This window comes from Neobacillus sp. K501, from assembly GCF_053749995.1.
Genome location: NZ_JBSLYA010000018.1, coordinates 1 through 51,937, shown reverse-complemented (window position 1 = coordinate 51,937; position 51,937 = coordinate 1). Strand labels below are relative to the sequence as shown.

The 51,937-nt window shown below is 39.8% G+C and carries 53 protein-coding genes, 1 tRNA gene and 1 rRNA gene; 53 read left to right on the top strand and 2 right to left on the bottom strand.

The genetic code is table 11. The features are described 5' to 3' along the window. From rrf to rsmI, 11 genes are all read left to right on the top strand, one after another. Positions 1-110: ribosomal RNA gene (gene rrf, locus ACWM35_RS24285) — 5S ribosomal RNA — on the top strand; the annotation flags it as partial. A 302-nt stretch (positions 111-412) separates the two neighbouring features. Continuing rightward, a complete protein-coding gene (locus ACWM35_RS24280; RefSeq protein ID WP_454821466.1) occupies positions 413-613 on the top strand; it encodes a sigma factor G inhibitor Gin in 201 nt (66 codons plus the stop codon). A gap of 93 nt (positions 614-706) precedes the next feature. Next, positions 707-2,146 (top strand): aminotransferase class I/II-fold pyridoxal phosphate-dependent enzyme, encoded by a 1,440-nt coding sequence (locus ACWM35_RS24275; RefSeq protein ID WP_454821465.1) that lies wholly within the window; start codon positions 707-709, stop codon positions 2,144-2,146. 21 nt (positions 2,147-2,167) lie between these two features. Further along, positions 2,168-2,785: a dTMP kinase gene (gene tmk, locus ACWM35_RS24270; RefSeq protein WP_454821464.1), complete on the top strand. Its 618-nt coding sequence runs from the start codon at positions 2,168-2,170 to the stop codon at positions 2,783-2,785. A gap of 159 nt (positions 2,786-2,944) precedes the next feature. Then, entirely contained in the window at positions 2,945-3,274 is a 330-nt protein-coding gene (locus ACWM35_RS24265) for a cyclic-di-AMP receptor (protein ID WP_454821463.1), read from the top strand. 32 nt (positions 3,275-3,306) lie between these two features. Next, positions 3,307-4,314, top strand: coding sequence for a DNA polymerase III subunit delta' (holB, locus tag ACWM35_RS24260; protein ID WP_454821462.1), 1,008 nt, complete (start codon positions 3,307-3,309; stop codon positions 4,312-4,314). Further along, a complete protein-coding gene (locus ACWM35_RS24255) occupies positions 4,307-5,134 on the top strand; it encodes a PSP1 domain-containing protein (protein WP_454821461.1) in 828 nt (275 codons plus the stop codon). Before holB ends, ACWM35_RS24255 begins: the two co-directional genes overlap by 8 nt. A 12-nt stretch (positions 5,135-5,146) precedes the next feature. Further along, a complete protein-coding gene (gene yabA / locus ACWM35_RS24250; protein ID WP_454821460.1) occupies positions 5,147-5,521 on the top strand; it encodes a DNA replication initiation control protein YabA in 375 nt (124 codons plus the stop codon). Between the two features lie 148 nt (positions 5,522-5,669). After that, positions 5,670-6,410 (top strand): tRNA1(Val) (adenine(37)-N6)-methyltransferase, encoded by a 741-nt coding sequence (locus ACWM35_RS24245; RefSeq protein ID WP_454821459.1) that lies wholly within the window; start codon positions 5,670-5,672, stop codon positions 6,408-6,410. Then, positions 6,400-6,687, top strand: a complete 288-nt coding sequence (locus tag ACWM35_RS24240) for a GIY-YIG nuclease family protein (protein WP_454821458.1) — start codon at positions 6,400-6,402, stop codon at positions 6,685-6,687. The genes ACWM35_RS24245 and ACWM35_RS24240 overlap by 11 nt, the downstream gene beginning before the upstream one ends. Then, on the top strand, positions 6,665-7,540 hold the full coding sequence (rsmI, locus tag ACWM35_RS24235; protein ID WP_454821457.1) for a 16S rRNA (cytidine(1402)-2'-O)-methyltransferase: 876 nt from the start codon (positions 6,665-6,667) through the stop codon (positions 7,538-7,540). The genes ACWM35_RS24240 and rsmI overlap by 23 nt, the downstream gene beginning before the upstream one ends. Before the next feature lie 43 nt (positions 7,541-7,583). Here the strand turns inward: rsmI and ACWM35_RS24230 are convergent, their stop codons facing one another. Next, positions 7,584-7,868 carry an AbrB/MazE/SpoVT family DNA-binding domain-containing protein gene (locus ACWM35_RS24230; RefSeq protein WP_454821456.1) on the bottom strand — a complete coding sequence of 95 codons (285 nt, stop codon included), beginning with the start codon at positions 7,866-7,868 and terminating at the stop codon, positions 7,584-7,586. A gap of 454 nt (positions 7,869-8,322) precedes the next feature. Here ACWM35_RS24230 and metG point away from each other — a divergent pair, with 454 nt between their 5' ends. From metG to ACWM35_RS24100, 26 genes are all read left to right on the top strand, one after another. Continuing rightward, entirely contained in the window at positions 8,323-10,284 is a 1,962-nt protein-coding gene (gene metG, locus ACWM35_RS24225; protein ID WP_454821455.1) for a methionine--tRNA ligase, read from the top strand. 150 nt (positions 10,285-10,434) lie between these two features. Then, positions 10,435-11,202 carry a TatD family hydrolase gene (locus ACWM35_RS24220; RefSeq protein ID WP_454821454.1) on the top strand — a complete coding sequence of 256 codons (768 nt, stop codon included), beginning with the start codon at positions 10,435-10,437 and terminating at the stop codon, positions 11,200-11,202. 237 nt (positions 11,203-11,439) lie between these two features. Beyond that, entirely contained in the window at positions 11,440-12,618 is a 1,179-nt protein-coding gene (locus ACWM35_RS24215; RefSeq protein ID WP_454821453.1) for a ubiquitin-like domain-containing protein, read from the top strand. Positions 12,619-12,803: 185 nt separating this feature from the next. Further along, positions 12,804-13,364 (top strand): ribonuclease M5, encoded by a 561-nt coding sequence (rnmV, locus tag ACWM35_RS24210; RefSeq protein WP_454821452.1) that lies wholly within the window; start codon positions 12,804-12,806, stop codon positions 13,362-13,364. Then, the gene (gene rsmA / locus ACWM35_RS24205) at positions 13,357-14,235 is read left to right on the top strand and encodes a 16S rRNA (adenine(1518)-N(6)/adenine(1519)-N(6))-dimethyltransferase RsmA (protein WP_454821451.1); all 879 of its coding nucleotides are present in this window, start codon (positions 13,357-13,359) and stop codon (positions 14,233-14,235) included. The genes rnmV and rsmA overlap by 8 nt, the downstream gene beginning before the upstream one ends. Positions 14,236-14,501: 266 nt before the next feature. Further along, positions 14,502-15,386 (top strand): sporulation peptidase YabG, encoded by an 885-nt coding sequence (gene yabG / locus ACWM35_RS24200; protein ID WP_454821450.1) that lies wholly within the window; start codon positions 14,502-14,504, stop codon positions 15,384-15,386. Between the two features lie 202 nt (positions 15,387-15,588). Next, a complete protein-coding gene (veg, locus tag ACWM35_RS24195) occupies positions 15,589-15,852 on the top strand; it encodes a biofilm formation stimulator Veg (RefSeq protein WP_335415523.1) in 264 nt (87 codons plus the stop codon). A gap of 313 nt (positions 15,853-16,165) precedes the next feature. Continuing rightward, positions 16,166-16,351 (top strand): small, acid-soluble spore protein, alpha/beta type, encoded by a 186-nt coding sequence (locus ACWM35_RS24190; RefSeq protein ID WP_454821449.1) that lies wholly within the window; start codon positions 16,166-16,168, stop codon positions 16,349-16,351. A 405-nt stretch (positions 16,352-16,756) separates the two neighbouring features. After that, complete coding sequence (ispE, locus tag ACWM35_RS24185; protein WP_454821448.1) at positions 16,757-17,626, top strand: 4-(cytidine 5'-diphospho)-2-C-methyl-D-erythritol kinase; 870 nt, start codon at positions 16,757-16,759, stop codon at positions 17,624-17,626. 55 nt (positions 17,627-17,681) lie between these two features. Beyond that, a complete protein-coding gene (purR, locus tag ACWM35_RS24180) occupies positions 17,682-18,512 on the top strand; it encodes a pur operon repressor (protein WP_454821447.1) in 831 nt (276 codons plus the stop codon). 2 nt (positions 18,513-18,514) lie between these two features. Then, complete coding sequence (locus tag ACWM35_RS24175) at positions 18,515-18,889, top strand: RidA family protein (protein ID WP_454821446.1); 375 nt, start codon at positions 18,515-18,517, stop codon at positions 18,887-18,889. A 182-nt stretch (positions 18,890-19,071) separates the two neighbouring features. Beyond that, positions 19,072-19,362 carry a septation regulator SpoVG gene (gene spoVG / locus ACWM35_RS24170; RefSeq protein WP_003347151.1) on the top strand — a complete coding sequence of 97 codons (291 nt, stop codon included), beginning with the start codon at positions 19,072-19,074 and terminating at the stop codon, positions 19,360-19,362. Between the two features lie 193 nt (positions 19,363-19,555). Beyond that, positions 19,556-20,929, top strand: coding sequence for a bifunctional UDP-N-acetylglucosamine diphosphorylase/glucosamine-1-phosphate N-acetyltransferase GlmU (gene glmU, locus ACWM35_RS24165; RefSeq protein WP_454821445.1), 1,374 nt, complete (start codon positions 19,556-19,558; stop codon positions 20,927-20,929). 21 nt (positions 20,930-20,950) lie between these two features. Beyond that, a complete protein-coding gene (locus ACWM35_RS24160) occupies positions 20,951-21,907 on the top strand; it encodes a ribose-phosphate diphosphokinase (protein ID WP_454821444.1) in 957 nt (318 codons plus the stop codon). A gap of 138 nt (positions 21,908-22,045) precedes the next feature. Continuing rightward, the gene (locus ACWM35_RS24155; protein WP_454821443.1) at positions 22,046-22,681 is read left to right on the top strand and encodes a 50S ribosomal protein L25/general stress protein Ctc; all 636 of its coding nucleotides are present in this window, start codon (positions 22,046-22,048) and stop codon (positions 22,679-22,681) included. A gap of 117 nt (positions 22,682-22,798) precedes the next feature. Further along, a complete protein-coding gene (pth, locus tag ACWM35_RS24150) occupies positions 22,799-23,359 on the top strand; it encodes an aminoacyl-tRNA hydrolase (RefSeq protein ID WP_454821470.1) in 561 nt (186 codons plus the stop codon). 104 nt (positions 23,360-23,463) lie between these two features. Beyond that, positions 23,464-23,694: an anti-sigma-F factor Fin family protein gene (locus tag ACWM35_RS24145; protein WP_454821442.1), complete on the top strand. Its 231-nt coding sequence runs from the start codon at positions 23,464-23,466 to the stop codon at positions 23,692-23,694. Between the two features lie 86 nt (positions 23,695-23,780). After that, on the top strand, positions 23,781-27,314 hold the full coding sequence (gene mfd, locus ACWM35_RS24140) for a transcription-repair coupling factor (protein ID WP_454821441.1): 3,534 nt from the start codon (positions 23,781-23,783) through the stop codon (positions 27,312-27,314). Positions 27,315-27,621: 307 nt separating this feature from the next. Next, on the top strand, positions 27,622-28,158 hold the full coding sequence (gene spoVT, locus ACWM35_RS24135) for a stage V sporulation protein T (protein WP_454821440.1): 537 nt from the start codon (positions 27,622-27,624) through the stop codon (positions 28,156-28,158). Between the two features lie 219 nt (positions 28,159-28,377). Continuing rightward, entirely contained in the window at positions 28,378-30,000 is a 1,623-nt protein-coding gene (locus tag ACWM35_RS24130) for a putative polysaccharide biosynthesis protein (protein WP_454821439.1), read from the top strand. A 4-nt stretch (positions 30,001-30,004) separates the two neighbouring features. After that, positions 30,005-31,471 carry a bifunctional methyltransferase/pyrophosphohydrolase YabN gene (gene yabN / locus ACWM35_RS24125; protein WP_454821438.1) on the top strand — a complete coding sequence of 489 codons (1,467 nt, stop codon included), beginning with the start codon at positions 30,005-30,007 and terminating at the stop codon, positions 31,469-31,471. A 16-nt stretch (positions 31,472-31,487) separates the two neighbouring features. Further along, positions 31,488-31,757, top strand: coding sequence for an RNA-binding S4 domain-containing protein (locus ACWM35_RS24120; protein WP_454821437.1), 270 nt, complete (start codon positions 31,488-31,490; stop codon positions 31,755-31,757). 93 nt (positions 31,758-31,850) lie between these two features. Further along, on the top strand, positions 31,851-32,153 hold the full coding sequence (gene yabP / locus ACWM35_RS24115; RefSeq protein WP_454821436.1) for a sporulation protein YabP: 303 nt from the start codon (positions 31,851-31,853) through the stop codon (positions 32,151-32,153). Next, on the top strand, positions 32,150-32,779 hold the full coding sequence (gene yabQ, locus ACWM35_RS24110; RefSeq protein ID WP_454821435.1) for a spore cortex biosynthesis protein YabQ: 630 nt from the start codon (positions 32,150-32,152) through the stop codon (positions 32,777-32,779). Before yabP ends, yabQ begins: the two co-directional genes overlap by 4 nt. A 16-nt stretch (positions 32,780-32,795) precedes the next feature. Continuing rightward, positions 32,796-33,191, top strand: a complete 396-nt coding sequence (locus tag ACWM35_RS24105; protein WP_454821434.1) for an FtsB family cell division protein — start codon at positions 32,796-32,798, stop codon at positions 33,189-33,191. A gap of 87 nt (positions 33,192-33,278) precedes the next feature. Then, positions 33,279-33,722 (top strand): S1 domain-containing RNA-binding protein, encoded by a 444-nt coding sequence (locus tag ACWM35_RS24100; RefSeq protein WP_454821433.1) that lies wholly within the window; start codon positions 33,279-33,281, stop codon positions 33,720-33,722. 296 nt (positions 33,723-34,018) lie between these two features. Here the strand turns inward: ACWM35_RS24100 and ACWM35_RS24095 are convergent. After that, positions 34,019-34,092: transfer RNA gene (locus tag ACWM35_RS24095), tRNA-Met, on the bottom strand. Between the two features lie 217 nt (positions 34,093-34,309). Between ACWM35_RS24095 and spoIIE the strand changes: the two genes are divergently transcribed. The 16 genes from spoIIE to lysS all read left to right on the top strand — a co-directional run bounded on the left by spoIIE (position 34,310) and on the right by lysS (position 51,572). After that, positions 34,310-36,784: a stage II sporulation protein E gene (gene spoIIE, locus ACWM35_RS24090; RefSeq protein WP_454821432.1), complete on the top strand. Its 2,475-nt coding sequence runs from the start codon at positions 34,310-34,312 to the stop codon at positions 36,782-36,784. A gap of 95 nt (positions 36,785-36,879) precedes the next feature. Further along, positions 36,880-37,617 (top strand): VWA domain-containing protein, encoded by a 738-nt coding sequence (locus ACWM35_RS24085; RefSeq protein WP_454821469.1) that lies wholly within the window; start codon positions 36,880-36,882, stop codon positions 37,615-37,617. Then, positions 37,586-38,575 (top strand): protein kinase domain-containing protein, encoded by a 990-nt coding sequence (locus ACWM35_RS24080; protein WP_454821468.1) that lies wholly within the window; start codon positions 37,586-37,588, stop codon positions 38,573-38,575. The genes ACWM35_RS24085 and ACWM35_RS24080 overlap by 32 nt, the downstream gene beginning before the upstream one ends. 203 nt (positions 38,576-38,778) lie before the next feature. Beyond that, positions 38,779-40,164 carry a tRNA lysidine(34) synthetase TilS gene (tilS, locus tag ACWM35_RS24075; RefSeq protein ID WP_454821431.1) on the top strand — a complete coding sequence of 462 codons (1,386 nt, stop codon included), beginning with the start codon at positions 38,779-38,781 and terminating at the stop codon, positions 40,162-40,164. A 26-nt stretch (positions 40,165-40,190) separates the two neighbouring features. Further along, complete coding sequence (gene hpt, locus ACWM35_RS24070) at positions 40,191-40,736, top strand: hypoxanthine phosphoribosyltransferase (RefSeq protein ID WP_454821467.1); 546 nt, start codon at positions 40,191-40,193, stop codon at positions 40,734-40,736. A gap of 126 nt (positions 40,737-40,862) precedes the next feature. Next, a complete protein-coding gene (ftsH, locus tag ACWM35_RS24065; protein ID WP_454821430.1) occupies positions 40,863-42,806 on the top strand; it encodes an ATP-dependent zinc metalloprotease FtsH in 1,944 nt (647 codons plus the stop codon). A 116-nt stretch (positions 42,807-42,922) separates the two neighbouring features. Further along, positions 42,923-43,705, top strand: coding sequence for a type III pantothenate kinase (locus ACWM35_RS24060; protein WP_454821429.1), 783 nt, complete (start codon positions 42,923-42,925; stop codon positions 43,703-43,705). A 32-nt stretch (positions 43,706-43,737) separates the two neighbouring features. Beyond that, positions 43,738-44,616 carry an Hsp33 family molecular chaperone HslO gene (gene hslO / locus ACWM35_RS24055; protein WP_454821428.1) on the top strand — a complete coding sequence of 293 codons (879 nt, stop codon included), beginning with the start codon at positions 43,738-43,740 and terminating at the stop codon, positions 44,614-44,616. 20 nt (positions 44,617-44,636) lie between these two features. Then, positions 44,637-45,527 carry a peptidyl-prolyl cis-trans isomerase gene (locus tag ACWM35_RS24050; RefSeq protein WP_454821427.1) on the top strand — a complete coding sequence of 297 codons (891 nt, stop codon included), beginning with the start codon at positions 44,637-44,639 and terminating at the stop codon, positions 45,525-45,527. A 162-nt stretch (positions 45,528-45,689) separates the two neighbouring features. Continuing rightward, positions 45,690-46,616 (top strand): cysteine synthase A, encoded by a 927-nt coding sequence (cysK, locus tag ACWM35_RS24045; protein WP_454821426.1) that lies wholly within the window; start codon positions 45,690-45,692, stop codon positions 46,614-46,616. 86 nt (positions 46,617-46,702) lie between these two features. After that, positions 46,703-47,569 carry a dihydropteroate synthase gene (gene folP, locus ACWM35_RS24040; RefSeq protein WP_454821425.1) on the top strand — a complete coding sequence of 289 codons (867 nt, stop codon included), beginning with the start codon at positions 46,703-46,705 and terminating at the stop codon, positions 47,567-47,569. Next, a complete protein-coding gene (gene folB, locus ACWM35_RS24035; RefSeq protein WP_454821424.1) occupies positions 47,562-47,921 on the top strand; it encodes a dihydroneopterin aldolase in 360 nt (119 codons plus the stop codon). The genes folP and folB overlap by 8 nt, the downstream gene beginning before the upstream one ends. A gap of 2 nt (positions 47,922-47,923) precedes the next feature. Further along, complete coding sequence (folK, locus tag ACWM35_RS24030) at positions 47,924-48,451, top strand: 2-amino-4-hydroxy-6-hydroxymethyldihydropteridine diphosphokinase (protein WP_454821423.1); 528 nt, start codon at positions 47,924-47,926, stop codon at positions 48,449-48,451. After that, entirely contained in the window at positions 48,403-48,612 is a 210-nt protein-coding gene (locus ACWM35_RS24025; protein WP_454821422.1) for a helix-turn-helix domain-containing protein, read from the top strand. The genes folK and ACWM35_RS24025 overlap by 49 nt, the downstream gene beginning before the upstream one ends. A 20-nt stretch (positions 48,613-48,632) precedes the next feature. Continuing rightward, a complete protein-coding gene (gene dusB, locus ACWM35_RS24020) occupies positions 48,633-49,631 on the top strand; it encodes a tRNA dihydrouridine synthase DusB (protein ID WP_454821421.1) in 999 nt (332 codons plus the stop codon). Positions 49,632-50,087: 456 nt separating this feature from the next. Next, positions 50,088-51,572 (top strand): lysine--tRNA ligase, encoded by a 1,485-nt coding sequence (lysS, locus tag ACWM35_RS24015; protein ID WP_454821420.1) that lies wholly within the window; start codon positions 50,088-50,090, stop codon positions 51,570-51,572. Positions 51,573-51,937 lie beyond the last annotated feature (365 nt).

Here is a 51,937-nt window from a genome sequence, read left to right as displayed (position 1 = left end):
AGCAATAGCGAGAAGGTCACACCCGTTCCCATACCGAACACGGAAGTTAAGCTTCTCAGCGCCGATGGTAGTTGGGACTTTGTCCCTGTGAGAGTAGGACGTTGCCAGGCAAACGAAGAACAACCTTTAGTAGGTTGTTCTTTTTTTGTGTTTAAAAGGTAATAGAGTGTTGTTTTAGTGGGGAATCATTCTGGTGAAAAGGAAAAGGCGGCTGAAGAGTAATACTTTTGAAGGGAAAGATAAAAGACTAATAAAAAAGTACGAAGTGTTTTAAAAGAAATCGAAACGAGACATACACCCAAATGGAATCTGTTACATATGATATAAACGAGGAAATTCTTGTAAAGGATAATTCGGAAAATTGTATACAATTGAGTAACAACGGCAAGAATAGGTGTGTGGAGGTGGTGGGGTGAGTTCATTAGCACATAATCATTACCAGGAAACTTGTGTTATTTGTGAGAATGTAAAGCCAAAAGGGATACATCTGTATACATCTTTTATTTGTACGGAATGTGAAAAGGATTTAATTCAAACAGAAACACATGACCCGAAATATAAATATTATCTAGAACAGTTGAAAAAAATTACGACACCAGAAATTTTTTCGTAAAAAGTCCATTTGGGCTTTATTTTTTTGCGAGGATTCAGGTAGAGCTTGTCGTTTTTTGTTAAAATAAATGAGACTCTACGAAGGAGTATAAGAATGGACAAACAAAAGCGACTACCATTATACGACGCATTGCTTAAACATAGTCATAATAAACCTATTTCATTTCATGTTCCTGGACATAAATATGGAGAGATATTCTCTTTAGAGGCGAAAGACCATTTCCAGCAGCTTCTGAGGCTAGATGCAACGGAACTATCGGGACTTGATGACCTGCACTCACCTGATGGGATTATTAGAGAGGCAGAGGAATTATTAGCTGACCTTTATCAAGTACAGAAGAGCTTTTTCCTTATCAATGGATCAACGGTCGGGAATTTAGCGATGATCATGGCGACTGCAACAACAAATGATGTTGTACTCGTACAAAGAAATTGTCATAAATCTGTATTGCATGCATTAAAAATAGCTAAAGTCCGCCCGGTATTCTTAGAGCCTGAATTTGACCCTACATGGAAAACAGCAACGGGAGTAAGTCATAAAACGGTGGAGGAAGCAATTGCCCGTTATCCTAAAGCAAAAGCGATTATTTTGACTTATCCCAATTACTACGGTATGGTATACGATTTGAAAAGTGTGATAGATTTGGCACACTCACATAATCTGCCTATTTTAGTTGATGAAGCTCACGGTGCGCATTTTATTATCGGCGGCCCGTTCCCAACATCAGCCATCGAATTAGGTGCTGATATTGTCGTCCAATCCGCACATAAAACATTACCCGCGATGACAATGGGTTCATTTTTGCATGTTAACAGCAACCGAATCAGTGTTGATGTCATTCAGGATTACCTGCAAATGCTCCAATCCAGCAGCCCATCCTACGTGATTATGGCTTCTTTAGATTTAGCTAGGAATTATTTAGCCACCTATGAAGATAAGGATGTTCAATACCTTATTAATGAAAAACAGAAATTTCAAGCAGAATTAGCAAGGATATCGGCTATAAAGGTATTAGAGTACCCAAATTCAGAAGGGGACCCTCTAAAGGTAACGATACAGACAAGAGGTAAAATGAGCGGATTTGAACTGCAAAAGAGATTTGAATTGGCTGGAATCTATACAGAGTTGGCCGACCCGGAAAATGTCCTATTTATTTTACCGCTCTTAAAAAGGGATCTAGCTCATCGATTGGACGAGGCAAATGAAAAAATAAGGGCTATCTTAGCAGAGGAACAACCGATTTCCGGCAAAAGAAAGGAATTTCAAAGGAACGGTTCAAAGGTTAATGAATTAGCGATTCCCTATCATCAATTTGCATCATTTGAAAAAATGAATGTACCGATTGCAGGAGCTGCAGGACAGGTCAGTGCCGAAGTGGTGATTCCCTATCCACCAGGGATTCCCCTATTGCTAGCGGGTGAGTGGATAACAGAAGATAAGTTAGAGACGTTAAGTCTTTTACTCAAAAGCGGAGCAAGGTTTCAAGGAGGTTCTTTATTAGATAAGGGCTTGCTTACAGTTTTTTCAACATAAGTTTTTGGAGGGTTAGACATAGTGAAGAACGGATTTTTTATTACATTCGAAGGCCCGGATGGTGCGGGTAAATCAACAATCATTGGAATGGTTGCTAATGAGTTAAAGGATGCACTTTTAACGAGGGAACCAGGAGGGATTGATATTGCCGAGCAAATTAGAAGGGTTATTTTAGATAAAGAAAATACAGCGATGGACCCACGAACAGAGGCGCTGCTCTACGCAGCAGCACGAAGACAGCATCTAATTGAGAAGGTCAAGCCGGCGTTAGAAGCAGGAAAGATGGTCCTTTGTGATCGCTTTGTCGATAGCTCGTTAGCATATCAAGGATATGCCCGCGGCTTAGGAATGGATGAGGTATTTACGATTAATCAGTTTGCGATTGAGCAAATGATGCCGGATTTAACGATTTATTTCGATATTGAACCAGAGCTGGGAATGAAGCGAATTAACAAGAATAAAGGACGAGAAGTGAATCGTTTGGATTTAGAAAACCTAGACTTTCATTATAAAGTGAGGGAAGGATATCATCTTTTAATCGAACGTTTTCCAGAACGGATTGTCACTATAGATGCTTCAGGTACGATAGACGAAGTGTTCACAAAAACGATGCAAGTATTAAAACAAAGAGCCTTTTAACCAAGGCTTTTTTATATGAAATCATTAAATTGGTCTTCGAGGAGCTCCGCTTTTATAATTTTGCAAAATTCAGAAGTAGTAACATTCGAATATACATGTATCAACTACTAATACCTGTTATAATATAGAAAAAGGAAGTTCTGAGGAGGGGTTGGTTGGATGAAACTGATTATTGCTGTAGTACAGGATCAGGATAGTAATCGGTTATCAAAAGCACTAGTAGATAATAATTTTCGAGCAACAAAGCTTGCAAGTACAGGTGGTTTTTTGAAATCCGGCAATACCACCTTTATGATTGGAACAGAAGATATCCGGGTAGACCGTGCCCTAAAAATAATTAAGGATAATTGTCAATCGAGGGATCAATTAGTGGCTCCAGTCTCCCCAATGGGAGGAAACGCTGACTCCTTCGTTCCCTATCCAGTAGAAGTAGAAGTTGGTGGCGCAACGGTATTCGTCCTGCCAATTGAACAATTTTTGCATTTTTAATAAAATCTTATTTTTGTGAGTGAGTGATTAGCTTGGTGAAAACATGGGATCAACTGGAAGAGCTGCAGCCAACCGTGTTAAAAATGTTTAAAAACAGCATGTTAAAAAATCGTGTCGCCCATGCCTACCTGCTCGAGGGAATCAGAGGGACAGGGAAAAGGGAAATAGGCTTATTAATGACGAAAGCCCTTTTTTGTGATTCTCTCGTGGAAGGTTTTAAACCATGCGAAAATTGCAGTAATTGTCGAAGGATTAACAGTGGTAATCATCCGGATGTTCATATTGTTGAACCTGATGGGCAGTCAATTAAGGTGAATCAAATCAGGGAACTGCAGACGGAGTTTGCCAAAAAGGGAGTAGAGTCTTCCAGAAAAGTCTATCTGCTTGAGCATGCCGACAAAATGAGCACCAGTGCTGCGAATAGTTTATTAAAGTTCTTAGAGGAGCCTAACTCTGCGACAACAGCATTTCTATTAACGGAGCAGCCGCAGCAAATTTTACCTACTATTCTTTCGCGCTGCCAAATATTATCATTTCAGCCGTTATCTCCACAAACAATGATTGGGCAATTGATAGAAAATGGCGTTGATCCGCTAAAAGCACCATTGCTGGCACATCTAACCAATAGTCTAGAAGAAGCATATCAATTAAATGTCGATGATTGGTTTGCACAAGCCCAAAAAATAGTGTTAAAATTGTATGAGGTGTTGAAAAAAAATCCGTTAGAAGCAATGGTAACACTTCAAGGAGATTGGTTTTCACACTTTAAAGAGAAAGAACAGATTAATCGTGGTTTAGATCTATTACTTCTTATTTTTAAAGATTTATTATATATACAGTTAGACAAAGAGGAGCAAATTGTCTTTAAGAGTGAAAGTGGCCGGTTAAGACAATTTGCCCTAACGACATCCGGACGGCGGTTATCGGATCAAATGTCAGCGATTCTCGAAGCAAAAAGAAAGCTTGCGGCTAATATGAATCCGCAGTTGATGATGGAAGAGCTTGTGTTAACTTTGCAGGAGGGATCTTCATTTGTATGATGTTGTAGGAGTACGCTTCAAAAAAGCGGGGAAAATCTATTATTTTGATCCTGGGGACCTCTCGATTCAAAAGGATGACTTTGTAATTGTCGAAACGGTGCGGGGAATTGAATATGGTAAAGCCGTTGTTCCTCGTAAACAGGTAGATGAGCATGACGTCGTTCTTCCGTTAAAGAAAGTAGTGCGAATAGCGGACCATAAGGATCGAATGATTGTTGATGAAAATAAACATGCTGCCCAGGAAGCCTATGAAGTTTGTAATGAAAAAGTAATTGAGCATCAACTAGATATGAAGCTAGTGGATGTCGAATATACATTTGACCGAAATAAAATCATCTTCTACTTTACTGCCGATGGCAGAGTTGATTTTCGCGAGTTGGTGAAGGATTTAGCTGCTATTTTTCGGACAAGGATTGAACTGCGTCAAATTGGCGTCAGAGACGAGGCAAAAATGCTCGGCGGGATTGGCCCATGTGGAAGAATGTTATGTTGTTCTACGTTCTTAGGAGACTTTGACCCTGTTTCGATTAAAATGGCAAAGGATCAAAATCTATCATTAAACCCTACGAAAATATCCGGTTTATGCGGTAGACTGATGTGCTGTTTAAAATATGAAAACGATGAGTATGAAGCAGCGAAGGAGCAGCTGCCTGATTTAGGTGAAATCATCGTTACTCCTGATGGACAGGGGAAAGTGGTAGGATTAAATATATTAGAGCGGGTACTTCAGGTGGAACTTAAGGAACAAGAACGGGTTCTGGAGTATACATTAGATGAAATCAATAAAGAAGGTGCCTTTTCTATACAATCCACAGATTAAGAGGTGGAAGACGTGGATAAAAAAGAGATATTCGATTCAGTAAGTAATATGGAAACACAGATTGGCCATCTTTACCAACAGCTAGGAGAATTAAAGCAGCATTTAGCCGAAATAATAGAAGAGAATCATTATTTAAAGCTGGAAAATGAACATCTAAGACGCCGTTTAGATGTAACCACGGAAAAAGAAGAAAAGAAGGATACGAAAATGAAAAAGGGGACAAACCCGCAGCAGTCAGGCAGCGATAAGTCCGTAGATATTGGCGAAGGTTACGATAACCTCGCCCGTCTCTATCAAGAAGGATTTCATATTTGTAACCTTCATTTTGGAAGTTTGCGGAAGGAAGGCGATTGCTTATTCTGCCTCTCCTTTCTAAATAAGAAATAACTCAGTGCCTTCCATTATGGAGGGCTATTTTTTGCCGATAGGAAAGTATATCTTTCCTATCAGGCATAAGTGCAACTACGCCTCTAACTGCGCCTTTAAGGGCGGAGCCAGAGGCGAGTTTTCTAATAAAAAAGAGGTACATATTCATATGGTAAATTTAAAAGATGATGAACGGCTTGATTATTTGCTTGCAGAAAATTTAAGGATTATTCAAAGTCCCTCTGTATTTGCCTTTTCCCTAGATGCTGTATTGCTGGCACGATTTACGTATGTTCCCATTCAAAAAGGAAACATCATTGATCTTTGCAGTGGAAACGGGGTCATTCCGTTATTTTTAAGTGCTAGAACGAAAGGGAAGATTACCGGGGTTGAAATTCAGGAGCGCTTATACGATATGGCGGCTAGAAGTGTCGAATACAATGGCCTTCAAGAACAGGTTCAAATGATTCATGGCGATATAAAGGAAATTCCAAAAAAGCTTGGATTTGGTAAATTTGATGTAGTCACGTGCAATCCGCCTTATTTCACAACACCATCAAAAGAAGAAATGAACCCCAATGAGCACCTTGCGATCGCTAGACATGAAATTCTCTGTACACTTGAGGATGCGGTTAAAGCCTCCAGTCAGTTAGTTCGTCAGGGAGGGAAAGTAGCCTTTGTCCATCGGCCTGGTCGCTTACTAGACATTATTACATTGATGCGGGAGTATCGCCTAGAACCGAAAAGAATTCGTTTCGTTTATCCAAAGCAGGGAAAAGAGGCGAATACGATTTTGGTGGAGGCAATAAAAGATGGCAGCCCTGATTTAAAGATTCTCCCACCATTATTCGTATACAATGAAGAGAATGAATACACTGCTGAAATTAGAGAGATTTTATATGGAGAATAATGATCATTATTTCTATGTGTTAACCTGCAAAGATGGCAGTTTTTATGGAGGGTATACGAATAATCTAAAACGGCGGATTAAACTACATAATGAAGGCAAAGGGGCAAAGTATACACGAGGGCGGGGACCAGTGCAGCTTACTTACTATCAGGAATTTGACAGTAAAGGTGATGCATTGCGTGCAGAATATCAATTTAAGCGAATGACTCGTAAGAAGAAGATAGAGTTTTTAATAAAAGAAGCAGGTGGTTATGATGTGGCAGCAGAAGAGCTTTGAGAATGAAGAGCAAAAAGGAATTCTTTACCTTGTTCCGACACCAATTGGAAATCTTGAGGATATGAGCTTCCGAGCGATTAGGATTTTAAAAGAAGCAGATTTAATTGCTGCAGAGGATACAAGGAATACGAAAAAGCTATGTAATTATTTTGAAATCCAAACCCCTGTTGTCAGCTATCATGAACATAATAAAGATACGAGCGGAGAGAAACTCATTCATAAAGTGAAAGACGGGATGAAAATCGCCTTAGTGAGTGATGCAGGTATGCCAGCCATTTCTGACCCCGGATATGAACTGGTCCAAGCAGCTGTCGATCAAAAAATTACAGTTGTCCCGTTACCAGGAGCCAATGCAGCTCTTACGGCACTAATTGCCTCTGGCCTATCCTGTCAGCCTTTCTACTTTTATGGCTTTTTAAGCCGTAGTAAAAAAGAGAAGAAGGAAGAGCTAGAAATTCTAAAGAAGCAAAAGGCAACATTGGTTTTCTATGAATCACCGCATCGAATGAAGGAAACGCTGGCGATTATGCGTGAAATTCTCGGCAATCGTAATATGGCTCTCTGTCGTGAACTAACGAAAAGGTTTGAAGAGTTTATTAGAGGAAGCTTGGAAGAAATTTTAGAATGGTCCAATCAAGATGAAATTCGTGGTGAGTTTTGTTTAATTGTTGAGGGCGCAGATGAGCAGCAACAAGAAGAGGAAATAAGCTGGTGGGAGCCTTTGACAATTGAAGCGCATATCAACCATTATATTAATAGTAAAGACATGTCTTCCAAAGAGGCGATAAAACAAACAGCAAAAGATCGGGGCTTAAATAAACGAGAAGTTTATCAGATCTATCATATTGAATAAAATAAAAAGCTTCTCCACTTTTGGAGAAGCTTAAGTTTTATATTTATTTCGCTAATTCAAATTGATTTTGAATTTCTTGTATTAATTGTTCTGCACCTTCACGGCTAAGAATTAATTTACCGCCTGCAAGTGCTAGGTTGTCATCTGAAACTTCACCAGTTACCTGGCAAGTCATGTTTGGCTTATATTTTTTCAAGATAATGCGCTCATCGTCTACGTAGATTTCAAGAGCATCCTTCTCAGCAATACCAAGTGTACGTCTTAATTCAATCGGAATAACCACACGACCTAACTCATCAACTTTACGGACAATACCAGTAGATTTCATTTAATTAATCTCCTCTCGAAAATAGCTATATATTTTATCTATTCGTCAATATTCGACATATTTTTCATATTTTTATAATACCAGCGTTTCCCAAATCCGTCAATTATTTTATTTTAAAAAGTAATGGAAATTTTTATATTTTTGTGAAGATGTTGCTACATCGGGATTTATCGAAAATACGCATTAATAAACAGTTAAAAAATATTATTATATAAAATATTAGGAAAAAACAAATTCGACAAAATTCTACAGTGGGCCAATCATAATATTCGTTTGCGCGGATTGTTTTTTGGGGGTATAAGGAAAAATATTTAAAAAAATGGAATTGCATTGAAAATCGGTAATATTGCACAAATGTTAATTTTTATGTATATTTTGATGATAGAAGAGGCTAAAAAAGGGCAATAATGAAGAAATAGATTAATTGAAATGGCCTACTTTAGGAGGGTTACAAATGGCGGAAAAATTAAAGACATTTTATCTGACTACCCCGATCTATTATCCGAGTGGAAATTTACATATTGGTCATGCCTACACAACGGTTGCTGGGGATGCAATGGCACGATATAAGCGGATGCGCGGTTATGATGTTAGATATTTAACAGGAACTGACGAGCACGGGCAGAAGATTCAGCGTAAGGCAGAAGAAAAGGGGATTACTCCGCAACAATATGTGGATGAAATTGTTGACGGAATTAAGGACTTATGGAAAAAACTTGATATTTCCTATGATGATTTTATCAGGACGACAGAAGATCGACATAAGCAAATTGTTGAGAAAATATTTGCTAGACTTCTTGAACAAGGGGACATATATCTCGACAAATATGAAGGGTGGTACTGTACACCTTGTGAATCGTTCTATACAGACCGCCAGTTAGTCGATGGTAATTGCCCTGACTGCGGAAGACCGGTTGAAATTGTGAAAGAGGAATCTTACTTTTTCAGAATGAGTAAGTATGTAGACCGCCTGTTGCAATATTATGAAGAGAATCCTGAATTCATCCAGCCAGAATCGCGAAAAAATGAAATGATCAATAACTTCATTAAGCCCGGTTTAGAGGACTTGGCTGTTTCCAGAACTACCTTTGATTGGGGAGTAAAAGTTCCTGGCGATCCTAAGCATGTGATTTATGTTTGGATCGATGCGCTATCAAACTATATTACCGCTCTTGGTTACGGTACAGAGAATGATAGTAACTACTTAAAGTACTGGCCTGCAGATGTTCATCTTGTAGGAAAAGAGATTGTCCGTTTTCACACCATTTATTGGCCAATCATGTTAATGGCATTGGATGTTCCACTTCCAAAGAAGGTATTTGCTCATGGATGGCTGTTAATGAAGGATGGAAAAATGTCCAAATCCAAGGGCAATGTCGTTGATCCTGTCACATTGATTGATCGCTATGGGCTGGATGCCCTTCGCTATTATTTATTACGGGAAGTACCATTTGGAGCAGACGGCGTATTCACACCAGAGGGTTTTGTCGAAAGAATAAACTTTGATTTAGCGAACGATTTAGGAAACCTTTTAAATCGTACAGTGGCGATGATTGATAAATATTTTGAAGGTGTAATACCAGAGTATTCCGGCTCGATCACGGAATTTGATGAATCATTGCTGCAAATGAACCGTGAAACGGTTTCTAAATACGAGGATGCAATGGAAAAAATGGAGTTTTCCGTTGCTCTAACAGCGATTTGGCAGTTAGTAAGCCGGACGAATAAATATATAGATGAAACGCAGCCATGGACGTTAGCGAAATCGGAAGAACGTAAGGGTGAATTGGCAAGTGTCATGGCTCATTTGGCAGAGTCCTTAAGAAGAATGGCCGTGCTGCTGCAGCCTTTCTTAACTCGGACACCAAATGGTGTTTTTGAGCAGTTAGGTGTGAGGGAAGCTGCGTTGAAAACATGGGATAGTTTAGCAAGCTTCGGCGCCATTGAAAGTGGTACCAAGGTGGAGAAGGGGAATCCGCTTTTCCCACGTCTAGAAATTGCTGATGAAGTAGATTTTATCCGCTCAAAAATGGGAGGAACAGCTCCAGAACAGGTGCAAGAGAAGAAAGTTGAAGAAAAGCCAGAAGAAATCGCAGAAATTGCTATTGATGACTTTATGAAGATTGACCTGCGCGTTGCAGAGGTTATTCAGGCTGAACCAATTAAAAAGGCAGATAAGCTTTTAAAGCTTCAGCTTGATCTTGGTTATGAAAAGCGGCAGGTTGTTTCAGGAATTGCCCAATACTACAAGCCTGAAGATTTAGTTGGAAAAAAAGTGATTTGTATTACAAATCTTAAACCAGTTAAACTTCGCGGTGAACTCTCACAAGGCATGATTTTAGCAGGTTCAAAGGACGGTCAACTATCACTTGCGACTGTGGACCAAACCTTGCCAAATGGTTCGAAGGTGAAGTAGAGAGTTATAATAAAAGAGCCTGTTCAAGGCTCTTTTTCTTTGCAACATTCTACAAAATGTTTCACGTGAAACATTTTTCGTTATTTTCCCAGTTTATTTTTATAAAAATGACAGTAAAACTTGAGCTAATAAGACAAAGGAGCGGCTTATATGTTATTTGATACTCATGTCCATTTAAATGCAGAACAGTATAAGGAAGATTTGCAGGAGGTAATTGCTAGAGCTCAAAATGAGGGTGTATCTCATATGGTTTGTGTTGGGTTTGATCGGCCGACGATTGAAAAAGCGATGGATTTAGCAGAAACCTATGATTTTATCTATGCTTGTGTAGGTTGGCATCCTGTTGATGCCATTGATATGAAAGATGAGGATTTACTTTGGATTGAGGAATTAGCTGCACATCCAAAGGTAGTAGCAATCGGAGAAATGGGATTGGATTATCATTGGGATAAATCTCCTAAGGAAATTCAAAAGGAAGTTTTCCGCAAACAAATCCGCTTAGCCAAAAAAGTAAAGCTTCCAATTGTCATTCATAATCGGGAAGCAACAGCTGATATTGTTGAAATCCTGCAGGAAGAGGGTGCGGCAGAAGTTGGTGGAATCATGCATTGCTTCAGCGGCAGTCCCGAGGTTGCCAAAGAATGTCTAAAAATGAACTTTTACATTTCACTTGGCGGGCCTGTCACCTTTAAAAACGCCAAAAAGCCCAAAGAAGTGGCAGCTGAGGTTCCAATAGAAAAACTATTAATCGAAACAGACTGTCCGTATTTAGCACCGCATCCATACCGTGGAAAACGCAATGAACCGGGCTATGTTAAGTTAGTTGCTGAGCAAATTGCAGAAATTAAAGGGCTAACTTACGAGGAAGTGGCCGAAGCTACGACACGCAATGCCAAAAAAATATTCGACATAAATTGATAGAAAACGATGTCGAACATCCATGAAGCTTGTCCGAAAATTTTCAGATAACTTAAAGTTCTACATGTCTCCTTTTCTACATAGGATAACCGTGTCGAGAAGTTTTCCTTTGCAAATTTCCCAACATTATGCATAATAGGTAATACGTTCGCAGGAAATGCAAGGGTTGACAGCCGACAGCGTGTTTCTCAATAATCTCTCCCGGAAAAGGAGGCGTTTTTCATCGTATTCAAAAACATGAAAAGCCTGTTTTCCAAGTCTTTGAGTAGAAAAAGGTTGGTCATTACTTTTGCTAGTTTTGTAGTTTTAGCAGCCACTCTAGGTTTTTCATACTTTGAAGGATCAAAGAAATCTGTTGCATTGACTCTTAACGGACAGCAAAAAGTTGTAAAAACACATGCCAATACAGTGAAAGAACTATTCACAGAAATGGATGTAACCCTTAACTCAAGAGACTACTTGTTTCCCTCGGCAAACGCCAAGTTAAAAGACAACCAAAAGGTTGTTTGGAAGCAAGCAAAACAGGTTCAAATTGTCAAAGACAACGAGAAAAAAACGATCTGGACAACAGCCGGTACGGTTGATGAGCTCTTAAAAGAGCAAAAAATTGTATTGAACGAACAGGATAAGATTTCACCAAAAACGCAGGATTCCATTAAGAATAAGATGAAAATCAATATTAAAGTTGCTCATCCTCTCACTTTTATCGACGGTGGAAAAACGCAACAGGTTTGGTCTACTTCGGCTACGGTCGCTGACTTTTTAACACAACAGGGTATCAAACTAAATGAATTTGACCGAGTTGAACCGTCATTAGCAGAGACACTAAAAGATAATGACAGCATTAATGTCATTCGCGTAGAAAAAGTCACCGATGTAGTGGAAGAACCAGTTCATTTTGCCGTCATAACAAAGAAGGATGAGAGTTTAGAAGAAGGAAAAGAAGTACTTGTCAATCAAGGACAACAGGGACTTGTTTCAAGAGAATATGAGGTAACCCTTGAGAATGGCAAGGAAGTATCAAGGAAAATAATTAGCGAACAGCATCTTAAAGAGAAACAGGATAAGGTTGTAGCTGTCGGAACGAAGGAATTGGATATTCAGGTTTCCCGTGGAGCCGAGACCGGTACAGAGTTTTATGTTAGTACCACCGCCTACACAGCTTATTGCAATGGCTGTTCAGGCACAACGGCAACTGGGCTTGATTTACGTGCCAACCCGAACGCGAAAGTGATAGCAGTTGACCCGAGAATTATCCCACTTGGAACAAAGGTCTATGTGGAAGGCTATGGTTATGCGATAGCGGCTGATACTGGCGGTGCCATTAAAGGTTACAAAATCGATGTATTCTTTCCATCAAAAGCGGAAGCTTTCCGCTGGGGAGTAAGGAAGGTCAAGATCAAAATATTAAAATAGGCTTACAAGTGCAGAGGTCTCGTACCTCTGCATTTTGCTTTTTCCGTTATTTTCTTTATACTTACATCGAATGCCTATAACTTTTTACTAAATCATATGAAAGTATTTGTTAATATAGACGATGGACATTACAAAAATGTTTCAAGTTTTTTTCAATTCAATAAATTTTTATGGGGAAATGAAAAATGAAGATAAAAGAAGTCATTGTAGTAGAAGGGAAAGATGATACGACGGCGATCAAACGGGCAGTGGATGCTGACACAATCGAAACCAATGGTTCTGCCGTTAATCAAGAAACAATTGAAAAAATTAAACGGGTACAAGAGACGAGAGGAATCATTATCTTTACAGATCCAGACTTTCCAGGTGAGAAAATTAGAAAGACGATTTCAGAGCAGGTTTCGGGGTGTAAGCATGCTTTTTTACCGAAAGAGGCAGCACTAGCTAAAAATGGAAAAGGTCTAGGAGTCGAGCATGCCAAGGTAGAGGCAATCCGCGAAGCATTAAAAGATGCTCAAGTCATGCGGGAAACGATCGCAGAAGAAATTACCCAAGAGGATTTAATCACAGCAGGCCTCATTGGTGGTGAAGGCTCAAAAGAGCGCAGGATAAAATTAGGAAAGCTTTTAAAAATTGGTTATACCAATGGGAAGCAGCTCCATAAGCGCTTAATGATGTTCCAAATTAGTAAACAAGAATTTGCCCAAGCATTGGCAGTTGTCATACAGGAGGAAAATAATGAATAAAGATATTGCAACCCCGGTAAGAACACGGGCTATACTTGAAAAATACGGTTTTTCTTTTAAGAAAAGCCTTGGACAAAACTTTTTAATTGATACGAACATTTTACGAAGAATTGTAGATTTTGCAGAGCTTGGTGAAAATTCTGGGGCGATTGAAATTGGGCCTGGTATCGGTGCACTGACCGAGCAACTTGCCCGCAGCAGCAAAAAAGTCGTGGCTTTTGAAATCGATCAAAGATTATTGCCCATTTTGGCTGAGACATTATCACCTTATGAAAATGTTAAAGTGATACATAAAGATGTGCTTGAGGCGGATGTTCAGACTGTGATGGCCGATGAATTTACGGATATAGACGATATCATGGTCGTTGCGAATTTACCTTATTACGTGACAACTCCGATTATTATGAAACTTCTAGAGGGGCATCTGCCGATTCGGGGAATTGTTTGTATGCTGCAAAAAGAGGTCGCTGACCGAATCTCCGCGAGTCCCGGGACAAAGGAGTATGGATCACTTTCGATCGCGGTCCAGTATTATACAAAGGCGGAGACAGTCATGATTGTTCCTAAAACTGTGTTTGTCCCGCAGCCAAATGTTGATTCGGCAGTAATCCGCCTAACAAGACGAGAAAAGCCAGCTGTTACAGTAAAGGACGAAAATTTCTTTTTCCAAGTAACAAGGTCGAGCTTTGCCCAAAGAAGAAAAACATTGCTCAATAATCTAACCAGTCAGCTTCCAGATGGAAAACAAAAGAAGGAAGATATTTTAAAAGCTTTGTCTGCTGCTGAAATCGACCCAACTAGAAGAGGAGAGACATTATCCCTCGAAGAATTTGGGCGCCTAAGCGATGAATTGTATCCATTTTTTAAATAGACCTAATATAGGTCTATTTTTTTTGCTAGAAGTAAAAATTCGACTTTGAGAATTGTCCAGCTCCAGCGCCTAGGAGTTCGGGTCATAAGCCAATCCATCAAGAAGGTTAAAAAGCAACCTTCTCGCTGGCTCGTCTTATGCCTGTCGCCCCTGATCAAGGCGCTTCCGCTTTTCTTATAAATTCACATATTCCTGGGTCGTTGCATAGCCTATGAGAGAAACGTGATTTAGAAGGCCTATACGCTGATCTAATTGGAGTGACGGCAGTGGATATTAAACGAATGGATATAGTCGGAAGGCAGTCCTATAACTGTGATATTTTATTCCGGGTGATCGATATACAAGAAATAAACGGTGCTAGGTTTGCTATCCTATATGGGGAAGATTTTCGTTTAGTGGCAGATGCACCATACGAAGATTTAGAAAAAGCAGATCAAAACATGAGATCGAAAATTTCAAAAGAATATAAAGCATTAGAAGAGCAATCCTACCGCTTGTTTGCGCAGGATGTCCATTTAATCAAGCAAAGACGGGAATATACAGCCACAGATGGCTATGCGAAACCATCAAATTATTTTCAGATTCCTGGGAAGGTTCTTCATTTAGATGGTGATCCCGACTATTTAAAAAAGTGTATGACATTATATGAGAAGATTGGGATTCCTGTTTATGGTGTTCATTGTCATGAAAAGGAAATGCCAAATAGGATAGGTGAATTAATCGATCATTATCGTCCAGATATACTGGTGATTACCGGTCATGATGCCTACTCAAAGTCTAAGGGTAAGATGACAGATCTGAATGCTTATCGTCATTCAAAGCATTTTGTACAAACGGTAAGAGAGGCACGGAGGAAAATCCCGCATTTGGATCAACTCGTTATTTTTGCTGGTGCCTGTCAATCTCATTTTGAATCTTTAATTCACGCAGGGGCGAATTTTGCCAGCTCACCATCCAGGATCAATATTCATGCACTTGATCCTGTGTATATTGTTGCAAAAATTAGTTTTACACCGTTTATGGAGAGGATTAATGTTTGGGACGTATTGCGAAATACGCTAACAGGAGAAAAAGGGCTGGGAGGTATTGAAACAAAAGGTGTTTTACGAACCGGGATGCCATATAATCCTGTTCAGGAAGAAGATTCATAAGCCTTTAATTAGCGGAAGGCTTATTTTTTTATTCTAAGCACATATTCTTCCCTTATTAAGGTAAACCTAGAGATGTTGAATTTTAGTAGAAAAAGTAGAAGAAAAAATATTGACAATCATTTTGTCGGACTGATATAATTTTATGTTTTTAATTGACAGGACTATGTCAGTGTGATATACTTTACACAGTGAGGTGGACCGAATGCCAAAAACTTTAGCCGATATTAAAAAGGCTCTAGATTCCAATTTAGGGAAAAGATTGTTGCTTAAGGCAAACGGAGGACGCAGAAAAACAATCGAACGATCCGGCGTGTTAGCCGAAACGTACCCTTCAGTTTTCGTAATTGAATTAGACCAGGAAGAAAATGCATTTGAACGAGTGTCATACAGCTATGCAGATGTTTTGACAGAAACCGTTCAAATTACCTTCTATGAAGATGCAGCAGGAAATGTAGCTTTAAGTTAAGTTAGAATATAAGCAATACGTAAGCAGTAAACTCAGGTTTACTGCTTTTTGCTTTTTTAAAAGGCTGTGTGATAGGACATTGTTGATTGGAACGGAAGGTACGAAGACTCCTGCGGGAGTACGGAACAGGGGAGAGCCCGCTGGAGCGCAGCGACGAGGAGGCTCCCCGTACCGCTTGCGGAAAGCGAAGTGCCTGGAGTGGAAATCAACGGACTTATTTAATACGCCATTTTAAAAAGGGAAAATAGCCCTCATCAATTAAAGGATTCAACCCATACTAATAATGCCGTGTGTGTTGAAAGGGGTTGTATAGATGGCGAGAAGAAGAGGAGTTATGTCTAGCCACTTTAAAGAGGAGCTGGCAAAAGAACTCGGTTTTTATGATGTTGTTCAAAAGGAAGGCTGGGGCGGTATCCGTGCAAAAGATGCAGGGAATATGGTCAAACGAGCAGTAGAACTTGCACAACAACAGTTGATGAATAGAAACTCAAATTCTTAGTAAGCTTGAAATTACCTCTAATGTTAAAAATAGATCACACATGGTAAAGCCAAGGTCAAAAGCCTTGGCTTTTTTAAGTCTTGACTTTGAGAATTGTCGAGCTCCAACGCCTAGGGGCTCGGGTCATAAGCCAATCCGTCAAGAAGGTTAAAAAACAACCTTCTCGCCGGCTCGTCTTATGCCTGGCTACAGAAACTGTACGCATTAAGGGAGACTAAGCTCTGGCTTCGCCAATCGCTAATTCTCCCTATATCGCCCCTGGTCAAGGCGCTTCCGCTTTTCGTTTATTAATGATAAAATATGTAATCTGAAATAATTGTCACATTGTCACGTCTTACTTTTATCTTTTTGTGGTAAAATAGGACAAAATGTGGAATTCGGATTTTACAGAAGTAGGTGGGCGTAGTGAAGCTTTTAGTAAAAGCACCGGCCAAAATTAACTTATCTTTAGATGTTTTACATAAACGTCCTGATGGTTTTCATGAAGTTGAAATGATAATGACGACGATTGATTTGGCTGATCGAGTTGAATTAACTTTATTAGATCAAGATAAAATACGGATACTTTCCCATAATCGGTATGTTCCGGACGATCAGCGGAATTTAGCGTATCAGGCTGCGCAATTGTTAAAGGACCGCTTTCAGGTGAAAAAAGGCGTGGAAATAGCTATGGAGAAGACGATTCCTGTTGCCGCGGGATTAGCTGGAGGAAGCAGTGATGCTGCTGCCACTCTAAGAGGCTTAAATAAACTTTGGAATCTAGGATTGACGATGGAGGAATTAGCCGAGCTTGGCTCCGAAATTGGATCGGATGTTTCGTTCTGTGTATATGGAGGGACAGCGTTAGCGACAGGAAGAGGGGAAATCATTACCGAACTTCCTGCTCCTCCAACCTGCTGGGTCATTCTTGCCAAACCTTTTATTGGTGTTTCTACCGCTGATGTTTATCGGCGTTTGGACTTAAATGGAATGAAGCACCCGAATACTCAGGATATGATTCAGGCCATTAAAGATAATGACTACCATCAGGTTTGTCATAATGTAGGCAATGTTCTTGAGGATGTTACTTTGAATCTCCATCCAGAAGTAGCACAAATTAAGGAGCAAATGAAGCGGTTTGGTGCAGATGCTGTGCTAATGAGTGGTAGTGGACCTACTGTGTTTGGAATTGTCCAGCATGATTCTAGGATGCACCGGATTTATAATGGTTTAAGAGGATTTTGTGATCAAGTTTTCGCTGTAAGGATGCTGGGAGAGCGACATTCTCTTGATTAAAAACGTACAAAAATGATATTCTGTTAATAGAATATTCGTCTTTTGGGGGTCCGCTATGAAGTTTCGCCGCAGTGAACGATTAATAGATATGACGAACTATTTACTTGACCATCCGCGCCAACTTGTACCGCTCACCTTTTTTGCCGAACGTTACTCTTCTGCTAAATCATCCATTAGTGAAGATTTAGCTATAATCAAAGAAACGTTTGAACAAAGAGGCATTGGAACGTTGCAAACGGTACCAGGTGCCGCTGGAGGAGTTAAATATCTAGTCAATGTAAGTATGGAAGACGCTAAAAAGTTTGTCGGGGAATTGTGCCATTTATTTGCTAAACCAGACCGGCTATTACCTGGTGGTTACTTGTATTTAACAGATATTTTGGGAGATCCTCAGGTGGTGCAAAAAGCAGGAAGGATCATTGCTTCCGCTTATGCAGATGCAAAAATTGATGTAGTAATGACAGTCGCTACAAAAGGAATACCCCTTGCTTATGCTGTTGCCAGTCAACTGAATGCCCCTGTTGTGATTGTAAGAAGAGACAGTAAAGTGACAGAAGGTCCAACCGTGAGCATTAATTATGTCTCTGGTTCTGCCAAAAGAATTCAAACCATGGTCTTATCGAAGAGAAGCTTAGCTCAAGGGTCAAGAGTACTGATTGTCGATGACTTTATGAAAGCTGGCGGCACGGTCATGGGGATGATTAGTTTGCTTGAGGAGTTTAATGCAGAAGTTGCTGGGATCGCTGTCTTAGTGGAAGATGAAAAAGTCCAGGAACGTCTAGTGGATGAATATGTCTCCCTTGTCCAACTGACGGAAGTAGATGAAAAGGAAAAACAGATTCAAGTAAAAGAAGGCAATTATTTTAAACGAAGAGAGGCGGAATGAGAATGAAAGTAGTTCAAACCAACCAAGCACCTGCAGCTATTGGCCCTTACTCGCAGGGGATTATTGTAAATAATTTATTTTATAGCTCAGGACAAATTCCGTTAACAGCAGAGGGTGTTTTGCTAGAAGGCGGAATAATCGAACAAACTCATCAAGTTTTCAAAAATTTGGATGCAGTTCTTACTGCAGCTGGTGCCTCGTTTGAAACGGTTGTGAAAGCAACGGTCTTTATTAAAAATATGGATGATTTTGCAGCTGTGAACGAAGTATATGGTCAATATTTTTCAACAAATAAACCAGCACGTTCTTGTGTAGAAGTTGCCCGTCTTCCAAAAGATGTCTTAATTGAAATTGAAGTCATTGCGCTCGTAAAATAATACGAGCGTTTTTTTTTGCGATTTATGTCAATGTACGAAATAGGAAAAAATGTATTGTTTTTACAAATGTTCACAATAATGACTAAAATTTTCAAAAATATTTTAAATTTAAAGAAGGATTATGTGATTATCTGTTGAATTTAATAAACTAGCTTTTTAACTTTAGAAAAGGGTGTGAGCACATGGAAGTAACAGACGTAAGATTACGCCGCGTTAACACGGACGGTCGTATGAGAGCGATTGCATCAATCACATTAGACAATGAATTTGTCGTTCACGACATCCGCGTTATTGACGGAAATAACGGTTTATTTGTTGCAATGCCAAGTAAACGTACTCCTGATGGAGAATTTCGTGATATTGCGCATCCAATCAATTCAGGAACTCGCGGAAAAATCCAAGAAGCAGTTTTAGCTGAATATCACCGTTTAGGTGAATTGGAAGTTGAGTTTGAAGAAGCAGGGGCTTCCTAAAATTGAATTTTTACAACTTAGAGCCTACTACATAAGTAGTGCTCTTTTTTCTATTCCCCCCATTCCCCAACATCCTCCATTCTCTAATTTTTTCAAAATAACAAATTCAGACACATATCGTTCATTCCTTGAAAAGACAGGCTATTTACGTTAATATTTTTAATGGATAAAAAGGTAAATTGGAGGCCTGTTCATGTCTAATCGTTATGCTGTGATTTTAGCCGCCGGACAAGGGACGCGGATGAAATCTAAGCTTTATAAGGTATTACACCCTGTATGCGGTAAACCGATGGTGCAACATGTTGTTGACCAAGTCGAAAAGCTTCAAGTACAAGAAATGGTCACGATTACTGGCCATGGTGCAGAAATGGTAAAAGCACAATTAGGAGAAGCCAGTCACTATGCGCTTCAAGCTGAGCAGCTTGGGACTGCCCATGCAGTCATGCAGGCACAACAGATGCTTGAAGGAAAAGACGGAATTACCATCGTTGTTTGTGGGGATACACCGTTAATTAAAGCAGAAACAATGGAAGCCCTTTTTAAACATCATGAGGAATTATCTGCAAAAGCTACGATTCTAACAGCAAGAATTGATGATCCGACTGGATATGGCCGTATCATCCGCAACGAAGCGGGGCTTGTTGAAAAAATCGTTGAACATAAAGATGCGGACGAAGCAGAACGTCGAATAAATGAAATTAATACCGGAACCTACTGTTTTGACAATGCAGCCTTGTTTGAGGCGTTAAAGAATGTCTCCAATAACAATGTTCAAGGTGAATATTACCTCCCTGATGTGATTGAGATTCTAAAAAAACAGGGGGAAGTTGTCACAGCCTACCAAACGAATGACTTGGAAGAAACATTGGGCGTAAACGACCGGGTTGCCTTGGCGGAAGCAGAGAGAATTATGCGCAGACGCATTAATGAAAAACATATGCGTAATGGCGTCACCATCATTGACCCTGCTAATACGTATATTGAAACAGAAGTAGTGATAGGTCCGGATACAATTATTTACCCGGGAACGATGATAAAAGGAAACACAGCCATTGGTTCTGAATGCCATATTGGACCAAATTCTGAAATTGATTCTTGCGAGGTTGGAGATGAAACGGTCATCCGTCAATCTGCTGCTCATCAAAGCTCGATTGGCAATCACGTCAATATTGGGCCATTCGCCCATATTCGACCTCAATCTGATATTCAAGATGAAGTAAAGATTGGGAACTTTGTTGAGATTAAGAAGGCCGTTTTCGGACAGGGAAGCAAAGCATCTCATCTTAGCTATATAGGTGATGCTGAGGTTGGCAAGGATGTAAATATTGGCTGTGGTTCCATTACGGTTAACTATGATGGAAAAAATAAATTTTTAACAAAAATTGAAGATGAAGTCTTTATTGGTTGTAATTCTAATCTAGTTGCTCCTGTGACAGTAGGAAAGGGTGCTTATGTAGCAGCAGGTTCAACGATCACAAAGGATGTCCCTGGGAAGGCATTATCGATTGCACGATCACACCAGGTTAATAAGGAAAATTACGTTGAGAAGCTTAATTTGAAAAAATAAGCATGAATATTGGAGGGCAATATGTCAAATCAATACTTAGATCCAAACTTGAAGGTGTTCAGTCTAAATTCTAATCTCCCACTTGCTAGAGAGATTGCAAAAGTCATTGGTGTCGAACTAGGGAAAAGCTCAGTTACCAGATTTAGCGATGGTGAAATCCAGATTAATATTGAGGAAAGTATTCGTGGCTGTGATGTTTATGTGATTCAGTCTACGAGCGCACCGGTTAACGAAAATATTATGGAAGTATTAATCATGATTGATGCGTTAAAACGGGCATCGGCAAAAACAATTAATGTTGTTATGCCATACTATGGCTATGCTCGCCAAGACCGTAAAGCCCGTGCACGTGAACCAATCACGGCTAAATTGGTAGCGAATCTTTTAGAGACCGCTGGTGCAACCCGGGTTATTTGCTTAGATTTACACGCACCACAAATTCAAGGGTTCTTTGAAATTCCAACAGACCATCTAATGGGTGTTCCTATTTTAGCAGACTATTTTAAAAAGAGAGAGTTTGATGGTGATGTTGTCATTGTATCACCAGATCATGGCGGTGTTACCCGCGCACGGAAAATGGCTGAACGCTTAAAAGCACCAATTGCGATCATTGACAAGCGCCGCCCACGTCCGAATGTAGCGGAAGTAATGAATATTGTTGGGAATATCGAAGGGAAAATTGCGATATTAATTGATGATATTATTGATACAGCAGGAACGATTACTCTAGCGGCTAACGCTTTAGTCGAAAACGGTGCTCGGGAAGTATATGCTTGCTGTACACATCCTGTACTATCCGGCCCTGCTATCGATAGAATCCAAAATTCAAAAATTAAAGAATTAGTTATTACGAATTCCATTGCCCTTCCAGAAGAGAAAAAGACTGATAAAATTATTAACCTATCTGTGGCACCATTAATCGGTGAAGCGATTATTAGGGTTCACGAAGAACAATCCGTAAGTACTTTATTTGATTAATGATTTCTTAATGGGGATTTGACTAGAATAGTTAAATCCCTTTTCCTGCGTCTACACATTTTCTATGTTTAGACCTTCCTGTTTTAGGGCATTTTTTATATAGGCAGTAAAGAACTAAACTAGGAAGGTGACGAACATATGAGTACTGTTTTACAAGCAAAAGAACGTAATGAATTTCGAAATTCTGCTTTAAGGGAGATTAGAGAAGCTGGTAATATTCCTGCTGTCATCTATGGAAGTAAGGTTGAGAGTAAACCGGTTTTAATTAGTTCCGCAGATTTAACGAAAACGATTCGGACGGTCGGCAGAAATGGGATTATTTCTCTTGATGTAGATGGCAGTAAGCATGATGTTATCTTAAATGATTACCAACAGGATTGTATCAAAAAGGAAATTATCCATGTCGATTTCCTTGCCGTTGATCAATCATCGCAAATAACCGTAAATGTAAGACTTGTTCTGACTGGTGAAGCAGCTGGTGTGAAAGATGGTGGTGTTCTCCAGCAGCCAGTTCATGAACTTTCCATTACATCTACTCCAAATGAGATTCCTCAACAAATAGAAGTGGATGTATCGAATCTTCAAGTTGGGGAAACGATGAAAGTCTCTGACATTCTATATCAAGGTTCCTTCACCATTAATCACGAGGAAGAGGAAGTGGTCGCTTCCATCCTGCCTCCTAAGCAAGAAGAAGAGATCAATTCTGGTGAGCAGCAAGAAGGAGAACACCCTGACAATGAAGAAGGAAGAGAAACGGAGCCTGTTGGGGAATAGGTAGCAAAGACGTAACCTGATTATGGTTACGTCTTTTGATGCATATTTAATTGGGGGAAAAATGAAATGCTTCGAAAATGGATCAACAGGTGGACTGGGCCGAAGGAGAGGGAGAAAATGAAATTAATCGTTGGTTTAGGAAACCCGGGAAAGCAATATGAAAATACAAGACATAATATCGGATTTGATGTGATTGATGCACTATCGGACAAATTTTCGATCCCTTTGAATCAGTCTAAATTTAAAGGACTGTATGGAATGGGTGTTCATAAGGGTGAAAAAGTGGTGTTGCTAAAACCACTTACCTATATGAACCTATCAGGTGAATCAATACGCGCTGTCAGTGACTATTATCAGATTGATATAGAGGATATCGTAATTATCTATGATGACCTTGATTTGCCTGTTGGCAAGATTAGGCTCCGGCAAAAAGGGAGTGCTGGCGGACACAATGGGATTAAGTCAACAGTAGCCCATTTGGGTACCCAAGAATTCAACCGAATTCGAATAGGGATTGATCGGCCAAAGAATGGAATGAAGGTTCCGGACTATGTTTTAGGTCGTTTTTATGATGAAGAAAAGCCATTCACTCAGGAAGCAGTGAAAAAAAGTGCTGCTGCATGCGAAGCTTGGTTAGAAAAGCCTTTCTTACAGGTGATGAATGAATTTAATCAGTAAGTTGTTCATGGGATAAGCTTTTCTATCATACAATAAAGCAGTTGAATAACTTTTTCCTCTCGAGTTAATACTATGATTAATAGTAGAATAGGGAGGGGACTATAGTGGCTATTCATTATCATTGTCGTCATTGCGGCACAAGCCTAGGTTCAATTGAGCAGTCTTCAATTCACAGTGAAACACTTGGACTGCATAAATTAACACAGCAGGAACGACAAGAAATGGTTGCATATGATTCAGCTGGAAATATCCAGATTTCAGCCATCTGTGAAGACTGTCAGGAGGCATTGGAGCGAAACCCTGAGTATCATCAATATGACTTTCTGATTCATTAACCGCTTTGGAAGGCAATCCAAAGCATTTTTCTATTTAAATTCATTCATTAACATATAAAAATTACACAAGGAGAGGAGGAGAGCGTTTGAATGGTTTAAAGAATCTTTTCCTTCAGCAGGAAGATATTCATTCGATTATTTCAGGAGTACAGGAAGGCCTAAAGGAGCAGTTAATTGCAGGGCTTTCTGGTTCTTCAAGAACAGTACTAACCGCAAGCTTTTATGAACAGTTGAAAAGGCCAATTTTATTTGTTACCCATAATCTATTACAAGCACAAAAACTCTATGATGATATTGTAAATCTATTAAGTGAGGATGATGTCTTTCTCTTTCCAGCCAATGAGTTGATTGCTGCTGAGATGAGTATTGCCAGTCCAGAATTAAAAGCACAAAGAATGGAAGCTTTGAATCATTGGAGTAAGCGAGACAACGGAATTGTCATTGTTCCGATTTCAGGATTAAAGAAGGTCATCCCGCCTAAATCCTTGTGGAAGCAATACCAGCTTTCCTTTAAGCTAGGCGATGATATTGATGTAGACCAAGCTTTAACGACCTTGGTGCAAATGGGATATGTTCGGGCGGAAATGGTATCAACTCCAGGAGAGTTTAGTATTCGGGGGGGAATTATCGATATATACCCACTGACCGAAAATAATCCCATTCGTATGGAGCTATTTGATACCGAGATTGAATCCATCCGCTATTTCTCCCTTGAAGACCAAAGATCAAAGGAGAAAATTGCAGAAGTCTCGATTGGTCCGGCAACGGAGGTTCTGTTGTCACAGGAGGATTACAGCCGCTTAGCAGACAGGCTGGAAGATGGCTTAGCAAAAAGTCTGCGGAAATTAAAAGATGATAAAGCAAAACTTCAGCTCTCACAAAATATTAGTTATGAACTTGAACAAATTAAAAATGGTCAAAAGCCTGATCAGGTTTTTAAATACCTATCGATTGCCTATGAAAATCCCGCTAGTTTACTAGATTACCTACCGCGTAACGGAATGGTGTTTATTGACGAAATCAGCAGGGTCCAAGAAATGAATGACTCACTTGTGAAAGAAGAGGCGGAATGGTATACCGCGCTACTTAGTGAAGGTCAGATTATTCATGGTTTAAGCATCTCCCATGATTTACAGGGATTAATTCAAAAAAGAGATTTCCCGATTCTGTATATGAGCTTGTTCCTTCGTCATGTGGCTAATACGAATCCACAAAATATCATTAATATTTCATGTAAGCAAATGCAGAATTTCCATGGACAGATGCACTTGTTAAAAGCTGAAGTAGACAGATGGAAAAAAGGGAATTATTCTATATTATTTTTAGGACCGGATGAAGAACGAGTAAAAAAATTAGAACGAGTTTTAGAAGACTATGAAATAGATGCCACTGTAATAAAAGATAATCAGCAGCTTCTTCCTGGAAGAGTTCAGATTATGAAAGGCAATTTGCAAACAGGATTTGAGCTTTCCATTCAGAAAATCGCCATTATTACCGAGGAAGAACTATTTAATAAACGGGTCAAAAAGTCTAAGAACAGGCAGAAATTATCGAATGCTGAAAGAATTAAAAGTTATTCTGAGCTTAAGATAGGCGATTATGTGGTCCATGTTAACCACGGAATCGGGAAATACTTAGGAATTGAAACGCTCGTTATTAATGGTATTCATAAGGATTATTTGAATATCCACTATCAAGGGACGGATAAGCTCTATGTCCCAGTTGAGCAAATTGACCTTGTACAGAAGTATGTTGGTTCAGAAGGTAAAGAACCGAAAATCTATAAACTTGGCGGCAGTGATTGGAAAAAGGTGAAAAAGAAGGTCCAATCCTCTGTTCAAGATATTGCTGATGATTTGATTAAATTGTACGCAGAACGTGAGGCGGCTGTTGGATATGGTTTTTCACCGGATGGGGATATGCAGAGAGAATTCGAAGCGGCATTTGCCTACCAGGAAACAGATGACCAATTACGCTCGATCCATGAGATTAAAAAGGACATGGAGCGATCCCGTCCGATGGATCGGTTGCTCTGTGGTGATGTCGGCTACGGAAAAACAGAGGTGGCAATTCGAGCAGCTTTTAAGGCGATTGCCGATGGAAAGCAAGTTGCCCTGTTAGTTCCGACGACCATTTTAGCGCAGCAGCATTATGAAACGATGCGGGAAAGATTTCAAGATTATCCAATTAATATTGGGTTATTAAGCCGTTTCCGTTCCAAAAAGCAACAAACCGAAACCATTAAAGGTCTAAAAGCAGGTACGGTTGATGTAGTAATTGGAACACACCGGATTCTATCAAAGGACATAACCTATCGTGATTTAGGATTATTAATCATTGATGAAGAGCAAAGGTTTGGTGTTACCCATAAAGAAAAGATTAAAAAATTTAAAACAAATATCGATGTTTTAACCTTGACGGCGACCCCGATCCCGAGAACGTTGCATATGTCGATGCTCGGCGTCCGCGATTTGTCTGTTATCGAAACGCCGCCTGAAAATCGTTTTCCGGTTCAAACCTATGTCATGGAATATAACGGTTCGCTTGTAAGAGAGGCGATCGAAAGGGAACTCGCCCGCGACGGACAAGTTTACTTTTTATATAACCGGGTTGAAGATATTGAACGGAAGGCAGAAGAAATCTCGATGCTCGTTCCTGATGCCCGTGTCACCTGCGCCCATGGACAAATGACAGAAAATGAACTGGAATCTGTGATGCTTAGCTTTTTAGCAGGTGAATTTGATGTGCTTGTCAGTACTACGATCATTGAAACAGGCGTGGATATTCCAAATGTGAATACTTTGATTGTTTATGATGCTGACAGGATGGGTCTTTCACAGCTTTACCAGCTCCGTGGCCGGGTAGGACGCTCCAATCGTGTTGCTTACGCGTATTTTACTCACCGCAAGGATAAGGTTTTAACAGAAGTGGCTGAGAAGAGGCTGCAGGCAATCAAGGAGTTTACTGAACTGGGTTCAGGCTTTAAGATTGCCATGCGCGATTTATCGATCAGGGGTGCAGGGAATTTGCTTGGAGCGCAGCAGCATGGATTTATTGACTCAGTTGGTTTTGACTTGTACTCGCAAATGTTAAAAGAAGCGATCGAGGAACGGAAAGGCGATATCAAGCCAGAGGACAGAGTTAGCGTGGAAATTGATCTAGAAATCGATGCTTATATTCCGGATAGCTATATTAAGGATGGCCACCAAAAGATTGAAATGTATAAGCGCTTCAGAGGCTTACAAGCATTGGAGGATATTGAAGAACTTCAAGAGGAAATGCTTGACCGCTACGGGGAATACCCTGAAGAGGTTGCTTATCTGTTCCAAATTGCTGAGATGAAGATTTATGCACTCTTAGCGGGTGTAGAGCTTATTAAGCAAGTGAAGCAGGAAGTGACGATCTTAGTGAATGAACGGGCAAGTACGGCAATTGATGGTCAAAAGGTTTTTGCCTTAAGCAATAAATATCCAAGAATGATCGGTCTTGGTATGGATGGACAAAAACTGAAAATCGTTTTAAAGACGAAAGGCACAGAAACAGCCCATTGGTTGAATATTGCCTTTGAGATGATCAAGGGTCTTAAGGAGTCAAAAAAGGGCCAGGAGAATCCCGTTTAATTTATGAGGGAGCCTGTTACTTATTTCACAATAATTGGTGGAAAATGAAAAAATATTACGATTGTGTATAGAACTTTCTAGATGAAAGATACTAAGTTCAAAGTTGGTGATGACTAGAAAAGCGTAAGCGCCTTGACCAGGGGCGACAGGCATAAGACGAGCCGGCGGGAAGGTTGTTCTTTAACCTTTCTGACGGATTGGCTTATGACCCCGAGCCCCTAGGCGCTGAAGCTAGACAGTTACATATCTAATAATATGTCATTACCAAGTTAGTTAAAATCATCAGATGAAAGTGAGGCAACATTGGATGAAAGCAACTGGTATAGTTCGTCGAATCGATGATTTGGGTCGTGTTGTCATACCTAAAGAAATACGCAGAACATTGCGTATTCGGGAAGGGGATCCATTAGAGATCTTTGTGGATCGAGATGGAGAAGTCATATTGAAAAAATATTCACCAATCAGCGAGTTAAGCGATTTTGCTAAAGAGTATGCAGAAGCCCTATTTGACAGCCTCGGTAATCCGGTATTAATTTGTGATAGAGACACGTATATTGCGGTCGCAGGTGGTTCCAAAAAAGATTATTTAAATAAAAATATCAGTGATTTAGTCGAAAAGACAATGGAGGATCGTAATTCGGTTCTGATTACCCAGCAAGGAAATATTGCCTTAACTGATGGTAACGATGAAACGATTTCCTCCTATGCGATTGGCCCTATCATCGCAAACGGTGATCCAATCGGTGCAGTGATCATTTTCTCAAAAGAAGGAACCATTGGAGAAGTGGAAAAGAAGGCAGTTGAAACCGCTGCTGGATTTTTAGCAAGACAGATGGAGTCATAAAATAGTTTCATACATAAAAAAGGCAGCTGCTGCTGTCTTTTTTATTTTAATACGTTAAGAAAGCATAAAAATTTAGCACTGAAGATATCTCGATGTAGTAAAAATTTTTAGGAATTAAGTATAAGTGCAACTAGACAATCGCCTGCGCCTAACGGCTTAGCGCTCGCCAAGTTTTCTTTATGTTATAATACTTGCGACATTATTTTTAGAGGTGAACTAATGAGGCCCGTTAATCAATCAAAGGCACTTTTCAGAGGGGCTTTTATATTAGCACTAGCAGCACTCATTACCAAAATCTTAAGTGCTGTTTATCGCATCCCATTTCAAAATATCGTCGGGGATGTTGGTTTTTACATATATCAACAGGTTTATCCCTTTTATGGTCTAGCCATCGTGCTGTCAACAACGGGATTTCCGGTTGTCATTTCAAAACTTTATGCAGAACAGCAGGAGTCAGGGGACGAAGAGCGGACAAGACGGCTCTTATTCGTTTCCTTTGTCATTTTACAGGCGATAGGCATTTTTTGTTTTCTCATCCTTTATTTTGGTGCCGGCCAGATTGCAAGGTCCATGAATGATGTAAACTTAGCGGTATTAATAAAAGTGGTTGCCATCGTTTTCCTGCTGTTTCCGATGGTCTCGATCCTAAGAGGCTATTACCAAGGGAAGGGCGATATGGTTCCTACCGCATTATCACAGGTTGGGGAACAGTTTCTCCGTGTCTTTACGATTCTCTTTTTGGCCTTACTGCTGACAAAAATGGATTATTCTCTTTATCTCGTCGGCGGAGGGGCAATGGTAGGGTCGATTACTGGAATTATGACAGCAGCCGTCATTTTGATTACCTTTTTGTGGATTCGTAAAGAATGGAAATTAGCGGTACCGAGGAAAGAAATGTTTAAGGGATATTTATCAGAGTCCAAGCATATCTTTAAGGCACTCATCTTCCAGGGTCTTGCCATTTGTATTAGTGGAATGCTTATGATTTTTATCCAGCTGGCAGATGCCTTAAATCTTTATTCGTTACTCCTTGATAGTGGTTATGAAAGAAATGCAGCAAAGGCTATGAAGGGAATCTTTGACCGTGGTCAGCCGTTAATCCAGTTGGGCACGGTTGTAGCCACTTCCATGTCATTATCGCTAGTTCCACTGATTTCAAGTGTGCGCTTGAGAAAGGATTCGGATTTCTTAGTTGATAAAATCAGACTTGGAATAAGAATTATGTTAGTGATTAGTATTGGAGCCTCTGCAGGACTGTGGGCGATTATTGAGCCCACCAATATGATGTTATTTGAAAATAAATCGGGTTCTTCGGTGTTAGGAGCCCTAAGTTTTGTCATTCTCTTAAGCTCGATCATTACAACGATTATTGCCATTCTGCAAGGATTAGGATATTTATTATTTCCAGCTATAGTGGTACTGACCGCTTTTCCCCTTAAATACGTGTTCAATATTTTTTTAGTTCCAAATTATGGAACAATGGGAGCTGCTATTGCTACATTGATTACTTTGGTCATTATCTGTCTATTATTATGGTTAAGATTTAAGCGGGTCCAGCCGAGCTCATTGCTTACCTTTCAGTTTGGTCGAACCGTTTTTGCGGCAACCCTATTGATGGTTTTATTTTTAAAATTATATCTTGCACTGACAGATACAATCACGGCTTCTGTTGGAGTGGAACGGTTAATAGCCTCGTTACAGGCGTTGACAGCTGCGGGTTTTGGCGGATTTATCTTCTTATTTATCATCATAAGAGGAGGGATTTTCCACGAAAAGGAACTGGCGCTATTTCCCTTCGGCAGCAAATTGAGCCTTTTATTACCTAAAAAGAATAGGAGTTAAGATGATGGGAAAGAAAATTGAAATTCTCGGTCTTGGTGCAGGAACACTGGATCAGCTTCCATACGGTGTTTACAAAAAACTGCTCAAGGCCGAACATGTCTATTTAAGAACGAAGGAACATCCTGTTGTAGCAGAATTAGCATTAGAAGGTCTTGTCTACTCCTCGTTTGATATGGTTTACGAGAAGCATGACCAGTTTGAGCAGGTATATCAGGAAATTGTTGACACCTTATGGCAAAAAGCAAGACAAGAGGACGTCCTATATGCGGTTCCAGGACATCCACTAGTGGCTGAAAGAACCGTGCAATTACTTTTAGAAAAGGGCAGTGAAGGGGATATTGAGATTATCATCGGCGGTGGCCAAAGCTTTATTGATGCCATCTTTCAGGCATTGAAAATAGATCCGGTCGAGGGCTTTCAGCTGCTGGATGGGACATTATTGAAAGCAAATGAGCTGCAAATTAATCAGCATATTTTTATCAGTCAGGTTTATGATCAATTTGTCGCTTCCAATGTGAAGTTAACCTTAATGGAAAGATTACCGGACGATTATGAGGTCGTGATTGTTACGGCAGCGGGAAGTCATCAAGAATGGATTGAAAATATACCGTTATATGAGTTGGACCGGAAAGTGACCCTTGATAATCTTACCTCTATTTATGTTCCTCCGGTAACAGACGAGCAAATGATGCTGAAGGAATTTTCAAAGCTCCGCGATATCATCGCTGAACTAAGAGGTCCGAATGGCTGTCCTTGGGATAGAGAACAAACCCATGAGTCATTGAAGAAATATTTAATTGAAGAAACATATGAAGTAATTGAGGCGATTAACAGCGGTGATGTTGACCATTTAATTGAAGAGCTTGGTGATGTTCTGCTCCAAGTTATGCTTCATGCTCAAATTGGTGAGGATGAGGGCTATTTTGCGATTGAGGATGTCATTGAGGTCCTTTCTGAAAAAATGATTCGCAGGCACCCGCATGTATTCGGGGATCGAAAAGCAGAGAACGCCGAGGAGGTTGTCCGAAACTGGCAGGAAATAAAGCAGGAGGAAAAAGGAGAAACAAATGGTTCACTGCTTGATGGCGTATCTACGTCACTGCCCAATTTATTAAGGGCCTATGAAATCCAAAAGAAAGCCGCAAAAGTGGGCTTTGATTGGCAGGAGATTGGTCCTGCTTTAGCGAAAGTGAAAGAGGAGCTTGGGGAGTTTGAACATGAATTAACCCAAAAAGAAGCAGGCTTGCTGCTTGCAAAAAAAGAATTCGGTGATTTATTATTTGCCTTTGTAAATGTGGCAAGATTTTTGGACATTCATCCAGAAGAGGCATTGTTTGAAACGAATGAAAAGTTTATTCGCCGGTTCCAGTTTATTGAGGAAAAGGTTCAAGAAAGTAAGAAGCCGTTTGAAGCTTTTTCATTAGAGGAACTTGATTGTTTTTGGGATGAAGCAAAGGCAAATGGACTTTAGAATGGGGGAATAAGTAATGCGTTTAGATAAGTTTTTAAAAGTATCTCGTTTAATAAAGAGAAGAACCTTGGCCAAGGAAGTATCAGATCAAGGGAGAATTCTGATTAACGGTAAAGAAGCAAAAGCAAGCACGAACGTCAAAGTAGGAGATGAATTGACGATCCGCCTTGGACAAAGACTAGTTACAGCTCGTGTTGACGTCCTCCAAGAAACAACCCGTAAGGAAGCAGCTGCTGAGATGTATACCATTATTAAAGAAGAAAGAATCGGCACATCAGAGTTCTAAAGGGAGATAATTCACCCTAATGTTCTAATTCATTTACCCCTCACATAAATTATCTAATAAATAGGTTGTACAAATGATTGTGAGGGATGAATGATGAGTCAATATTATGAAGCAAACTCAGGCAAGGGGACGATTCCAGACCATGATGTCATCATGAGAGGCAGAAAGCTCCTAGATATAACGGGTGTAAAGCAAGTGGAGAGTTTTGATAACGAAGAATTTTTATTGGAAACGTCGATGGGATTTTTGGCGATTAAAGGGCAAAATCTGCAAATGAAAAATCTTGATGTCGAAAAGGGGATTGTTTCGATTAAGGGAAAGATCTTTGATTTAGTCTATTTAGATGAACATCATGGGGAGAAAACTAAAGGCTTCTTTAGTAAGATATTCCGATGACTCTTTCAACTCAATTCCTAACCATGCTTTCGATGATTGGGATGGGGACGCTGTTTGGAGCGATGTTTGATACCTATCAGCGGTTTTTGAAACGACCAAAGCGAAGATCGTGGATTGTCTTTTTTAATGATTTACTATTTTGGATCGCCCAAGCGTTAATCATTTTCTATGTATTATTCCTTGTGAATAATGGAGAGTTACGCTTTTATATTTTTATTGCCCTCCTTTGTGGATTTGCCGCTTATCAAAGCTTGTTGAAAGGTTTGTATTTGAGATTACTCGAAATAATCATTCGCACCTTGATTTCAGTTTATAGATTCATTCGAAAATCCTTTATAGTTCTCATCTATAAACCGATTATAGGTATCCTTCAATTGCTTATTTCGCTAATCATCCTAATTGGCAGGGGGATTTATTCCCTTGTCAAATTTATTTTAAAGGTTTTATTATGGATTATTAGAGTTCTAATCGTGCCAGTTGAAAAAATAATAATAATTCTTTGGAAACTTTTGCCGAAAGGTCTTAAAAAAACCGTCGAGAAGTTATATAATAAAACGGCAGGAATTTTTATGGTAATCAAGAATTACTCTATAAAGATGTTAGAAAAGTGGAAAAAACGAAAATAGTAAGGAGGTTTAGGGAATGAGTGAGGTGAGAGATAAGAAGAATGTAGCAAAAATACAGACAACCTATGTCAAACAGAAGGAATATGCTGAAGTGGCATCAGCAAGAAAAAAGAAGCTTCTGTTTAGAAGGCTGTCATTGTTTCTGGTTTTTGCTGCTGTTATTTCCTACTTTCTGATTTCTGGCTTTGTTTCCCAATCCTCTAGCTTAGAAGCAAAAGTGGCCCAAAAGCAGCTGCTTGATAAAGAGTTAGCAGATTTAGAGAAAAAAGAACAAATTCTTAATGAAGAAATTATTAAGTTAAATGATGATGATTATTTAGCGAAGCTGGCGAGAAAGGAATATTTCTTCTCTGAACAAGGTGAGATCATCTTTAATATCCCTGAGGAAGAGGAAGGAAAAAACAACCAGTAGCTAGTATTATTGACACTTATTTTTCCGTTTTTGTATAATATATAGTAAGTATGATTTTTTATATTTTTAAGGAGGAACATTCTTTTTATGTCAATCGAAGTAGGCAGCAAGTTACAAGGAAAGGTAACAGGGATTACAAATTTCGGAGCATTTGTGGAGCTGCCAGATGGCTCAACAGGACTCGTGCACATCAGTGAAGTCGCTGACAATTATGTAAAAGATATTAATGATCATCTTAAAGTTGGCGACCAAGTTGAGGTGAAAGTCATCAATGTTGAGAAAGATGGGAAAATTGGGTTATCTATTAAAAAGGCAAAAGATAGACCAGAAGCGCCGCAAAGATCCCATTCACACTCAAACTCACATTCACAACGCCCTCGTCAGGGCAGATCAAACGATCGTAATAACCCTCGAGGAGAAACGTTTGAATCAAAAATGGCGAAGTTTTTAAAAGATAGTGAGGATCGTTTAACATCCCTAAAACGTCACACGGAATCAAAACGTGGTGGCAGAGGAGCTAGACGGGGGTAACTTGCTGCTTATTTATTAGCTGATAGATGGCAGGATATATAAAGTGAAACTTCAATCAGTGGGGGTTTTTATTCATCCCCCGCTGAATGTTAGTTGAACTTATCGGGCTTTTACGGGCAGTTATCCCCCACCTAAACTTCGCTTTTACTAAAGTTTTAAGGTGGGGGTCTACTGCCCGTTAATGCGGGATAAATGGTTGCTATTCAAAGACAAGTCGACTCGACTTGTCTTTTTGTATGGGTTTTAAAAAAACACAAAAAAAGCACTGGAAAATTCCAGTGCTTTCGCTATTCTGATAGCGGCGGAGGGGATCGAACCCCCGACCTTACGGGTATGAACCGTACGCTCTAGCCAGCTGAGCTACACCGCCATGTCATTAGACACAAGATATATAATACCGAGGACTAAAACAGATGTCAACGAGTTTTTTTCGAATTACGACATATATTTATGCTTGCAATATTAATTGAATGAATATAGTGAAAACCGTCGAACGAAAATTTTCCATTTGTTCACTAATTTGACAAACTTTGAACTCTAGCAATTTTATAATAGAGCAACGAAGAAATTAGTAGGGAGTGTGATCCATGGAAAAGATAGAGCGGAGTCTAATAGAGCCGGTTGGGGAAGTCAACTTCCAAGCATCTAAGTGGAATTGGGGCATAGGATTAAAAAAATTCCAGTTAAAAGTAGAATCCTTCTTGTTAAAAAAAGGATATCTTTTACTCTTAATAGGTTTCTTACTTGGAAGAGCTTTAATATTGTCACAGCTTACTCCTTTTAGTCTTCCATTTTTCGCATCCGTCTTTTTAATTAAAAGAGATCGGTCACCACTAGCCTTAGTCGGACTCGTTGCAGGGGCTGCGACGATATCCATAAAAAATGCTGCATTTACCTTTGCCGTATCTGTCCTGTTTCTTGTTCTTTATCGAATTAGTGAGAAATGGATAAAAAACGAAATGCGGACGGTTCCTTTCTTTGTGGCGATCATCCTCGGTGGGGGGAAACTGGCAGAGTCCTTCTTTATCTCTAAAGAATTATCGCTATACGATACGATGATGGTAGGTGTACAAGCAAGTCTAGCATTTATTTTAACAATGATTTTTTTACAAAGTATTCCATTGCTGATCATGAGTAAACGGAGACAGCTGCTAAAAACAGAAGAGATTGTCTGTTTAATTATCATGTTGGCATCGATTATGACAGGGACAATCGGCTGGAAGATCTATGATCTATCCCTGGAACATATTATGTCCCGCTATTTAGTATTAGTATTTTCATTTATTGCCGGTGCAACGGTGGGCTCTACCGTTGGGGTAGTGACGGGCCTCATCTTTAGCCTTGCAAGTGTATCTAGCTTCTACCATATGAGTTTATTAGCTTTTTCTGGAGTATTGGGCGGTTTATTAAAAGAAGGGAAAAAAATTGGTGTAGCCATTGGCTTGTTTATTGCCACTCTTTTAATTGGTATGTATGGGCAGGAAGGCGGCTCGCTCACCATCACATTACTAGAGTCCACAGCGGCCATCTTCCTATTTCTCCTAACACCACAATTTTTTACCTCTAGATTAGCTAAATATATTCCAGGTACCCCAGAATATACGACGGAGCAGCAAAAATATATGAGGAAAATGCGCGATGTGACAGCGCAAAGAGTGTCTCAATTTTCAAATGTTTTTCATGCTCTTTCTAAGAGCTTTTCACAAATGGATATCCAGCCAGATATCGATGAAAATGAACGAGAAATGGATTACTTCATGAGTAATGTTACGGAAAAAACCTGTAATACCTGCTTTAAAAAGGAACAGTGCTGGGCAAAGAATTTTACGACTACCTATTCCTACTTAGAAGAAATTATTCATGAAATGGATCAAAGTGATGGAGTCGTACCTGCAAAACTATCACGGGAATGGGAAAAACACTGTACAAGATCCCAGCGAGTTTATGAGGCGATTGGGCAGGAGCTGACGTTCTTCCAAGCCAATCAAAAACTTAAAAAGCAGGTTCAAGAAAGCCGGAAGTTAGTTGCCGACCAGCTCCTTGGAGTATCAGAGGTCATGGAGAACTTCGCTAAGGAAATTCAGCGTGAGCGAGAGAATCATCATAAGCAGGAAGAACAAATTATGGAGGCGATCCAAGCTTTTGGTATCCATATTGAACATGTTGAGATCTATAGTCTGGAACAAGGTAATGTTGATATTGAAATGACAGTGCCATTCTGCAATGGTCATGGAGAATGTGAAAAGTTAATTGCCCCGATGCTTTCGGATATTCTTGGAGAAACCATTGTCGTGAATGCTGAAGAATGCGCAACCTACCCGAATGGTTTCTGCCATGTCATGTTCCGATCCTCCAAAGCCTTTACAGTCGAAACGGGTGTCGCACACGCAGCAATGAATGGAGGGCTAGTATCGGGAGACAGCTATTCAACCATTGAACTAGGCTTAGGTAAATTTGCAATTGCGATTAGTGATGGTATGGGGAACGGTGAAAGAGCTCATTATGAAAGTAATGAGACACTAAAGCTGTTACAGAAAATTCTTCAGTCAGGAATAGAGGAGAAGGTGGCGATTAAATCTATTAACTCCATTCTTTCATTGAGGACGACAGATGAAATTTTCTCAACCTTAGACTTGGTGATGATTGATCTGCAGAATGCTGCGGCAAAATTCCTCAAAATTGGTTCGACACCAAGCTTTATCAAACGGGGAAATAAAGTGATAAAAATTCAAGCAAGCAATCTTCCAATCGGGATGCTGGAGGAATTTGAAGTCGACGTTGTCAGCGAACAATTAAAAGCCGGCGATATCTTGATTATGATGAGCGATGGGGTCTTTGAGGGACCGAGGCATGTGGAAAACTATGATATTTGGATGAAACGGAAGATCCAAGAATTGCAAACGAACGATCCTCAGGAAATTTCCGATTTAATCTTGGAAGAGGTTATTCGTTCACGCGATGGACAGATTGGCGATGACATGACCATTGCTGTGGCAAAGATTAAACATAATACCCCTAAATGGGCAAGTATTCCTGTTCATAAACTGAAGAAAAGAGCATAATCCGTTATTTTGCACTGACTTCTTAATAATTATGTATAAATCCCCTCCACCCGGTCGAAAATGGTAGTAATTCGAAATGTGGAGGGAGAATGGGTATGTATACGGGAAAAATTCGCCAAATCCTACTAATCACAGATGGGTGCTCCAATCAGGGTGAGGATCCGATTGCCATGGCTGCCCTAGCAAAGGAACAAGGAATTACGGTAAATGTTATCGGTGTAATGGAACAGGATGTCATTGATGAAAAAGGAATGACAGAGATTGATGGAATAGCGCGGTCAGGCGGCGGAGTCAGTCAAATTGTATATGCACAGCAGCTTTCCCAGACAGTACAGATGGTTACTCGAAAAGCAATGACACAAACCATACATGGGGTCGTAAATCGGGAATTGCAGCAAATTCTTGGCCGTTCCCAAACAATCGAAGACCTCCCGCCTGAAAAGCGAGGAGAAGTGATGGAGGTTGTCGATGAACTTGGGGAAACTGTCGAATTAGAGGTGTTGATTCTTGTCGATACAAGTGCGAGCATGAAGCACAAGCTTCCGACGGTGAAAGAGGCTCTACTTGACCTTTCCTTAAGCTTAAATGCCCGCACAGGAGAAAACCAATTCTCTGTATTTGTATTTCCCGGGAAAAAGAATGATGTCGAAAACATATTAGAGTGGACTCCAAAACTACAATCTTTGACAAGTATTTTTTCTCAGTTAACAACAGGGGGAATTACCCCGACAGGACCAGCGCTTCGTGCCGCTTTATCTTCCTTTAGTTCAAAACGATCATTAAGGAGTATGCTAGCCAGTGATGATGAATCATACTTTGAAGAATCGATGTAAAGTTAATCCTGGCACTGTTATCACTGGGAAATGGCATTCAAACAAATATACGGTCGTGAAGGAATTAGGATATGGTGCAAACGGCATTGTCTACCTTGCGAAATGGAATAACACTCATGTAGCACTGAAGATGAGTGACAACGGGATGTCAATCACCTCAGAGGTAAATGTGTTGAAATCATTTGCGAAGGTCCAAGGGTCTGCCCTCGGGCCTTCTTTGCTTGATGTAGATGATTGGAAAACAACTGATGGACAAATATCCTTTTATGCAATGGAATACATTCAAGGACCCGATTTGTTAACCTTTATCCAGCAAAAAGGGAAGTCATGGACGACGGTACTCTTTTTGCAATTATTAAATGACTTGAATAAGCTTCATGAAAATGGCTGGGTTTTTGGTGATTTAAAGCCTGAGAATCTGATTGTAACCGGTCCGACACCAAGAATTCGTTGTATTGATGTGGGTGGAACCACGATACAGGGAAGGGCAATAAAGGAGTTTACCGAGTTTTACGACCGGGGTTATTGGGGACTTGGTACTAGAAAAGCAGATCCTGGATACGATTTATTTGCCGTTGCCATGATTATGATTAATACCGCGTATCCAAAACGGTTTAACAAAACAACGGGTGGTATTATCCAGCTTAAAGAGGCGATAAGGAAACAGAAGGACTTACTGGGATGGGAAAAGGTAATCGTTAAGGCGCTTCAGGGTCATTACTACAGCGCACTAAAAATGAGATCAGACTTAATGTCATTAGTAATGGATAAGGATATAGCTAATCGTCCAGTTTCACCAAAGGTGCCGAATAAAGCTTTGGGAATGTCAAATGGTAATCAGCCACTATCCCGTCAATCGTATCGAAAGAAAAAGAAAAAAGGACGCTGGATGGAAACGATCCTCATTACCTGTACAATAGCATTTCTATACCTTATGTATATTCAAAAATTTTTATAATAAATGAAACTAATTGTTCATTCAATCGTAATAGATGGATACAGAAAAGCGAATGCCGTGCCGCTTTCGCTTTTCTTATTGCAAGCTCCAGTATCTAGGCGCTACCGCTTTTCTTATTTTTTGATACATCAGCCATTAAAGTGGTAAGCTATTGTTATTATTATTTTTACTAAAGAAATTTGTTTTTTAGGGAAGAATGTAAAATGTTAGAATCAAAGGTTGACGCTTTGCTTAAGCGCCATTCATTTCAACTAGAGAATAAAAATATTGTCGTCGCTGTATCGGGCGGTCCTGATTCTCTTGCGTTGCTTCATTATTTGTGGAGGCTGAAAGATACAAGGAATATCGCGATTGTTGCAGCCCATGTTGACCATATGTTCAGAGGTCAAGAATCACTGGAAGATGCCCTGTTCGTGAAAGCTTTTTGTGAGGAAAATGCTATTCCGTTTGAAATGGAGCGGATCAATGTTCCTGAGATTATCGAACAATCAGGACTTAATTCACAAACTGCAGCAAGGCAAGCTAGATATCAGTTTTTTGCGAAAGTAATGAAAAAATATGGCTATGATTACTTAGCCCTGGGCCATCATGGTGATGATCAAATTGAAACGATTCTCATGCGCTTAACGAGAGGAAGTACTGGAGCGGCAAGAGCTGGTATCCCTTTTTCCCGGGCATTTGCAACTGGGACACTTTTCCGGCCATTTTTAGGTTTAACAAAAGCGGAAATGAATGAATACTGCCGAAATTACCATTTAGAACCTAGGTTAGACCCAAGTAATGAGAAAAACATTTACAGCCGAAATCGATTTAGGCAAGAAGTGATCCCTTTTTTAAAAGCAGAAAATAGCCATGTTCATGACCATTTTCAACGATTTAGCGAGGAAATTCAGGCTGATGAGTTATTTCTACAGGAATTAACTGTCCAAACAATGAATACAGTAATGAAAACTAGAGAAAAGAACAAAATAACTATTGATATTTACCGATTTCTTGAGGTGCCAATTCCTTTACAAAGAAGAGGTATTCAACTAATATTAAACTATCTTTATAAAGTAAAACCTGCTTCATTATCAGCACTACATATAGATCAGACGTTTTCATTAATTCAGCACCCTCACCCTTCAGGAACACTTGATTTTCCCAATGGTTTAAAGATCATTCGCTCTTATAATCATTTGTCTTTCCAATTTGATATAAGTGCCGCATTGAATTATTCCTTTACGTTGAAAGAACCAGGTGTGATTGACCTGCCAAATGGTACGAGTGTCAAAATGTCCATCATTAAGGATAAGGAATTTGACTCTGGTGATGGCATGGCGATGTTTCCAGTTGACAAGATTAAACTTCCGTTAGTGATTCGAACGAGAAGAAATGGAGACCGCATGAGCCTTAAGGGAATGGCTGGAACGAAAAAACTGAAAGATATTTTTATCGATAACAAAATTCCAATTCAGGATCGAGATAGTTGGCCGGTGATCACGGATGCTTGTGGTTGTATACTGTGGCTGCCTGGATTGAAAAAAGCATCATTTGAAGGTATGGGTAACCCAGTTAATCAATATATACAACTCATATATCATAAGTAACGATCTTCTAGGGGGCACAAAAAATGATGAATCAGGATATTGAAAAGGTATTAGTTTCAGAAGAAGAAATTCAAGAAAAAATTAAGGTGTTAGCGGCAGAATTGACAGAGGAATATAAAGATAAATTTCCACTGGCAATTGGTGTTTTAAAAGGCGCAATGCCATTTATGGCAGATTTATTAAAGCGGATGGATTGCTATTTAGAAATGGATTTCATGGATGTTTCTAGCTATGGATCAGCTTTTGTATCATCGGGTGAAGTGAAAATTCTTAAGGATTTGGATACTTCTGTTGAGGGAAGAGATATCTTAATCATTGAAGATATCATTGACAGCGGCTTAACATTAAGCTATTTGGTTGATCTTTTCAAATACCGGAAAGCAAAATCCATCAAAATTGTTACTTTGCTGGATAAACCAACAGGAAGGAAAAGTGCAATTAAGGCAGACTACGTAGGTTTTATTGTTCCAGATGAGTTTGTGGTCGGCTATGGTTTAGATTATATCGAAAAGTATCGAAATCTACCATATATTGGTGTTTTGAAGCCGGAAGTATATAGCACGAACGAATAAGTAAAACTTAGATAATGGAAGTATGAAGTAAATGATAACGCTAGGATTTAAAGTGTAATTTCTTGAATTACCATGATTTTCTATGATACATTTATGACAGTTTTTACCCGCGGGAGGAGGTAAGAGATGAATCGGATTTTCCGTAATACCATCTTTTATTTATTGATATTTTTAGTAATCATTGGCGTGGTCAGCTTCTTTAATGGCAGTAACGAACCAACTGATAATATTTCGTATGACAAGTTTGTTGCCCACTTAGAAGCAAAGGAAGTTAAACAATTTTCAATGCAGCCTGAACGAGGTGTCTTTGAAGTTCGCGGGCAATTTGATGAAGATGTAAATAAAGGTAAAAACTTTATTACCTATGTTCCAAACAGCGAGAAGATACTTGAACGTATTGATCAAGCTGGATCGAAGGTTGAAGTAATGCCTGCTAAAGAAACTAGCGGCTGGGTTACATTCTTTACATCCATTATTCCTTTTGTGATTATCTTTATTTTATTTTTCTTCTTATTAAACCAAGCTCAAGGCGGCGGAAGCCGAGTAATGAACTTTGGCAAAAGTAAAGCCAAGCTTTATAACGACGATAAGAAAAAGGTCCGTTTTAAGGATGTAGCTGGTGCAGATGAAGAAAAGCAGGAATTAGTTGAAGTGGTAGAATTCTTGAAGGATCCAAGAAAGTTTGCTGAACTTGGTGCCCGTATTCCAAAAGGGGTACTTCTTGTAGGACCTCCAGGGACTGGTAAAACATTACTTGCCAGGGCAACAGCAGGAGAAGCTGGCGTGCCATTCTTCTCAATCAGTGGTTCTGATTTCGTAGAAATGTTTGTCGGTGTCGGGGCTTCACGGGTTCGTGATTTATTTGAAAACGCGAAGAAAAATGCTCCATGTATTATCTTCATTGATGAAATTGATGCTGTTGGACGTCAACGTGGTGCTGGTTTAGGCGGAGGTCATGATGAACGTGAACAGACCTTGAACCAACTTCTTGTTGAAATGGATGGTTTTGGTGCAAATGAAGGAATTATTATCATTGCAGCAACAAACCGTGCGGATATTTTGGACCCTGCGTTATTGCGTCCGGGACGCTTTGACCGTCAAATTACGGTTGACCGACCAGATGTCATTGGTCGTGAAGCAGTCTTAAAAGTACATGCTCGTAATAAACCGTTAGATGACTCCGTTAATTTAAAAAATATTGCGATGCGTACCCCAGGTTTTTCAGGTGCGGATTTAGAGAATCTATTGAACGAAGCGGCACTAGTGGCAGCTCGTGCAAGTAAAAAGAAAATTGATATGGAAGATATTGATGAAGCGACAGATAGAGTCATTGCTGGTCCAGCTAAAAAGAGCCGAGTCATTTCTGAAAAGGAACGAAATATCGTGGCTTTCCATGAAGCTGGCCATACAGTCATTGGATTAGTCCTAGATGAGGCTGACATGGTTCACAAGGTAACCATCGTTCCACGTGGGCAAGCTGGAGGATATGCGGTTATGCTTCCTCGTGAAGATCGTTACTTTATGACTAAGCCTGAGTTGCTCGATAAAATTACCGGTTTATTAGGTGGACGTGTAGCTGAAGAAATCGTCTTTGGTGAAGTGAGCACCGGTGCCCATAACGACTTCCAACGTGCGACAGGAATTGCTCGTAAGATGGTCACTGAATATGGTATGAGTGATAAGCTTGGGCCATTGCAGTTTGGTCAAGCACAAGGTCAAGTTTTCTTAGGGCGTGACCTGCATAATGAACAAAATTATTCAGATGCAATTGCATATGAAATTGACCTAGAAATTCAACAGATTATTAAAGATTGCTACGAAAAGGCAAGAAAGATTCTATCCGAAAATCGCGATAAATTAGATCTTATTGCTAAAACACTTCTTGAAGTGGAAACACTTGTGGCAGAACAGATCAAATACTTGGTTGACCATGGTCATATGCCTGAGCCTACATTAGCATTGGAAAGCGTTCCAGTAGGTCCGAAAAAAACAGATGATGTCAAGGTAACCATCAGCACAAAGAAGGATGAAGAAACGGATAAACCGTCTTCAGATCTGGATAGTAAGTAAAACGGTTAAAAGAGTGCTTCTCTATTGAGCACTCTTTTTTTTCGAAAAAATAATAATTATGATATGATGTTTGCAGTGTAACCAAAAGAAAAATCTCGATAAAGTGAGTGATCGTTTTGATTTTCGTATTTGACGTTGGAAATACAAATACTGTTTTAGGTGTATATGAGGGCGAGGAACTAAAATATCACTGGCGTGTAGAAACTCATCGAAATCGGACGGAAGATGAGTTTGGAATGATTGTTAAGAACTTATTTGACGCTTCAGGGTTATCGTTTTCACAAATCGATGGGATTATCATTTCATCTGTTGTCCCGCCGATTATGTTTTCTCTAGAAAGAATGTGTAAAAAGTATTTTCATATTAATCCTATGGTTGTTGGTCCGGGAATGAAGACAGGGCTTAATATTAAATATGAAAACCCAAGAGAGGTTGGAGCTGACCGAATTGTGAATGCAGTCGCAGCGATTCATGAATACGGAAGTCCGCTAATTATCGTAGATTTTGGCACAGCAACCACGTATTGCTATATCAATGAACAGCGTCAGTACATGGGTGGAGCCATTGCGCCTGGTGTAGGTATTTCAACAGAAGCACTTTACACAAAAGCTTCTAAACTTCCACGGATCGAAATCGCCCGCCCCGAAGGAGTTATTGGGAAAAATACCGTTGCGGCCATGCAGGCTGGTATTGTTTATGGGTATGTCGGTCAGGTAGAAGGAATTGTGAAAAGGATGATGGATCAGAGTGAACAACGGCCGACGGTTATTGCGACTGGAGGATTATCTAGCTTAATTGCGCAAGAATCCACGGTGATCGATGTTGTCGATCCATTTTTAACTTTAAAAGGACTGCAATTAATCTATAAGCGTAATATGGATAATATAAGGAATGGATAGTGCTTACCATACAGCCAGAAAGGAGTTACACAATGAATGATTATTTAGTTAAGGCTTTAGCTTATGATGGCCAAATTAGAGCCTATGCTGTCCGCACAACGGAGATTGTGACAGAGGCACAGCGAAAACATGGAACATGGAGAACCGCTTCTGCTGCACTTGGCCGTTCCCTTACTGCTGGAGTCATGATGGGAGCAATGCTAAAGGGCGATAATAAACTTACGATTAAAATTGACGGTGGAGGCCCGCTTGGTGTTATCCTTGTCGATAGTAATGCCAAAGGGGAGGTCCGCGGTTACGTAACAAACCCTGAGGTGGATTTTGAAGCAAATGAGCATGGGAAGCTTGATGTCCGCCGTGCGGTCGGCACCACCGGGACTTTAACGATTGTGAAGGATGTTGGGATGCGTGACTTCTTTTCTGGTCAGGTACCGATCGTCTCTGGTGAATTAGGAGAAGACTTCACCTATTATTTTGCTACTTCAGAGCAGGTACCTTCATCCGTTGGGGTGGGTGTACTTGTTAATCCAGATGATTCGATTCTTGCTGCTGGAGGCTTTATATTTCAATTAATGCCGGGGATACAGGATGAAACGATTACAAAAGTGGAAGAGCGCTTAAAGTCGATTCCGCCAATCTCGAAATTAGTGCAAAATGGTTTGAGTCCTGAAGAGATTCTTGAGGAGTTATTTACAAAAGAGCATGTGAATGTCCTTGAAACCATGCCTGTGAAATTCCAATGCGTCTGCTCCAAGGAGCGCTTTGCTGATGCGATTGTCGGTTTAGGGTCGGCTGAAATTGAAGCAATGATTATTGAGGATGGACAGGCAGAAGCTCACTGCCATTTTTGCAATGAACGTTATAACTTTACCAAGGAAGAATTAGAAGAACTACAAAGTCAGGCTAAATAAGCATTTGGGGGGAGGATTAATTGAAGCGGAAGCAGCTTTGGATTGTGATAGCAGCCCTTATTATGCTTAACTGTTTAACCGTTGCTTTTTTCCTTTCAAAGATGAATGAGGCGGGCGGTGCGGTGTTAAAAGAAGCTGTAGCGACCATTGGGAAGAGTGAGATTTCTAGACAAGAGTGGCTCAATGAATTAGAGAAACGGTATGGAAAAGATGTCCTTAAGGATATGATTGATCAACAAGTTATCCGAGAGATGGCGGAGAAATATAAAATTAAGGTATCGGAAAAGGATGTAGAACGGGAGTATCGAATTCTTCGAACCACTTATAATCCTTCCAGTGAAACGAAAACTAGCGAAAAAGAGTGGAAAAGACAAATCCGCAACACATTGATGCAAGAGGAAATTTTGACTAGAGATGTTGTTATCTCTGACAAAGAGATGAAAAGCTTTTACGAGAAAAACGAGGAGCTTTTTAATATTCCTACTGCCTATCATTTAGCACATATCATTGTCAAAACGGAAGAAGAGGCAAATAAGGCAATAAAGGAACTCTCAGAAGGGTCGAATTTTGCAGCATTAGCAATGGAAAAATCGATTGAGGAGTTTTCGGCGAATGAGGGAGGCAATATTGGTTTTCTGATTGAAGGGGAAGAACGCTATCCTGCAGAGTACTTAAAAGCAGCTAAGAAGCTTAAGAAAGGTGCGTGGAGCGATCCGATTAAAGTAGATCAAGGATTTGCCATAGTAAAACTCGAAGGAAAACTAAAAGACGTAAAATATTCCTATAAAGATGTAAAACAGCAAATTCGCCGAGAAATTGCTTTAGAGCAAATGAAAACATCCGCCTCCGCCGAAACCTTCTGGGAAGAAGCAAAAGTCGAATGGTTTTACGACAAAAAAGAATCAAACTAGTGAAGGTGCAGAATCTAATTCTGTACTTTTCTTTTTGGAGTCACTAATTTGTCAAATTCTTTCGAAAAATTAAATAGCAAAACAATTGACAAAACATGTATAAAACTGTTAAATTCAAATTAAATAAATCCAATAAAAATACTCGGAATAGAGGTGCGCATAATGGTACGCGTTGCAAATTCAGTTGCCGAATTAGTCGGTCAAACACCTATTGTAAAATTAAACAGATTAGTAGATGAAAATAGTGCTGAGGTTTATTTAAAGTTAGAATACTTCAACCCGGGCAGCAGTGTTAAAGATCGAATTGCATTAGCTATGATAGAAGCTGCGGAGGAAAAAGGCTTAATCAAACCTGGTGTGGATACAATCATTGAGCCTACTAGTGGAAATACAGGTATCGGTCTAGCGATGGTTGCAGCAGCAAAAGGATATAAGGCAATTTTTGTCATGCCAGAGACCATGAGCTTAGAAAGAAGAAATCTTCTACGTGCGTATGGGGCTGAACTAGTATTAACACCTGGACCAGAGGGAATGAAAGGTGCTATTGCAAAAGCGAATGCACTGGCTGAAGAGAATGGTTACTTTGTACCACAGCAATTTGAAAATGAAGCCAATCCTGAAGTACACCGCAGAACAACCGGTAAGGAAATAGTTGAACAAATGGATCAACTGGATGCATTTATTTCAGGTATCGGTACTGGTGGAACGATCACAGGCGCAGGAGAGGTTCTTCGTGAGAAGTTCCCTAATGTGAAAATTTTTGCTGTTGAGCCTACTGATTCACCAGTATTATCTGGCGGAAAGCCTGGCCCACATAAGATTCAAGGGATTGGAGCAGGTTTTGTTCCGGGAGTACTCAATACCGAAATCTATGATGAAGTAATACAGGTCCAAGCGGATGAAGCATTTGCAGCATCCCGCCGTGCAGCAAAAGAAGAAGGTATCCTTGGGGGAATCTCATCAGGTGCAGCAATCCATGCGGCATTAGAGTTAGCGAAAAAATTAGGAAAAGGTAAAAAGGTACTAGCGATCATTCCTGATAATGGTGAACGTTACCTAAGCACAGCGCTTTACCAATATGAAAACTAATAAACGTTCAAAAGAGGTTAGCGATTTGCTAACTTCTTTTTTTGTTCAAATATCATTCTTCTTGTATGATGTAAGGAGTAGAAAAAATGAAAAGAGGGATGACCAAATTGCAGACAACTAGTAATCACAGCATTCATTGTGGCCGCTATACGTTAGAACTGGGGAAGAAAACAATGATTATGGGGATATTAAATGCCACGCCAGATTCTTTCTCAGATGGGGGCCAATACAATCATATCGAAACGGCAGTTATGCATGCGAAAAACATGGTGGAAAATGGGGCTGATATCATCGATGTTGGCGGTGAATCCACACGTCCAGGACATGCAGCTGTCTCAGTAGAAGAGGAGTTAAACAGGGTCATTCCCATTATTAAAGCTCTATCCCGGAATATTAATGTTCCGATTTCGATCGATACATATAAAGCGGAGGTAGCCAAACACGCAATTGAGGCGGGTGCACATATCATTAATGATGTATGGGGGGCAAAAGCCGACATAAGAATGGCGCAGGTTGCGGCAGATTACAATGTCCCGATTATCCTGATGCATAATCGTCCAGACCGGAATTATCAGCTGTTTATCAGAGATGTCATGAATGATTTATATGAGAGTATAAACCTCGTGAAACAAGCTGGGGTAAAGGACGAAAATATTATTCTTGATCCAGGCATTGGTTTTGCGAAAGACTATCAGGAAAATATTCAAATGATGCAGCATTTAGATGTGTTAACAGCAACGGGCTATCCCGTCCTTTTAGCAACATCAAGAAAGACAATGATTGGTACTGCCCTCGATCTTCCTGTGAACGAAAGAATGGAAGGGACAGGGGCGACCATCTGCTACGGTATTCAAAAGGGCTGCCATATCATACGAGTTCATGATGTAAAGGAAATGAGCAGAATGGCGAAAATGATGGATGCGCTAATGGGGAAGGGTGTAAGCAATGGATAAAATCTATGTCAACCAGATGGAGTTTTATGGCTATCATGGCGTCTTTCCAGAAGAAACAAGACTTGGACAGCGTTTTATCGTGGATTTAATGGTCCATGTAGATTTAAAAAAAGCGGGAGAAACGGATGAACTAGAACATTCCGTTAACTATGGAGAGCTCTTTCAAGTATGTAAAGAGATCGTTGAAGGAAAACCCTTTAAATTGGTGGAAGCAGTGGCTGAAAAAATGGCAGAGTCTATTCTGTGTAAGTTCCCTCTGATAGCTGAAACGACTGTTAAGGTTATTAAACCAGATCCCCCGATTCCAGGTCATTACAAGTCAGTCGCCGTAGAAATTACGAGGAGTAGATAAAAATGGGAAATACAGTATTTATTGCCCTTGGATCAAATATCGGTAATCGTTATGATTACTTAAGGAAAGCTATTCAACGATTAAATCATTATCCGGAAGTGAAGTTGGTAAATTACTCCTCTGTTTATGAAACAGATCCTGTTGGATATGAAGACCAAGATTTATTTTTAAACATGGTGATAGAGGTCCAGACTGAATGGAGCGCCCATGAGCTATTGAATACATGCTTAACAACAGAGGTAGAACTTGGAAGGAAAAGAGATGTCCGCTGGGGACCGCGGACAATTGACCTTGACATTCTCCTTTATAACCAAGAAAATATTGAAACAGAGAAACTAATTGTTCCCCACCCAAGGATGGGGGAACGGAATTTTGTGATGATTCCTCTGTTAGAGATAAATCCTGACATCATTATTCCAGGTAAGGAAACATCATTAGAATCAGGGATAAACGAATTACCTAACAAAGAAGGAGTCCGAGTATGGAAGCGGAAAAATGGGGTAGACGTATTCGAGCCTATCGAAAGCTAAAAGGTTATACACAGGAGAGTTTCTCGAAGGAATTAGGTGTATCAGTTTCAATCATTGGGGAGATCGAAAGGGGAAATCGCCTGCCGACAGGAGATTTACTTGAAAAAATCGGTCAAACCTTAAACATAAGTATTGAAGAATTAGCACCTTCTATTGAATAAGTAGGAGAGGAGGTTTCGGCATGTTGAAAATTGGCGATATCCAGATGAAGAACCAAGTAGTGTTAGCACCAATGGCCGGAGTATGTAATTCAGCCTTCCGTTTAACGGTGAAAGAATTTGGAGCAGGTCTTGTATGTGCAGAAATGGTTAGTGATAAAGGAATTGTTCTCAAAAATGAAAAAACAATGAATATGCTTTATGTTGATGAGCGGGAAAAGCCACTTAGTCTGCAAATCTTCGGTGGCGAAAAAGAAACTCTTGTTGAGGCAGCTCGATTTGTCGATAAAAATACGAATGCGGATATTATCGATATCAACATGGGCTGTCCGGTTCCGAAAATCACAAAATGTGACGCAGGAGCAAAATGGCTTCTTGACCCCAACAAAATCTATGAAATGGTTTCAGCTGTTGTAGATGCTGTAGAAAAGCCTGTTACTGTAAAAATGCGAATGGGTTGGGACGAAGATCATATTTATGCAGTTAAAAATGCACAGGCTGTTGAACGTGCAGGAGGAAAAGCCGTTGCTCTCCATGGACGGACTCGTGTGCAAATGTATGAAGGAATAGCAAACTGGGACATTATCAAAGAGGTGAAGCAAGCAATCAATATCCCTCTTATTGGCAATGGTGATGTCCAAACTCCACAGGACGCAAAGAGAATGCTGGATGAAACCGGCTGTGACGGCGTGATGATCGGAAGAGCGGCTCTGGGGAATCCTTGGATGATTTATCGTACTGTTCAATTTCTTGAATCGGGAAAACTATTAGGTGAGCCATCTGTCCGTGAAAAAATGGATGTTTGTATCTTACACTTGGATCGTTTAATCGCACTTAAAGATGAGTATATTGCCGTAAGGGAAATGCGTAAGCATGCTGCTTGGTATTTAAAAGGCGTACCGGGAAATGGAAAGTTTCGGAATACGATTAATGAATGTAATACCCGTGACCAGCTAGTAACGCTATTAAATGATATGGTCGCTGAAGTAGAAGTGAGGGAAAGTCAGGTTATAGTAGGATAAATTTGACTTTACTAATCACGTTTTCTATAATGTTTTTGACTAAAAGCAAGCTGCCAGTGGAAATACTGGCAGTTTTTCTATAAGATAAGAATGTTTAACATAAGACTTTGAGAATTATCCAGCTCCAGCGCCCTAGCGGCTAGTGTCCTTCGCTCTCCGCCCTACGATAAGTCAAGCACGAATGCGCTATCGCTCTTCGTGTTTCCTTTATCTCGGTTGGAGCGCTCCATAAAGGAAGGCTTCGTAAGCATTGGCATCGCACGAAGGAAAAGTGTTTTTCTTTTTCGAGGAGGCCATACGCCGCTGACCAGGGCGCTTCCGCTTTTCTTATATATTAATCTTTTTTTAATGTCTGAATTCGCAAGTTTGTGTAAAATAATAAAGTATGTAGAAAAAATGAATGCCGCAGCTTGAATGCGACTTACATAATAAAGAAAGTATTGGAGTTGATTAAGCGTGAGTCAGGAAGAATTAAATGACCAGTTTTTGGTAAGACGTGAAAAAATGAACGCAATGCGTGAAAATGGGTTAGATCCATTCGGTAAACGATTTGAACGTTCTCATAGTATCAAAGAATTAGTTGAGCAATATGGGGAGTTAGAAAAAGAAGAGATAGAAACGAAGAATGTATCTGTTTCACTTGCTGGTCGAATGATGACAAAGCGTGGAAAAGGAAAAGCTGGTTTTGCTAATATTCAAGATTTGTCTGGGCAAATTCAAGTGTATGTACGACAAGATGCAGTTGGTGAGTCCGCGTATGAAATATTTGATAGCTCAGATTTAGGAGATATCATCGGGGTTAAAGGAACCTTATTTAAAACAAAAGTTGGTGAGCTTTCTGTTAAAGTTCAAGAATTTGAATTCTTAACAAAAGCACTACGTCCATTACCGGATAAATTCCATGGTCTTAAGGATGTGGAGCAGCGCTACCGTCAACGTTACTTAGATTTAATCGTCAGCCAAGAAAGTAAGGAGACTTTTATTTCAAGAAGTAAAATTATTCAATCTATGCGCCGCTATTTAGATAATAACGGATATTTAGAAGTGGAAACACCAATGATGCATTCCATTGCAGGTGGTGCTTCTGCTCGACCGTTCATTACACATCATAATGCTCTTGATATGGAGTTATATATGAGGATTGCGATTGAGCTTCATTTAAAACGTCTGATCGTTGGTGGTCTTGAAAAAGTTTATGAAATTGGACGAGTATTCCGTAATGAAGGTGTATCTACCCGACACAATCCTGAGTTTACGATGATTGAACTTTACGAGGCTTATGCTGATTATCGCGATATTATGAGTTTAACTGAGAATCTAATTGCCCATATTGCCCAAGAAGTATTAGGAACTACAATTGTTCAATATGGTGATTATGAAGTAGATCTTACTCCAGAGTGGAAAAGACTTCATATGGTTGATGCCATTAAAGAATACACTGGAGTCGACTTCTGGAAAGAAACGAGTGTTGAAGATGCCCGTGCGATTGCAAAAGAACATGGGGTGGAAATTACTGAACATATGCTTTACGGACATATCGTCAATGAATTCTTCGAGCAAAAAGTAGAAGAAAAGCTAATTCAGCCTACCTTCATTTACGGTCACCCGGTTGAAATTTCTCCGCTTGCGAAGAAAAATGATGAAGACCCAAGATTCACAGATCGTTTTGAACTATTTATCGTTGCGCGTGAGCATGCGAATGCATTTACAGAGCTTAATGATCCAATTGATCAGCGTGAACGTTTCGAAGCGCAATTAAAAGAACGTGAACAAGGTAATGATGAAGCGCATGAAATGGATGAAGATTTCGTTGAGGCATTGGAGTACGGAATGCCTCCTACTGGCGGCCTAGGTATCGGAATTGACCGCCTAGTTATGTTATTAACCAATTCACCATCGATTCGTGATGTATTATTATTCCCATTAATGAGACATCGTTAATTTTTTAACACCGGCTCCTGAGCCGGTGTTATTTTATTTCATACATGAAGGAATTTGAAAATTGTTACTTTAATATTTTGCTGAAAAAGTTATTGCACACATGAAATAATGATGGTATATTAATATCTGTTGTTGCGAAACAACGAAGTTTTAAAAAAGAAATAAAAAAAGTTATTGACTTTAAGTTGATAACTTGATATTATAAGAAAGTCGCCTTTGAGCGATTCGAAGAAATTGATCTTTGAAAACTAAACAAACAAAAACGTCAACAAACAATAATATTTTAGTTTCTACTATAGAAACTAAGCCAACGTAACTTTATGAGCTATATCAACTTTCTTGGAGAGTTTGATCCTGGCTCAGGA

What these genes read in the sequence shown, in the direction of transcription:
- ACWM35_RS24275 (WP_454821465.1), top strand. Translation starts at nt 707, where the DNA reads ATGGACAAACAAAAGCGACTACCATTATACGACGCATTGCTTAAACAT.
- ACWM35_RS24265 (WP_454821463.1), top strand. Translation starts at nt 2,945, where the DNA reads ATGAAACTGATTATTGCTGTAGTACAGGATCAGGATAGTAATCGGTTA.
- ACWM35_RS24245 (WP_454821459.1), top strand. Translation starts at nt 5,670, where the DNA reads ATGGTAAATTTAAAAGATGATGAACGGCTTGATTATTTGCTTGCAGAA.
- ACWM35_RS24240 (WP_454821458.1), top strand. Translation starts at nt 6,400, where the DNA reads ATGGAGAATAATGATCATTATTTCTATGTGTTAACCTGCAAAGATGGC.
- rsmI (WP_454821457.1), top strand. Translation starts at nt 6,665, where the DNA reads ATGTGGCAGCAGAAGAGCTTTGAGAATGAAGAGCAAAAAGGAATTCTT.
- ACWM35_RS24230 (WP_454821456.1), bottom strand. Translation starts at nt 7,868, where the DNA reads ATGAAATCTACTGGTATTGTCCGTAAAGTTGATGAGTTAGGTCGTGTG.
- metG (WP_454821455.1), top strand. Translation starts at nt 8,323, where the DNA reads ATGGCGGAAAAATTAAAGACATTTTATCTGACTACCCCGATCTATTAT.
- ACWM35_RS24220 (WP_454821454.1), top strand. Translation starts at nt 10,435, where the DNA reads ATGTTATTTGATACTCATGTCCATTTAAATGCAGAACAGTATAAGGAA.
- ACWM35_RS24215 (WP_454821453.1), top strand. Translation starts at nt 11,440, where the DNA reads ATGAAAAGCCTGTTTTCCAAGTCTTTGAGTAGAAAAAGGTTGGTCATT.
- rnmV (WP_454821452.1), top strand. Translation starts at nt 12,804, where the DNA reads ATGAAGATAAAAGAAGTCATTGTAGTAGAAGGGAAAGATGATACGACG.
- rsmA (WP_454821451.1), top strand. Translation starts at nt 13,357, where the DNA reads ATGAATAAAGATATTGCAACCCCGGTAAGAACACGGGCTATACTTGAA.
- veg (WP_335415523.1), top strand. Translation starts at nt 15,589, where the DNA reads ATGCCAAAAACTTTAGCCGATATTAAAAAGGCTCTAGATTCCAATTTA.
- ACWM35_RS24190 (WP_454821449.1), top strand. Translation starts at nt 16,166, where the DNA reads ATGGCGAGAAGAAGAGGAGTTATGTCTAGCCACTTTAAAGAGGAGCTG.
- purR (WP_454821447.1), top strand. Translation starts at nt 17,682, where the DNA reads ATGAAGTTTCGCCGCAGTGAACGATTAATAGATATGACGAACTATTTA.
- ACWM35_RS24175 (WP_454821446.1), top strand. Translation starts at nt 18,515, where the DNA reads ATGAAAGTAGTTCAAACCAACCAAGCACCTGCAGCTATTGGCCCTTAC.
- spoVG (WP_003347151.1), top strand. Translation starts at nt 19,072, where the DNA reads ATGGAAGTAACAGACGTAAGATTACGCCGCGTTAACACGGACGGTCGT.
- glmU (WP_454821445.1), top strand. Translation starts at nt 19,556, where the DNA reads ATGTCTAATCGTTATGCTGTGATTTTAGCCGCCGGACAAGGGACGCGG.
- ACWM35_RS24160 (WP_454821444.1), top strand. Translation starts at nt 20,951, where the DNA reads ATGTCAAATCAATACTTAGATCCAAACTTGAAGGTGTTCAGTCTAAAT.
- ACWM35_RS24155 (WP_454821443.1), top strand. Translation starts at nt 22,046, where the DNA reads ATGAGTACTGTTTTACAAGCAAAAGAACGTAATGAATTTCGAAATTCT.
- pth (WP_454821470.1), top strand. Translation starts at nt 22,799, where the DNA reads ATGAAATTAATCGTTGGTTTAGGAAACCCGGGAAAGCAATATGAAAAT.
- spoVT (WP_454821440.1), top strand. Translation starts at nt 27,622, where the DNA reads ATGAAAGCAACTGGTATAGTTCGTCGAATCGATGATTTGGGTCGTGTT.
- ACWM35_RS24130 (WP_454821439.1), top strand. Translation starts at nt 28,378, where the DNA reads ATGAGGCCCGTTAATCAATCAAAGGCACTTTTCAGAGGGGCTTTTATA.
- yabN (WP_454821438.1), top strand. Translation starts at nt 30,005, where the DNA reads ATGGGAAAGAAAATTGAAATTCTCGGTCTTGGTGCAGGAACACTGGAT.
- ACWM35_RS24120 (WP_454821437.1), top strand. Translation starts at nt 31,488, where the DNA reads ATGCGTTTAGATAAGTTTTTAAAAGTATCTCGTTTAATAAAGAGAAGA.
- yabP (WP_454821436.1), top strand. Translation starts at nt 31,851, where the DNA reads ATGAGTCAATATTATGAAGCAAACTCAGGCAAGGGGACGATTCCAGAC.
- yabQ (WP_454821435.1), top strand. Translation starts at nt 32,150, where the DNA reads ATGACTCTTTCAACTCAATTCCTAACCATGCTTTCGATGATTGGGATG.
- ACWM35_RS24105 (WP_454821434.1), top strand. Translation starts at nt 32,796, where the DNA reads ATGAGTGAGGTGAGAGATAAGAAGAATGTAGCAAAAATACAGACAACC.
- ACWM35_RS24100 (WP_454821433.1), top strand. Translation starts at nt 33,279, where the DNA reads ATGTCAATCGAAGTAGGCAGCAAGTTACAAGGAAAGGTAACAGGGATT.
- spoIIE (WP_454821432.1), top strand. Translation starts at nt 34,310, where the DNA reads ATGGAAAAGATAGAGCGGAGTCTAATAGAGCCGGTTGGGGAAGTCAAC.
- ACWM35_RS24085 (WP_454821469.1), top strand. Translation starts at nt 36,880, where the DNA reads ATGTATACGGGAAAAATTCGCCAAATCCTACTAATCACAGATGGGTGC.
- ACWM35_RS24080 (WP_454821468.1), top strand. Translation starts at nt 37,586, where the DNA reads ATGATGAATCATACTTTGAAGAATCGATGTAAAGTTAATCCTGGCACT.
- tilS (WP_454821431.1), top strand. Translation starts at nt 38,779, where the DNA reads ATGTTAGAATCAAAGGTTGACGCTTTGCTTAAGCGCCATTCATTTCAA.
- hpt (WP_454821467.1), top strand. Translation starts at nt 40,191, where the DNA reads ATGAATCAGGATATTGAAAAGGTATTAGTTTCAGAAGAAGAAATTCAA.
- ftsH (WP_454821430.1), top strand. Translation starts at nt 40,863, where the DNA reads ATGAATCGGATTTTCCGTAATACCATCTTTTATTTATTGATATTTTTA.
- hslO (WP_454821428.1), top strand. Translation starts at nt 43,738, where the DNA reads ATGAATGATTATTTAGTTAAGGCTTTAGCTTATGATGGCCAAATTAGA.
- cysK (WP_454821426.1), top strand. Translation starts at nt 45,690, where the DNA reads ATGGTACGCGTTGCAAATTCAGTTGCCGAATTAGTCGGTCAAACACCT.
- folP (WP_454821425.1), top strand. Translation starts at nt 46,703, where the DNA reads ATGAAAAGAGGGATGACCAAATTGCAGACAACTAGTAATCACAGCATT.
- folB (WP_454821424.1), top strand. Translation starts at nt 47,562, where the DNA reads ATGGATAAAATCTATGTCAACCAGATGGAGTTTTATGGCTATCATGGC.
- folK (WP_454821423.1), top strand. Translation starts at nt 47,924, where the DNA reads ATGGGAAATACAGTATTTATTGCCCTTGGATCAAATATCGGTAATCGT.
- ACWM35_RS24025 (WP_454821422.1), top strand. Translation starts at nt 48,403, where the DNA reads ATGGAAGCGGAAAAATGGGGTAGACGTATTCGAGCCTATCGAAAGCTA.
- dusB (WP_454821421.1), top strand. Translation starts at nt 48,633, where the DNA reads ATGTTGAAAATTGGCGATATCCAGATGAAGAACCAAGTAGTGTTAGCA.